Genomic DNA, 57,671 nt, shown 5'->3' on the forward strand with positions numbered 1-57,671 from the left:
AGTAGCTAGAAGGAAAGCAGCTAATTCTTTTACAAGAACTTGGAAACCTTCGTTTTTAGCTACGAAGTCAGTTTCAGCATTTACTTCAACTAGTACAGCTTCGTTTCCTTCTTCTAAGATGAAAGTTGTACCTTCAGCTGCAATACGATCTGCTTTTTTAGCTGCAGAAGAAAGACCTTTTTCGCGTAGGAAGTCGATTGCTGCGTCCATATCTCCGTCTACTTGTACTAATGCTTTTTTACAATCCATCATACCAGCACCAGTTTTTTCGCGTAATTCTTTTACCATTTGTGCAGTTACTGCCATTGTTAGTTCCTCCTTGTGTAATCATGTTATGAATTTTTTTATTTTCTCAAAAAAAGGCGATAAGAGGGTTTAGCCGCTTATCACCTGTTTCTTACTTGTGAATTACTCTGCTGCAGCTTCAGTAGCTGGAGCTTCTTCTTCACCTTGTTTAGACTCAATTAAAGCGTCTGCCATTTTTGCAGTTAATAATTTAACAGCGCGAATTGCATCGTCATTTGCAGGAATAACGTAGTCGATTTCATCTGGATCACAGTTAGTATCAACAATACCTACAAGAGGGATGTTTAGTTTGCGTGCTTCAGCAACAGCAATACGTTCTTTACGTGGATCTACAACGAACATAACATCAGGGATACCTTGCATGTCGCGGATACCGCCTAAGAATTTAACTAAACGTTCGTGTTGTTTTTTAAGTTGAACAACTTCTTTTTTAGGAAGAACTTCGAAAGTACCGTCTTCTTCCATTTTTTCGATTTGTTTCATACGAGCAACACGTTTTTGGATAGTACCGAAGTTAGTTAAAGTACCACCTAACCAACGTTGGTTAATATAGTAGTTACCAGAACGCTCTGCTTCTTCTTTGATAGCTTCTTGTGCTTGTTTTTTCGTACCTACGAAAAGCACTTTACCGCCATCAGCACCAACTTGGCGCATGAAGTCATAAGCTTCCTCTAATTTTTTAACAGTTTTTTGTAAATCGATAATGTAGATACCGTTACGTTCAACAAAAATGTATTTCTTCATTTTTGGGTTCCAACGGCGAGTTTGGTGACCGAAATGTACACCAGCCTCAAGTAATTGTTTCATAGAAATTACTGACATGTGTGTTTCCTCCTGAAAATGGTTTTTTTGTCCTCCGTATTCGTCATTTGTAAGAGTAACTCTATTAAAAGAGCACCTGCTCCATACATCAGAATACGTGTGTATTGTAACACCACTTGCTACTATATCACACAATATTTACAACTGCAACAAATTTAGTGCTTAAACTTTAGTATAAGTTCAATTTCAGTTTTACCTTTTTGTAAAGATTTTGCAATTCCTTCGACTGATCGACCTTGAGAATATAGTTCTCGAACTTGATCTTCTAGGGAAAGTTCTATAACTGCTGCAGTCTCTTCAACCGCTTGAGGAACTGTTTCAAAAGCTTGTTGTTTTTTTTGTGGTTGAGATTGGTTTTGTTTATAAGCCTTTGCTGCAACATTTTTTGATGTACTAAATGTTGGTAGCAAAAAGTCTTCTTCGCTTTTTGGCTTTTGTTCGCTTTCAGGTACAACTGGAACTTCTTTTTCTTTCATCAATTGTGCCACCGGCTCATTATTGGTTGTTTTCTTAGTTTTATTAATGTTTGAAAGTTCTTCGATTAATCGATTGTTTTCATCACGCATTTCAGCCAAATAGGCACCAACAGCGTTATCCATGTCATCTTTTAAGCGTTCTTGTTTTACTTCAATATCTTTAAAACGTGAAAGCTTAGAATATAGCATGATAATTAAAAAGAAGCTGATGATTTGCGCGATAAATAAAAAGACAAGTATTGCAACTACCATTGTTGCTCCTAACCGCTAAAATCCACGAATTGTCCTTTATATGGATGTTTAGCTTTTTCGTTCACTTCTTCTGACTCATGCTTTTTCTTACTATTCTTGCCACTACCTGATTGATTATTCGCAGCTGGATCTTCATCTTTAATCTCATCGGTACTTTCCGATTCCAATACAGACGTTCGATTGCGCTCAATTTGGCGTTGCAAAGCTGCATTAGCCAAATCTTGGTTCGTGTTTACTTGTTGTTGTGCTTGGTCAGCCATTTTACCAGCTTCAAATGATTTTGGAATAGCTATTTGAAGCTCAACACCCTTTAAGCTCATACAACATGCCTCCATTTATGCATTTTGCATTTCAGATGATAATAGATTCCGCAATTTAAATAATGCTTTTGAATGGATTTGTGAAATACGCGAAGTTGAAAGTTCAAGCATTTCTCCAATTTCAGTGAGTGTCATTTCTTCTGTATAAAACAGACTTAATACAAGTTGCTCTTTCTCATTTAACTTTAATATATTGTCCGCAAGATCCCCTAGCAATTCCATTTTCACAACTTCTTGTTCAGGTGTCTTCACAGAATCATCACGAATAACAAACGATTTACCTTCATGATCATCCTGATCTTGAGACTGCTCGTCCATTGACAATACATTTGAAATAAAGTGTTCTTGCATTGTTTGATAAACATCATCAACAGACACATCTAAAGTTACAGCAATTTCCTCTGGTGTTACATGCCGCATTAAACGTTGCTCTAACGACTCAATTTGTGCATCTAATTTTTTTGCTTTTTCACGAGCAGAACGTGGAAGCCAATCTTCTTTTCTAAGACCATCAATAATGGCACCACGAACGCGGAATGATGCATATGTATCAAATTTTAAATCACGAGTTGGATCAAATTTATTTAATGCATCGAAGAGTCCCATCATTCCAAGGCTTGTTAATTCATCCCTTGATACATTTTTAGGTAAGCCAGTACTAATACGCTGTACGTGATAAGATACTAATGGGATATACTTTTTTATTAGCAAGTCTCCTGCACGAGGATCTCGTTCAGCAGTCCAGCTACTCCAAAGCTTCTGCTCTTCATTTACAGTTGGTTGCATTGCCGAATCCTCCCATTTAGTAAAGTACGATTTGTAAATCTATTATATCAATCTATTACTGTATAAAATCCGCTAATTCCAAGTAATTCATGTTCATTTGATGTCTTCTAACATCATGGATTGAACTACTTTTGCTACTTCTTCAGCATTTTCTTCAATAGTATTACTCATTTTACCTGTCTGCTGCTCTTTTACTTGTCCATCGTTCACTGCAAGTCCATCCTCTGCAAGAGTCAAATCTTCTGATTGTGGTGAAAAAAAGACAAATGCAATGACAAATCGCACTAAAAACGCGATTAAAAAAACGACTAAAGCAATTATAAATGAGTTAAATAATATCGTCGTTGGCGTCTTAAATGATTGGAATGTCATGAAAAAATAAATTGAAAATCCAATCAGAGAAGCCCAACAATTCCATAAAATTGAGCCAACCATCATATATCTTTCACTCCTTGATTTACTGTTCGAATATTTAATTTGGTCGTTTGTAAATCAAACTCTATCGTTCGACCACTACTACCACCAGTATCTTCCGCAATAAGAGGTATGGACAGTTTTTTTAGTTGCAACTTCACAGCCTCTACATTGCGCGGTCCAATTCTCATAGAATCTCTACTCGATGTAAATTGGAACATCTGAGCCCCTCCAGCTATTTTTGCTTTCAACTTAAAAGGTTGGATTCCCTCTTGTTTCAGTTGATTTACCATAGCAGGAATACCTGTATCGGCAAATTTCGCCACATTTATCGAGTCTGTTCTGCCAAGTTGTGAATCTGGAAGCATCACGTGAATTAACCCTGCTACCCCTTTTGATTCATCATATAACACAACCCCTACACATGAACCTAATCCTGATGTTCGGATTGTATTAGGTGCTTTTGCTACGTCCATTTGAGCTATTCCTACTTTGACTACACTAGGGCTATCTATCATATTAAGAAACTCCTAATGCTCTAAAAATTGATTCAAAGGAGTCATGGTCAGGTAACAAGAAGAAATGTCCTCTAACCGTCTCTGTATCTCCCATATTTTCTTCATAAATCGTAGTATCAATGACGATAACATGATCGCTCACTTGCGATATTTCGATCAAACCAAAACTGATAATAGCACCAAACATATCAATACTTAAAGCAGGTGGGGTTGGATAAATTTTTAAACTAGTGAAATCCGAGAGCGCCGATAAATATGAGCCCGATAAAATATTTCCGAGCTCTTGCATTGCAGAAAAACCTAATTCAGAAACAGGTGTTTGACGGAAATCAAAGCCTTCATCTCGTATTAATTTTTGTATGAAATGATTAGCTTGTTCAATCGGTAGAATAAAGAACATTCCACCTTTAGCATCTCCTTCAATTCTCAAATAGATGCCAGCGACGGCTTGTTCCGCACCGCCACCTCTTTCCATCATTTCATTAAATGACACCATTTCAACTTTCGGTACACGCATATCTATTTTTGTATTTAATAAAGATGAAAGAGCAGTAGCAGCATGCGCTGCTCCAATATTACCTATCTCTTTCAAAACATCTAAATGTAATGACGTGATTTTATCGTGAAATGTCATAGGTTCATACCTTTCTTTACTTTAACGTATTTAGCACTTTATCTAAATGAAGCAAAATAAGAAGGCGCTTACCGATTTTCACAACACCTGAAATGAATTCTTCTTCTAATGAACCAACCACTTCAGGTTGCGGTTCAATTGATTCCTTTGGTATATCCATTACATCATTAGCTGCATCAACGATAAATCCAACTTCCATTTCATCCAATGAAATAATGATGATTCTAGTACTTTCATTATCCGAAGAAGTATCCAAGTCAAAGCGTTCGCGTAAATCAATGATTGGCGTTACTACACCTCGTAAGTTGATAACACCTTTCACGTATCTCGGTGTTTTTGGAACACGTGTAATATGCATTGTTTTTTCAATTCCTTGTACTTGACTAACAGGAATTGCGTACTCTTTATCTGCCAATTGAAAAACAATTACTTTCAAACTTTCTACATCGAGCGTATTTACCATCATTTACACCTCTTTCGAGAATTTCATTATTTAATAAGCGCGTTACAGTCTACGATTAATGCAACTTTCCCGTTCCCAAGAATTGTTGCACCAGAAATAGCAAAGACATTTGTTAAATAATTACCTAAAGCTTTAAGTACAATTTCTTGTTGCCCGATAAATGAATCAACAACTAGTCCAGCCATTTTCTCACCTTTACGGACGATGACCACTGAATGGAACTCTTCATCTATCGCTTCATTACGTGGTACTTCAAAGATTTCTTCTAAAAATACAAGAGGCACAACTTTGCCGCGGAAATCAATTACTTTTTGATTATGCGCATTCATAATATCCGAAGAGCGAATAATTGATGTTTCGATAATTGAAGATAAAGGAATTGCATAAATCTCTTTATCAATTTCCACAAGCATTACAGAAATAATAGACAATGTTAATGGTAGTTGAATTGAGAATAATGAACCTTTACCCTCAGTCGATTCGATTGTAATATTCCCACCTAAAGATTCTATTGTGGATTTAACTACATCTAGTCCTACACCACGACCTGATACGTCTGAAATAACGTCTGCTGTTGAGAACCCAGAAGATAAAATTAATTCATTAACTTGATTGTCTGTCATTGAAGCTGCAACTTCTGGCGTTACAACACCTTTAGAGATTGCTTTAGACAATACTTTTTCACGGTTAATACCTGCACCGTCATCCTCTAATTCGATGAAGACATGATTACCGCTATGATAAGCACGCAGAATGATTGTACCTTCTTCTGGTTTACCTTTTGCACGTCGTACTTCAGGGCTTTCAACACCATGATCTAAGCCATTGCGAATTAAGTGAACAAGTGGATCACCGATTTCATCAATAACTGTACGATCTAATTCTGTTTCAGCTCCGATAATTTCTAGATTTACTTTTTTGTTTAATTCACGCGTTAACTGGCGCACCATTTTAGGGAAACGATTAAATACTGTTTCAACTGGCACCATACGCATAGTTAAAATAATATTTTGTAAGTCCCCAGAAATTCGGGACATTCTTTCAACTGTTTCATTAAGTTCGCTATGATTTAACTCTGACGCGATTGACTGTAAACGCCCACGATCAATTACTAACTCCTCAAACAGATTCATTAAAATATCAAGTCGTTCAATATTTACACGAATGGTTTTACTAGTAGCGTGACCACCACCATTTTTTGCAGGTGTCTTTTTAGCAGCAGGTGCATCAACAGATTCTTTTTTCACTACCTGTTGCTGTAGTTGTTCTACAACGGCTTGTACAACTTGTGGTGTTTCTACCGTTCCAAGCATTGCTTGATTTAAGACTTGGAAATCGACTGGCTGTACAACGACACGATCTACTTCAGATACTTTTAACAATTTTTTCTCTATATCTTCAGCTGGCTCTTTTGTTATAAAGGCAATATAGAAATCATTATCAAATTGCTCTTCTTCAAGCTTTTCAACAGAAGGAGATGACTTGATAACATCACCCAATTTTTCAAGTAATTCAAACACCATATATACGCGTGCTGCTTTTAATAAACAATCTTCACGTAGATGAACTGAAATTTCATATGTGTTAAAGCCTTGTTCTTGTGATTGTTGAATTACCGTTAATTCAAAGTCATCGTATTCAAGTAACACTGCGGATTCAACAATTGTAGTTGCTGCCACTTCATTATTTGAAATAGTATTAGTAATTACTTCACCTAATTCTATTTTCTTTAGGGATTCAACAGTTGCACTTACATCCTTTTTCCCATCTCCACCGCTTGCAATATCGTTAACCATTTCTTCAAGATGGTCTACTGATTCAAAGACAACATCCAAAATCTCTGGTGTAACCTTAATCTTTTCGTTACGAATCGCATCTAAAACATTTTCCATTTTATGAGTTAAATCAGCTAAATCTTCGAAGCCCATTGTCGCTGACATACCTTTTAATGTATGAGCATTACGGAAAATATCATTCACAATTGCTAAATCATTTGGGTTTTTCTCTAATTCTAGTAGGCTTTCACTACAAGACTGAAGATGCTCTTTACTTTCGTCAATAAACACTTCTAAATATTGATTCGTATCCATAGAATGGCCCCCTTTAAGGCAAATATTTCATTATTGTTTCTGCAATATCATCTACATTCGCTACTTCATCAACTAAGCCCGTTTCAAAAGCTGCCTTAGGCATGCCATACACAATACATGTATTAGCAGATTCTGTAATAGCAATTACTTTCCCAGTATTTTTCAACTGAATTAAACCCTTCGTTCCATCGGCGCCCATTCCCGTCATAATAACGGCTACTTTGTCAATTTCATTGAATTGACAATTATCTTCAAAAAGTACGTCGACAGATGGTCTATGTCCCCCTCGAGGTGGCTCTTGATCATCTAGTACGATGCCATAAGACATACCTATTTTACGAAGTTTCATATGATAACCACCGGGAGCAATGTAAGCAACTCCATTTTGCAAAATGTCACCATTTTCAGCTTCTCTCACAGTAATATCAGACAGTTGATCTAATCGATTGGATAGTGACTTTGTAAAACCAGCAGGCATATGTTGCACAATTAGGATTGGCGCTTTGATGGTTGCCGGTATTTTAGTAATGACTTCTTGTAAAGCTCTTGGACCTCCAGTCGAAGTACCAATAAGTATTATTTTCTTAGAATGAGCTGACCATTCCTTTTTGACTTGCGTTGCAACTGTTTCAGCCATTCTTTCCTGTTGCTGAACTTTCGGTCCCTTTCGTGATAAAAGAACAGAATCACTCAGTTCTCCAGCAAATTTAGTTGTATTTGATTTGACAATTGTTTGCTGAAGTTTTGAAACTTGTACATTAGCAGCATGCTCAACTTTATATACAAGATCATTTTTGATTTTATGTAAATCAAGCGAAATTGTACCACTTGGTTTAGCAATAAAATCAACAGCACCATTCGCCATTGCTTCTAGAGTCGAATCAGCACCCCGTTCTGTTGTACTTGAAAGCATAACAACAGGAACCGGTGATTCTGCCATGATTTTTTTAAGAGCTTCTAAACCATTCATTTCTGGCATTTCAACATCCATAGTCACAACATCAGGCTTAAGACTTTTAATCTTGCGTAGTGCGTCATTACCATTACGAGCCGTGCCTATAACTTGTATTTTAGTATTATCCGTAAAAAAATCTGAAATGAGCTTCCTCATAAAAGCAGAGTCATCAACGATGAGTAGCTTTTTTGGTTGAGAAATGTTCAACTAATCACGACCTTTCGAGAAAATACTTTTCAATTTAGACAAAAACTTATTCGTCTGGGCAGGTGCATCTACTTCTTCAATGCATTCTTCCATATAACGATAAGTAATATCTCGTAACGTTTTCGTAATTGGCGCATTTGGAAATAAAATTGAAAAGGGAACTTGTTTGCGAACAGCTTGTCTTACAAGTGGATCTTCAGGTAAAGACCCTAACACAGTGACTTCTTTTGACAAAAATCGTGACATAGCATGGCTTAAACGTCTAAGGGCATCAGGACCTTCTTCTTGATCCATAGTACGATTACAAAGAAGATAAAACTTTTTCTCCGGATCTTTATAGTGAATATATTTCATCATAGAATAAGCATCTGTAATTGATGTTGGTTCAGTAGTAGAAATGACAATAATATCTTCAACTGCGACTAACAAATCTAAAGACCAATTAGTTGCTCCCGCTCCCATATCAAACACTATGTAATCAAATGACTTTTGCAACATTTCGAATGCTTCAATCAAACGATTAAACATTTTATCAGACCATTCTATTAGCCCAATCATACCCGTACCGCCTGAAATATATTGCAAACCATTAGGCCCCTCAAAAATAACCTCTTGTAATGAACAATCCCCCTGTAAATAGTCCTTTAAACTTTTCCTAGCGCTTTCACCTAAAAGAATATGAATATTACCCATTCCAATATCCATATCAACAATGACAACTTTTTTACCATGGGAGGCTAAAGTATTAGAAAAATTCGTTGTGAAATTGCTTTTTCCAACGCCACCTTTACCACTTACAACTGCAATAGATTTCCCTATTAATCCCTGGCTTCGCAACATATACATTCTTAAAGATTCTGCTTGATCTCTCATTTCCTATCTCCTTGAAAGAACAATTCAACTACATTTTCAAAAGAGGCCTCCTCAATATCCTCTGGTACTTCTTGACCAGTTGTATAGTAAGCAAGTCCTTTATTATATTTAACCATTAAATTAATCATTGAGCCAATAGAATTTGTTTCATCAAGCTTAGTGAATATTAGTTTAGTAATAGGAAATTCCAAAAATTGTTGAATAATCGTTTCCATATCTCGCTCTTTTGATGTCATTGAAAGGACTAAAAAGCTTTCCATATTCTGTTCAAAATTCATTAATTCTTGTAAATCTTCTACGTACTTCACTTCTTTGTAGTTTCGCCCAGCTGTATCTATAAAGATTAAATCGAGATGATCAAATTTTTCTAACGCATGTTCATAGTCTTGTTTGTTGTAAACAATCTCTACAGGTGCTTGCAATAAGTTCGCATACGTTTTCAACTGTTCAATCGCAGCAATTCTATACGTATCGGTCGTAATGAAACCTATTTTTTGTTTCTTCTCGAGTACTGCTCTAGCAGCCATTTTAGCAATTGTCGTTGTTTTACCAACTCCAGTTGGCCCTAAAACGTTTATATATTTTTTTTCATAAGAAATACCACCGAAAGGAAGCTGCTCAATATTAGCTACTAGAGATTCTTTTGCGAGTTTGAAAAGCTCCTCTTGCGATAAATCTCCTTTACTATTTTTTATAATTGCAAAAAGCTCATCACCAATACATGTGACAAGCTCTTGATTTAGCTCCTGTTTCTCTAGTTGTTCAATAAGAGGTAAGAGTTCATCTGGATACTGGGCCCCTACAGAGTGTCGTTGCATTGATTGCATAAGTAATTTCAAATCAGCTATTTCTTTTTTGATTTCTTCAGAATTTTGATCTGAATGAATACTTTTTTCAATCAAAGGCTGAACTGGAGCTAGAAGAGGCGCAGATTCTCTTACATCTGCGCGATCTAGCCCTGCTACCACTTCAATACTTTTCTTTTTAAATAATCCTAAAAAACCTTTTGAATACACTACTTTTGAATTGACAATGACTGCATCATCACCAAAATCAGCACGAACTTTTTTCATTGCGGCTGGCATTGACGGTGCTACATATTTTTTCATTTTCATTCAACATTCACCACCCCAACACTTTGGATCTCAATTGATGCTTCCAGTTCATTATACGAAAGAATTGGAATTTGAGGGAAATATCTCTCTGTCAATTGTCGTAGGTACATTCGAACAGCTGGTGAACATAAAATCACCGGAGATTGTTCAAAGAATGCAATACGCTCTATTTCTCTTGCAATAGATTCTAGTATCGCTTGAGAATCTTGTGGATCCATCGCTAAATAATTTCCGTGATCCGTTTGTTGAATACTATCTGCAATCATTTTTTCCACTTTAGCAGCCACAGTTAATACTTTTAGCTCCGGCTGACTGCCTGCATGCTGAGTAGTAATTTGACGAGCAAGTGCTTGGCGGACATACTCAGTAAGAACATCCACATCTGATGTTAACTTTGAATAATCTGCTAATGTCTCAAAAATGATTGGTAAATTGCGAACTGAAACATTTTCTTCCAACAATTTCGCCAATACTTTTTGAATCTCACCAATTGATAATGGCGTTGGTGTTAACTCTTCTACTAAAATTGGTGCTGATTCTCTTAAATGATCGATTAATTGTTTTGTTTCTTGGCGACCAAGTAAGTCTGAAGCGTTAGCACGAATAATTTCAGTTAAATGAGTAGAAACAACACTAGGCGGATCCACTACTGTATAACCAAGCATTTCAGCCTCCTCTTTTACTTGATCAGTAATCCATTTTGCAGGTAGACCAAATGAGGGTTCTACTGTATCTATCCCTTCAATTGAGTCATCATCTCCAGGACTCATTGCTAAGTAGTGATCTAATAATAGTTCACCCTGCGCAAGTTCGTTCCCTTTTATTTTGATGCGATATTCATTCGGTTGTAATTGAATATTGTCGCGAATACGAACAACAGGTATGACAATCCCTAACTCAAGCGCAAGTTGTCGTCGAATCATTACAACACGATCTAATAAATCTCCACCTTGTGCTGCATCTACTAATGGGATTAATCCATAACCAAATTCAAATTCAATCGGATCAACATTCAATAAATTAATGACATTTTCCGGACTTTTCAGATTATCAGTAGCCACTTCTTCTTCAATTTCTTGTAATTCTTCAATTTCTTCTTGTTTTTGATGACTTATACGGTATGCTACGAATGCAAGTAGCCCAGCTAATGGAACTGTATAAATTAATTCAATTGGCGTTACAATACCTAACAGAAAGATTGTAGCTGCTGCAATATACAACAACTTTGGATTAGAAAGCAATTGCCCTGTAATATCTGTACTTAAATTACCATCAGAAGCTGCTCGCGTAACTACAATACCTGTTGCTGTAGAAATTAATAGCGCTGGAATTTGCGATACTAAACCGTCACCTACTGTTAAAGTAGAGAACAAATGCACTGCTTCAGAGAACTCTAAATCCATTTGCACAACGCCGATAATCATTCCTACAAGTAGGTTAATGATGACAATAATAATACCTGCAATGGCGTCCCCTTTAACAAATTTTGTGGCACCGTCCATAGCTCCGTAGAAATCTGCCTCATTACTTACTTTTTCACGTCTTTGACGAGCATCTGTTTCAGAAATTAAACCTGCATTTAAATCGGCATCAATCGCCATTTGCTTACCTGGCATCGCATCCAATGTAAAACGAGCTGCAACTTCAGAAACACGCTCAGACCCTTTCGTAATAACGATAAATTGAATGATAATCAAAATTACGAACACGACTAAACCGACAAGAATATTACCGCCTACAACAAAGGTACCAAATGTTTCAACTACATTCCCAGCTTCACCACCACTTAAAATTGCTCGGGTTGTCGAAACGTTTAATCCTAAGCGAAACAATGTAAGTAATAAAAGTAATGATGGGAATATTGAAAATTGAAGTGCCTCTTGCATGTTCATAGCTGTTAATAAAACTAATAACGCTAGCGATATATTAATAATAATGAGAAAGCTTAACATCCACGGAGGTAGAGGGATAATGAGCATCGCTACAATTAAAATAACTGCCGATAATACCCCTATGTCGCGAATTTTCATACTTGTCCCTCCTGCTTAAAACTTTAAATTTTGCGTTTAATACGGTATACATAAGCTAAAACTTCCGCAACCGCTTTGAAAAACTCGTCTGGGATGCGGCCCCCAACTTCCACTTGATCGTACATTGCTCTAGCCAGTGGTCTATTTTCCACCATCACAACATCATTTTCTTTGGCAATCAATTTAATCTTTTGTGCGATAAAATCGGTCCCTTTAGCAACAACTTTTGGCGCATCCATGTTTTCATCATCATACTGCAGTGCGATTGCATAATGGGTTGGATTGGTAATAACCACGTCCGCTTTAGGTACTTCCGACATCATACGACGCATAGCCATTTCACGTTGACGTTGTTTTATTTTTGATTTTATGAGGGGGTCACCCTCAGTATTTTTATATTCATCTTTAATATCCTGCTTGGACATTTTTAAGTTTTTTTCATAATCAAACTTCTGATAGAAATAATCCAAGATTGCCACACAAAACAATGTAAGTGAAGCTGCAATCCCCATTATTACAGTTAATTTTCCAACAGTTATTAAAGTGACCCACGGAGATTTAAAAGACAAACTTAGTACATCATCTATATTCATAAGAAGAATAACTGTTGTAACCGATCCGATAAAGGTTATTTTTAAAACTGATTTTAGTAACTCAATAATAGCTCTCATTGAGAACATTCGTTTTAATCCTTTAATTGGATCAATCTTCTTTAAATCAAATTTTAATGACTCTGTTGTAAAAAGTAATCCAAATTGAAAGAAGTTTCCCGCGAGACTAGCAATTACCGCAATCACCATGATTGGTAATAAGACAAATGCCATCTCAATCATAACCTCTTTATAGACTTCCATAACTGAGCTAATCGAAATAGATTCAACTAACAAGTATCGACTAAATGTTTGTTTAAAAAACGCCATGAAACTATCTCGCATAAATGCGGCGCCAAATAATAAAAATAAAAAAACAGATAGGAGGACAATTGCACTTGTGACATCCTGACTTTTTAATACTTGACCTTTTTTCCGGGCATCTAGTCTTTTCTTTGGCGTTGCTTTTTCAGTTTTTTCTCCCGCAAAAAATTGTAAGTCAAGACGAATATATTGCATCTTATCCACCACCTATTAGAACCATAAAATCACGCATACTAACAATCATAATATTAAATAACTTTTGAATAACAGCTACCATTACACCCATCATTGTTACAAGAACAAGAAAACTCACACCAATTTTGATTGGAAAGCCAACCACAAAAATATTCAACTGAGGAACTGTTCTAGCTGTTATCCCTAAAGCAATATCAACTAAGAATAAAGTAGCAACAATTGGGACAGCCATTTGAAAAGCAATACCAAACACTGTAGCAAACATTTTAATAATAAATTCAGTGGAGTTTTCTGATCCAAAGGAAGGCCACATTTCACCAATTGGCAAGTATTCATAACTATAATAAATACCATCCAATAGTAAATGATGCCCATTGATACCTAGCAACACTAGCAATGCCAGTGTATTAAAGAATTGCCCTAAGAGAGGACTTTGTGCTCCTGTCTGTGGATCTATAATATTCGCAATAGCAAAACCCATTTGGAAGTCTATAAAACTTCCTGCTATTTGGATAGCTGACATAATCATATAGGCAATTAAGCCGATAATTAAACCAACCATGGCTTCTTTCATTACTAATAATATGTATTCCCCGTTTACTTCCATAGGAGTAACGTCAATTGTGTAGTACATCATCCATGCAATTACTGCCGCTAATGTAAGTCGCATTTTGGACGGGATTGTTTTATAAGAAAACAAGGGGACCGTTATAAAAAATGCCGAAATTCGCACTAGAATGAGCAGGAACACCGTTACTTTTGGTACTAGTTCTTCCATTCGCTCACCCTACATATCGCAGTAAATTTTCAAAAATATCTGTTGCATACGAAGTCACTTGCGTAAGCATCCAAGGTCCAAAAAACACAATACCGACTAAAACAGCTATAATTTTCGGCACAAATGCAAGCGTTTGCTCTTGAATTTGTGTCGTTGCTTGGAAAATACTGACTGCCAAACCGGTAATTAAAGCGATTAATAATAAAGGCCCTGAAGTAAGTAGGACAACCATGATCGCACGTTCTGCAACTGAAATGACCATTTCACCTGTCATATTGATTCATCCCCTAAAAGCTTTGCAGCAATGATTTCATTACAAGATACCAGCCATCTACAAGTACAAATAATAGGATTTTAAATGGCAGTGAAATCATAACTGGCGGTAACATCATCATACCCATAGACATTAATACACTTGCGACAATCATATCGATTACAAGGAATGGTATGAATATCATGAAACCAATTTGAAAAGCAGTTTTAATCTCACTTAACGCAAAAGCAGGTACTAATGTAGTTAATGAAATATCCTGAATTGTTTCAGGACGTTCTGCACCAGAATATTTTATAAACAAATCTAAATCCTTCTGTCTTGTATGCTGACTCATAAAGTCTTTAAATGGCCCACTCGCTTTGTCGTAAGCTTCATCCAATGTGATTTTCTCATCAAAAAGAGGCTGTAATGCTTCTTTATTCACTTCTTGGAATGTTGGTGCCATGATAAAGAATGTTAAAAAAAGTGCCAATCCAACGATTACTTGGTTTGGAGGCATTTGTTGCGTAGCTAAAGCTGTACGTACGAACGATAGGACTATAACAATCCTCGTAAAAGATGTCATTAGTATTAATATACTTGGTGCTAATGATAAGACTGTTAGCATTAACATCAGTTTTACAGAAGTAGAAACATTGGTTGGATCGCTGTCTGAGAAATAATTAACTAAATCACTCATTCTTTATCGCTCTCCTTTTGCTTCCACTCATTCAAATCTTGACTACGTTCAGATTTTATTTTCGAGATTTTTTGTTGAAAAAGATCTTTGAATTCTTCGTTTGGCTTTTCATCTACTTTAGATGAAGGTCGCACTTTTTCTTTGAAACTAGTAAAAAGGTCTGCAATATACGGAACTTGATTTGCAAATTCTTGTTTATCGTTATATAAGGTCATTAGACGCTCTTTTTCGACCTCATTTGAGATTTCCTTAAGAATATGTACATCCTCACCTACGCCAACCAAATAGAGCGAATCTCCTACTTTTAAGAGCTGCACAGATTTCTGTTGACCTAAAGATAGTCCACCCAAATTTTGCATCAATTGATTATGTTGATATTTTTGGTTGCGACTATTCACAAACTTTAACATTCCGTACAATAGTGCTACTACAAAAACAAGAGCTAGGACCATTTTAATATAATCCCATGGAGACAAGCCGACAGCTGTCGATTGTGTGTTTTTATCGACAGCTGTAGTTGAATCCTCTTCACATTCATCTGGGTCTTTTAAGCATTTATCAACCATTTCACCCGATTCAGCAAAAGCTGGTGTCGGATGTAACATAGGATTTATAAATGCAATTGTTATTAATGATGCACACAACATCAGTTTCAATAAGGCTTTATAAAACATTCTGATCAACCTAACGCTTTTTGGATCGCTTCGATAACACGGTCAGCTTGGAAAGGTTTTACGATAAAGTCTTTTGCACCCGCTTGGATTGCATCGATTACCATTGCTTGTTGTCCCATTGCTGAGCACATAATAACAATTGCACTTGGATCTTTTTCTTTAATAGATTTTAATGCGGCAATTCCATCCATCTCAGGCATAGTAATATCCATTGTTACTAAATCTGGTTTTAATTCGTTGTACTTCTCAATAGCTTGAGCGCCATCTCCAGCTTCCCCTACAACTTCAAAACCATTTTTTGTTAAAATATCCTTGATCATCATGCGCATGAAAGCTGCGTCATCCACAATTAAAATCCTTTTAGACATGTCTAACTCCTCCAATTACTATCTATCTTAGATTGTTTAAGCGCTCCGCTTTACTCAAAATATCTGTAATACGAACACCGAAGTTTTCGTCTATTACAACTACTTCTCCTTTAGCAATTAGACGGCTATTTACTAGAATATCAACCGGTTCACCTGCAAGTTTATCAAGTTCAATAATAGATCCACTTGCTAGTTCTAATATCTCTTTTACGGAACGCTTCGTACGTCCTAATTCAACAGTAACTTGCAGTGGTATGTCAAGTAGCATATTTAAATTTCTAGCTTCTGCTTGCTTCAATGATGCATTTTCAAAGCTTGCAAATTGCGCTTGTTGTACATTTGCTGGCTGTTGTGCATACATTGGTCTTTCAGGCATTGCATATGATTGTTGATATTGTTGTTCTTGCATTGGAGCATGTTGTGCTACTGGCGCCTGTTGTACAGGTTGTGCTTGAACTGGTGCTTCCTGTGGTGTTGGTGCAGAAGCTACCATAGTTGAAGCAATTTCTTCAGTATCTTGATTCATTAATTGATTAACCAACTTCTGACTAAATCCTAGAGGTAGTAGTTGCATAATATCTGAATCTATTAAAGTACCAATTTTTAAGCGGAAAGAAACTTTAACAAGTAAATCTTCTTCAGGAATATTATCTCTACCTTCATTTTTAGAAATATTCATCAAATCGATTGATGGCGGTGAGATGTCCACTTTTTTATTAAAGATCGTCGACATAGATGTTGCAGCAGAACCCATCATTTGGTTCATTGCTTCCTGTACAGCACTTAAATGAATTTCACCAAGCTCATCTGCTGGGCTAACACCATCTCCACCTAACATTAAATCAGCAATAATTGCTGCATCAGATTGTTTGATGACCAATAAGTTCATACCCACAAGGCCCATCGTATATTCTACTTGAACCGCTACATATGGATGAGGAAACTCTTCCTCCAAATTATCACGATTAATCATACTGATTGTCGGTGTTGTTATATCAACCTTTTGTCCTAGTAACGATGATAACGCCGTTGCAGAACTACCAAAGGAAATATTACCGATTTCACCTAGTGCATCTTGAGATAATGCATCTAAATATTCCTCTACTTTGTATTCAATTTGAGAAGACTTCTTATTTTCTAGTTCGGGAGATTCGCCTCTTAATAGGGCTTCAATTTCTTCTTGAGATAACATTTCATCACTCATCAACTTCGTCTCCTCCTTTCAAAGACTCTATAACTTGAACAGCCATTCGTTTTTTCAGTTTCCCTGGTTGAACAGTAAATTTAGGTATATCGCCAACCTTTAATGTAAGTGGTTGGCTAATTTTCTGATCCAGTTGAATAACATCACCTTGTAACAATAGAAGGAAGTCTTCAATTGAGATTTCAGCATTACCAAGCTCCGCTATTACTGGTAGATTAGATTGTTTCACACTATTTTCAAGAATCGCAGTTTGTTCTGGCGAAACTTCTTTTTTATTAGATTGCATCCAATAGCGAACCGATAGATTCGGTACAATTGGTTCTAATACGACATGAGGGATACAAATATTGATCATGCCACTTGTTTCTCCAATAATTGAGTTGAATGAAATAACAACAACCGTTTCATTTGGAGAAATCATTTGTAAGAACTGTGGATTCACTTCAAGCTCAGATAAAGCTGGATCAATATCAGCTATGTTTGCCCATGCTTCACGCAAGTTATCGAACGAGCGTTCAAATAAATTCGTCATAATTTTCGTTTCAATTTCAGTTAAGTTATCGACGTTACTATGACTTGCTCCTGTTCCTCCCATTAAACGATCTAGCATTGAATACGCAATATTAGGATTAATCTCCATTAGGATATTGCCATCTAAAGGTGGTACTTCGAATACATTTATAAGTGTCATATTCGGAATTGAACGAATGAACTCTTCAAATGGAATCTGATCCACAGATGCTACAGTTATTTGCACATACGTCCTAAGTTGAGCTGAGAAAAAAGTCGTTAAAAGACGTGCAAAATTTTCATGTATTCGGGTCAAACTTCGGATTTGATCTTTTGAAAAACGAAGAGCTCGTTTAAAGTCATAAACTTTAACTTTTCTAGCCTCTTCATCTTTCATAATATCATCAGCCGTCATTTCACCCGTTGATAACGCTGATAAAAGCGCATCAATTTCGGACTGGGATAACACATCTCCTGCCATTTTCCCACCTCCATTTCAAAATAATTTACCTTACTGAATGATGTAGGAAGTAATGTAAACTTCTTGTACCTTACCGTCTTGCATCAGTTCATTAAATCTTGTTTTTAAAGTTGTTTCAAGCATTTTCTTTCCTTTTTTTCCTTCTAAATCGCCTTTTGTCATCTCTGACATTTCTTCGATTACAATACTCTTCACTTGGAAATCACGTTTACCGATTTCTTCAGCAGCTTTTTTGCTATCAGTTTGAATTTTAAGCGAAATTTTAACAAAATTTGTTCCGGCTAGATTTGTTGTCAATTCAGGAACATCTACGGAAGCTTCGATGATATCGTCAATAGTTGGCTCTTTGGCACTTCCTTTGTTCAACTGATTGACAGTTACCAATGCAATCACACCAATCAGTGTAATCGAAACTAAAATAATTAACATAATGGTTAAAAGTTTGTTATTCTTCATTTTCTTCACCTCTTAAGTGCGGGTTTGATAGGAGCTGTACACTGTGATAGAAAGCTATCATACGTTTACTCACTTCTTCCTCAGTTTCTAATACAACATATTTTCGTCCGGTCGTTAACGTAATCGTCGTATCAGGAAACTCCTCGACCGATTCTATGTATAAAGCATTTAATGAGAATGGTTTACCATTTAATTTAGTTACTGTAATCATAGGAATTAAGGGCCGAGTCTTGAGAGCCGACCCAGCCCCCTCCTTTTAATGAAAGTTATTTCAGCTAAAACTTATCGTTTTAAGTTAACAAGCTCTTGTAAAATTTCATCAGATGTTGTGATAATACGTGTATTCGCCTGGAAACCACGTTGCGCTACGATCATGTCAGTGAATTCTTCTGATAGATCGACGTTAGACATTTCGAGAACGCCGGAAGCTACTTCTCCGATACCACCTTGTGTACCAATATTATAATTGGCAACACCAGAGTTAGAAGTCTCTTTATAATAATTGGAACCTTGTTTTTCTAACCCACCTGTATTTGGAAACTTAGCTAAAATTAATTGTCCCGCAACTTGCAATTCGCCTTTTGCATCAACATAGTTCACTATTCCATCTTTTCCTATAGACATACTTTGTGCATCAGTAGGTATATTTATTACGCCATTCGCCGTCGCACCTGCACCAGGAGGAGTCCACGCATCAGGAGGAGTTTTAGTTGGATTATTTACACCATATAGATATTTACCGTCTGCATTAACTAAATCACCATTTTTATCCATATAAAAGTTCCCAGCACGTGTATACTGTAGATTTTCAAATCCTGCTCCAGCTTTTTTATCAGCAACAACAAAGAATCCATCTCCTGAAACCGCTAAGTCTAATACTCGGTTAGTAGTTTGCAGTGAACCACCTTCATGCATCGTATCAATTGCAGCGATTTGAGCACCTAAACCGATTTGTTTCGGGTTTGTACCACCTGTCGTAGTTGTTGGTGCAGAAGCACCTGCGCTTGTTTGTGAAAATACATCTTTGAAAACAACGCGACCTTTTTTGAAACCATACGTATTAACGTTGGCGATATTATTACCTATAACATCTAATTTTGTTTGGAAATTTTTAAGACCACTGATGCCTGAATACATTGAACGTAGCATAACTTAATTTTCTCCCTTCGATTTTAGAGTGTACTGCTTCTGTCATTTGGCAGTACTAAGGCACCCATAAGAGGTCCTGCCTTATGTCAGCACAATTGTGCCGTCGATATTGGTGAATAATTGATCTTTTGCTTCATTACGATCCATTGCTGTTATTACTGTGGCGTTTTTCGCACTAACTATAAGCGCTGCCTGATCAGTTAAAACAAGCGAATCATTCACACCTTTTGAGCGTGCTTCGAATACTTTTTCAGTAATTCTTTGCCATTGTTTATCATCAATATGAATATTTCGTTCGTTAAGTCGAACTGAAGCGTGTTTACTTATCTTTAACTGTTGGCTACTAGTTGCCTTTTCTAACTCTTGACTAAAGGATTGTTTACTTGTAGGAACACTCGGTCTTGCAATTGACTGTTGCCGTAAAGTTGGTTGAAGTTGTTGTATATGTTGCTGAAATCTTATTTTATCCACCATATATCTTATTTCCCTTGAGCAATGGACACGATTTGATCAGCTGTTACTTCATCACCGTTACTAAGTATATATTTGATTTGTCCATCTTTTTTGGAAACAGATTGGACGGTCGCTTCTTTTGGCGGTTCTTCAGATTCTTCATTATCGTCTTTATCCTCAGTCACTTTGTATGTAATATTTTTTCCGATTAACATACTCGCTTCTACTAGGGATCCCCCGTTACCACTCGTACTTCCATTAATCACTTCTGAAATATTTGATGGTGTTAATTCTTTACCGTCTGCTAAAACAAAAATTACGCCATCTCCGCTGTATTTAACTCGGACTACAGTTCCTGTACCTTCATTAACAATCGGTTTTCCATCTTCGCCTAATTTATCTGTTAATTCATGCCATTTCACATCTTTGCCGATAAATGAATTGAATTCAATTAACTGTGATTGTTGTTGTAATTGAGTTAGGTTTTCTACCGCTGTTGTCATATTCGTCATTTGTTCAAGAGATGAGAATTGAGCCATTTGTGCGATAAATTCTTTATCATCCATTGGGTTTGTTGGATCTTGGTTTTGTAATTGTGTAATTAGCAATTGCAAGAATGCATCTTTACCTAAAGAAGAGTTACCTGTTTGTTTTTTGTTAGATGGTTTTTTGGCAATGTTGTAATCATCTAATATACTCTTTGTATCTGGAATTTTCGTTGTATCTGCCATAAACCTACACCTCCATTTCCATTAAATAATCGCTAAATGTTAGTTCTTCATCTGGCTCGCCATTGTTTTTATCGTCTTGGTCATGTGCTTGTTGCTTAAACGATTGGTTGAATTGATGTTGTCCTTTTTCTTGGCGATTTGCATCACTTAAGGCTTGTGTAACATCAATACGGTCAAGTTGTATATTTTGGTTGACTAAACCTTGTTTTAATGAATTCAACTGACTGTCTAGCATTTCTTTACCAAGTGCTGTAGAGGCTAGCAATCTAGCTGTCATAACCCCATCTTTTTGTACTAGTTCTACGCGAATCGTCCCTAAATTTTCAGGGTACAGTTTGATTAAAAGCTTCGTCATTCCTTGTGCATTTGATGTTTGACTACGATTCATAATTGCTTGGAACTCTTTGACAAACGTTTCAGCCTGGGAAGCCTTGTTTGTTGGTAATGTTAATGTCACAGTTGTGTTAGCTGTACCTTTTGTTTCTGTAAGAGTTGATGTAACACTTTCATTGGCACTGGCATCAGTTAAATTAATCATTAATGGTTGTACATCTTTAGATTTTACTTGACTGCTTGATGCTTGATTTAAGAGCTGTTCTACTCTTGTTGATAAAGTAGACATCCATTCTTTCACTTGAAATACTTGTAATTCTTGATTTAAGACTAAATCTGTTTTAGGTGCTGCAAGCTCAACTAATTTTAAAAATTCCAGAACATCTGAAGCCTGAGTTTGAGAAACTGTTGCACCCTTTTCACCACTTATAGAAGACATCAAATTCTGCATAAATGCAAAAGCATTTTGATCAATACCAGCAAGTAACTCCCAAACATCTTTTGCCTGTGTATCATCACCTGTTAACTTTTGAATCGCAGCTTGTAAATCTTCAACGTTTACCCCTAATAACTCACCTAATTTATCTAGTGAAATACTTTCATTACTTAGAGTAGCTTCATCAATTGAACTGTTCAGCAATTTACTTAAATCTGTTAGAGAAGTTACACCAAGTATGTTTGACATATCTTCCATAGTGATTGACTGTTCATGATCTCCACTAGCACTGCTATTTAGCACTTGTCCAAGTAAACCTTCTAGACCTCTTGATAGATCTATAGATAATCTATTCGACTGATTATTCACCTTATCTATGTTACTTTGCTTACTATTTGTTGTAGCTGAAGTTTGCGGTTTATTCTTATTAGAGGATGACAAGTATTCCGAAAATCCATTGTTAGACGAGCTGGTTGATTTTTTTGATTGACTTCTCGCTTTGGTTGCATCTATTTTTATTGAATCTATATTCATGATTTCACCTCCTTCCGACTAATGGAATTTTTATTTTGCTAACAATGCCGTATATCGGGCAGCATCTTTTGCTGGCATCTTCTCTAATACTTTCGCCAACGTTTCAGGTTTTAAGCTAGCTAGTATTTTAACTGCTTCCGAATCACTCATATTTATGACGACAGGAGCTGCTGCTTTTGGTGTCATTTTTTCAAAGGTTGAAACTATACTACTAAATTCTTTTTGTGTTTCTACTTTGCCCTTTTCTAGCTTATCGATTTCAGCTATTAGTCGATCTTGTTCAATAACAAGTTTAGATTTTTCATTTTTCGAGTCTTCTATTTGACCTTGTAATTGCGCAATTTGGGCTTCTTTTTCTTGAATTTGTGCTTTTAGCTCTACCATTTGTTTGGCATTTTCTTTTGCATCTTTTTCATTTAACACTTTTTCGTTAGTGCTTTGGGCTGTACCACTTGTCCATTCTTTTGCTTTTTCAAAAACATTTACGTTTAATAAATGTGCAACTATCAGGAGAACAGCAGTTGTAAATAGTAATGGTATAATCACCCAATAAAAAAGCCTTTGAAGCGTACTAGGTGCTTTTATTTCCGAAGCTTTTGAATGCTCCAAATTTTTTTTCGCCATGCCATCACCTGATTTCTTTGTTGTAATATGCGACTGATGATAGTTCATCTAGTCGAATTGCTTCAAGTCTTTCTTGTTCTTCTTTAAAAGTTTCAAGATCTTTTTCTTTCATCTTTTCATACTTCCGAAATTCCAACGACTTTTCTAGCAGTTTCTGTTCATGCCACTCCATTTTAGAGCGAGCTTGAATAACCTTTTGTTGCACATCTACTATTGTCTTTTCAAGACTATCAATAAATCTTGAATAATGATGAATTTCATCGATACTAGAACCAGTAGACATTCGTTGTTGTTGAAAACCGATTAGGTCTTCTTTTTTCTTTAGCAGATTATAAAGTTTGGTAGCTACTTCTTCAAAAACTCTGACTGATTCTTTGAAAGCAATTTCTGTTTCATTTTTTTCTTGCTCTCTCACTGTCATTACTTTTTCAAAGCGATATGTATATGCGCTCATTTACAGCCCACCACCATTCGATAAACTGATCAATTCATTCACACTCTGCTGCATACTAACATTATCTAAATAACCTTGTTTCAAAAACGCTGTAATTAGAGGCTCATAATGAATGGCTTGATCAATTTCCTTGGAAGTTCCTCGCTTATAGGCACCTATATTTATCAAGTCTTCTGATTTGTTATACGTATAATAAAGTTCTCGCAACCATTCTGCAGCTTGTACATGTTCTTTAGAAACGATATGATTCATCAAACGGCTGACACTTTTTAAAACGTTAATAGCTGGGTATTGTCCTTTATTCGCCAGTGTTCGATCTAGTACGATGTGTCCATCTAAAATACCTCGAACAGTATCTGCGATTGGTTCATTCATGTCATCCCCGTCTACTAAAACCGTATAGAAAGCTGTTATAGATCCATGTTCATTTGTACCTGTTCGTTCTAATAACTTTGGCAAAATAGAGAATACAGAAGGTGTATAACCTCTCGTAGCTGGTGGTTCACCAACCGCCAAACCAATTTCTCGTTGAGCCATAGCAACACGAGTGACAGAATCCATCATGAGCATGACATTTAGTCCTCTATTTCTGAAGTATTCTGCAATCGCTGTAGCTGTAAACGCCCCTTTAATACGCATCAGAGCAGGTTGATCAGATGTAGCAGCGACAACTATTGAGCGCTTCAAGCCTTCAGGGCCCAGATCGCGTTCGATGAATTCACGAACCTCACGACCACGTTCTCCAATAAGTGCGATAACATTTAAATCTGCTTCTGTATTTCTCGCTATCATTCCTAGAAGGGTACTTTTACCAACACCTGAACCGGCGAATATACCAACACGTTGACCATTACCGACCGTTAACATGCCATCAATTGCTTTTACACCCACTTCAAGGGTTTCATTTATAGGTGGTCTAGTTAAAGGATTCGGTGGGTCCTCATCTGTCTGCACAGTAGCAAGGCCCTTTGGTAAGTTGTGTCCATCAATAGGCAATCCCATTGAGTCCAATACTTTACCAATAAGTTCAGGCCCAACTTTTACTTCTAAAGGTGACCCTGTTCCCTCAACTAAACAGCCTATCGAAATCTCTCTAATTGATGTAAACGGCATGAGTACAACGATTTCATCTTTAAAACCGACAACTTCAGCTAAAATCTCTGTATGTCCATTTTTTGAAGATTGCACATGAATTTTACAAACATCACCAACAGAGCTTTCAGGACCTTGAGACTCAATCATTAGACCAACTACACGAGTTATACGACCATACTTTTTAAATGTTTGTACCGACGGAATATGCACAATCAACTGCGACGCTTTCATCATTTCTGATCCACGCTTTCTAATATTTCTATTAGTTTTAATCGTAATTCATTAAGCTGTTCATCGATACTCACGACTATTCTTCCGTGATTTGTTTCGATATAGCCATCCGTATCATTTAATTCTTCATTTACGAATATCATGAATGGTACATCCACTGGGAAAATGGCAGCTAATTCGTCTCGATGACTTGAAACGAGCTTATGATAAGAAAGTGACACATACAGTTTAATTTCTTTCATCTCTCTTGCCTCTTTTAAACCTCGACGGACCACATTTAAAAACAGCTCTTCATTTTCTTCTAGGGCTGTACCTAAAATGCGAGTTGCTGCATTCATGGCCAGTTCTAAAATGACTCTTTCTTGACTTTCTAGATATTGTTGAGCATTTTCTTGTGAACTGATAGTAGTTTCATTAGCTATATGAACTGCTTCTGACATATTGTCTTCAGCTTTTAAACGTCCTTCTTCTAAGCCTTGCTGAAAAGCTTCATCGTAAGCTTTTTGTTGAAGAATTAGCTTATCTTGTTCCCATTGCTCTTTAGCAAAATCAAGTACCTGCTGTTGTTCTTCGCATTGAGCTAAGAATTGTTGTTGTTGAATAGTAATCTCAGATTGTGCTTCAGCAATAATACGCTCTCTTTCGGCTAAAGCTTCTTCTAAGGAATAATCCTCAACGACTTCTTGCTGATCCTCAGGCAATCTAAACTCGCGTATTTCAATCGTTCTAATTTTCTCTTTGGATGATAGAGTATCATCGAATCGAATGATTCTAGACAATGACGTCATCTCCTCCACCACGAGCGATAATGATTTCACCTGCGTCCTCTAGGCGTCGTGTTACTGCAACGATTCTCATTTGTGCATCTTCAACATCTCTCAGGCGAACAGGTCCCATTACTTCCATCTCTTCTCTAAATGTCTCAGCCATACGTTGGGACATATTTTTGAAAATGATTTCTTTTACTTCTTCGCTCGAAATCTTCATTGAAAGGAGTAAATCTTCATTTTCACAATCACGTATAACACGTTGAATTGAGCGGTTATCCAGTGTAACGATATCTTCGAAAACAAACATACGTTTCTTGATTTCTTCTGCAAGTTCTGGATCTTGAATTTCAAGTGCATCCAAAATAGTTTTTTCTGTTTGTCTATCAACACCATTAAGGACTTCCACAACTGCGTCAACGCCACCAGTTTCGGTGTAATCTTGCGTCACTGTTGATGATAATTTGCGTTCTAATACTGATTCAATTTCACTAATAACTTCTGGCGATGTTGAATCCATCATTGCGATACGTTTCGCTATATCAGCTTGTACCTCTTGAGGTAAAGATGAAAGTATAATACCCGCTTGCTGTGGCTCTAAATATGAAAGTATTAGCGCAATTGTTTGCGGATGTTCATTTTGTATAAAGTTGAAAATTTGAGCAGGATCTGTGCGTCTCGCAAAATCAAAAGGTCTTACTTGTAGAGAAGATGTTAATCGATTGATAATTGTTTGCGCCTGATCCGATCCAAGAGCTTTCTCTAATACAGTTTTCGCATAACCAATTCCACCTTGAGAAATATAGTCTTGTGCGAGTGCAATATTATGGAACTCTTCGATAATTTCTTCTTTTATCTCTGGTTCAACTTTTTTAACTCCTGAAATTTCTAACGTTAAACGTTCTATTTCCTCTTCACTTAAGTGTTTATATACCGCAGCGGACACTTCTGGTCCTAGTGATATTAACAGGAGTGCTGCCTTTTGTTTACCAGATAAACCTTTTTCTTTCCTTGACACAGCTTTTCCCCCCATTAATCTTCAGTTATCCATGTACGTAATAATTTCGCGAAATCATCTGGCTTGTCTTTTGCCATCTTCTCAAGCTGTTTACGTCGTACGGTTGATTCTGTTTCTTTTTCTGTAGAAATATCTTCTACTTCAACTATTTCTTTTTGATCTTCTAGAATCATATTTTCTTCTGTCGCATTTTGTTTTCTAGAACGTAAGATAAAGAATGCTAGTAAAATAATAGCAACTACTAAAATACCGCCAATTACATATACCCACCATGGAATTTTACTTGTCTCTGTTGAAGCTAATTGAGTTTTACCATTCAATTGTTGAACAGTAACATTTATTTTTTCATTGATTTGAGCATTTGTTAATTGTCCAGCTTCGTTTTTATCAATTGAAGTGCGGACGATCGAAGCAAGCATATTTTGAATATCCTGTTGTACATTCGTTGGTAATGTAGTTGCGTCGTCAGCAGTTGGTGGTTCTACCATTACTTGAATACCTAAGTCACGAATTCGATAAGGACTTTCTACGATCTGACGTTTAATACGATTCACTTCATTGTTAATCGTCTCTTCAGTTTTCTCGTAATCTCCATCTCCTGTTGACCCTGATTGATAGTTTGTAAAATTATCAGTAGCATTTTCAGCTTCAGGTTTACCTGAAGCCGGAGCTCCAGTACCAGTAAATGTTTCACTAATACGCTGGGCACTGATTTGGATACCAGTCATATTCTCTTTATCTACTGGTTCAACTAAATTTTCTTCACGTTGTTCCTGGGTAAAATCAATATCAGTAGTCACTACAACAGCTACTTTATCTGCTCCCATTAAAGTACCTAGCATTGTTTGCACTTGGCGTTGCAAATCACGTTCAATTTGCTTTTTAAGTGTCAATTGTTGATTGACATCCGCTCCGCTAGCTCCCGCTATTGCGGTATTATTGGACTGTAAATCGTAATATTCAAAGTATTGATTAGTAATTACGATATTTTCGGGTGTTAGGTTCGGAACACTTTTAGATGCCAGATTATAAAGTGTTTGAATTTGCGTTTCAGTAAATTGATAACCTGGTTCCGTATTCAAAACTATCGATGCACTAGCTGGTTGCTTTGTATCACTAACAAATACACCCTCTTCAGGTAAAGTAATCATTACCTTCGCGTCTTTTACACCTTTAATCCCTTTAATTAAATTAGCTAATTCTGTTTGTATTGAAGCTAATTTCAGAACGCTAAATTCATTATCAGTCATACCAAATCCTGCGTTTTGAGAGAAAAATGAGTAATCTATTTTACCAGATTGCGGAAAACCTTCTGATGCTAATTGTACTAATAGTGGATCGACCTGATTTTCTGGGACTAAAATAGATGTTCCACCTGGTGCAATCTTATATTTTGCCCCTTGAGCATCAAGGGTTTCTTTTATTTTCCCTACTTCAGCAGTCGATAAATCTGAATAAAGTGGCGCATACGTAACTCGAGTTGCAAAGTATGTAATAACCGCTGCGAAAATAATAATTCCAAGAAGGGAACCTATTAACGTACCTTTTTGTGCTTTCGTACGACTTCCCCAAAACCTCGTGGAGTCGGTTTTGATTTTTGTCAGTCTTTCATTCATTTTAAGCCTCCGGTTTTAGTGAATGTTCTAATACGTGGTTAAATCCGCACTAACCGTTCGAATTAAACTGTCATTCGCATAATTTCTTGATACGCCTCTACTACTTTGTTACGTACTTGTAATGCTGTATTCAATGTTACACTCGCTTTTTGAGCAGTAATCATAACGTCATGAAGTTCAACATTATCTCCGTTTATCAACTTTGTTGTCATTTTATCAGAAGCAACTTGACTATCGTTTACAGATTGGATAGCATCTTTAAACATCGCCCCAAAATTTTCCTTTGATTCTGTATGTATCGTTTCAGCAACTCTTTGTGTCATATTTGGTTGAACTGGCTGCGTTACAGATATTTGTGATACTGGCAATTACTCCATCCTCCTTTGTAGAAATTATTTCCCTATTTCTAGAGCTTTTGTTAGCATCGATTTATTTGCATTAAATACCGTTACGTTCGCTTCGTATGATCGTGTAGCCGATATTAGGTTTACCATTTCTTTCAAAGGATCAACATTTGAAGTTTGCACATAACCTTCATCATTAGCATCTGGATGTGTTGGATCATAAATAAGCTTGAATGGTGTTTCAGTATCATTATTAATCCCTGTTACTTTGACACCATTGCCAACTCCTTGTTTACTTGTTGAACCCATTGCCGTATTTAAATAATTTGAAAATTGTCCTTCTTTCGAAGTTAATGTTACTGTTTTACGACGATACGGAACCCACTCGCCATTTTCCATTGTCGCTCGTGTAGTATCGACATTTGCCATATTAGACGAAATGACGTCCATTCTTAAACGCTGAGCAGTAAGAGCCGATCCAGTCGTATTCATACTATGGAAGATAGACAAAATTAGTTACCCCCTTTAATAACAGTTTGTAATGTATTTAATTTACCGTTAATACGGTCAATCAAGGCATTGTAGAAAATTGTGTTTTCAGCCAAACTCGCCTGTTCTTTATCCATATCTACACCATTACCATTTTCTCGGTAGCGTAGATTAGAATAACTATAAACACCTGGTGTCGATTTCTTACTAGTAAAATCAAAATGTTTTTGATCTGTTCTGTTCGCTTGAATATATGTATTTTGTGCCTCAGTTAACATCTTTTTAAAACTTACGTCTTTCGCCTTATAGTTTGGTGTGTCATTATTCGCTATATTTTGAGCGATTGTTTTATTCTTCACCGTAGCATAAGTGAGGCCACTTTCCAAATTACTTATCGTTCCACTAAATAAATCCAAATATTTCACCCCAATTCGATATAAACTACCAAATTTCTTTTTTATTTTCACTATCTAATTGTATTAAAGATGCATCCTAGTGTCTATCCGTATTAGGTTCTTTTTGATGGGTACAAAAACCCATTTTTATCACAATACTCCCCTTTTCTTTCAAAACTTCTAAACCCCTTATCCTATAAGAGGTTAAGGTAATATTCACTATAACAATAGTGTTAATAAAGTTAATACTTCGCGTTATCCACTACTTGTGCCGTTATGAGTTTATAGGTATTTCTTATCTGATCAATATTATTAGAAAGTTAATTTATCCTAATAACAGCAAATAGATTCGTATTCACTTGATATATTTTGTACAATATTCAAATAATTCAACATGATATTACTATAACAGACTTCATATATAATCATAGTTCTTTACTAATTAAATCTAAAAATAACTACCTTTTCATTACTTTCCATCCTTTTTTAACAGTAAAATAGTAACCATATTATATATATTCCTCCCTTACTAAAGAATTATGTTTTTTTATAATATTCAGCTTATTTTGTGAATTAGCTATTTTATTCGGCAATATTTCTGATTTTTCGTTGTCTTTTAAAGATTCCTCAAGTATATATCCATAATTTACTAGGTACAATTATGGATATATATGTATAAAAAAACTATCCCAAAGTCTTCTAAAGACTTTGGGATAGTTAGGTCGAAATTATTAGCGCATTTTGATTTCAGCTAATGCATTTAGGAATTTATTGTTTAATACTTTAATATACGTACCTTTCATACCTAGAGAGCGTGATTCAATTACACCAGCTGATTCTAGTTTACGTAAAGCGTTAACGATTACTGAACGTGTAATACCTACTCGGTCAGCAATTTTAGAAGCGACTAGTAATCCTTCGCTACCATCTAGTTCTTCGAAGATATGCTCAATAGCTTCTAATTCACTGTATGATAATGAGTTGATTGCCATTTGTACTACTGCTTTGCTACGAGCTTCCTCTTCGATTTCTTCAGCTTTTTCACGAAGAATCTCCATACCTACTACAGTTGCACCGTATTCAGCAAGGATTAATTCGTCATCTTCAAAAGTACCAGCTAGACGAGCTAAAATCAAAGTTCCTAGACGTTCGCCACCACCAATAATCGGCACAATTGTAGTTAGACCCGATTTGAAAAGCTCTTTGTTTTCAACAGGGAATGCACTATGTTCATCATGTACATCAAGGTTTGCAACAGTTTCAGAGAAGTCATATAAATTTTGAGTATATTCTTCAGGGAAACGGCGCTCTTCAAACATTTTGTTAAGGCGTTCGTTTTCAATTTGTTGAGTAATTGAAATACCTAGTAATTTACCTTTACGGCTTACGATATATACGTTACTTTCGATGACTGTTCCTAATGTGTCAGCCATTTCTTTAAAGTTAACTGGTTTCCCAGCAGATGCTTGAAGCATTGAGTTAATTTTTCGTGTTTTAGCTAATAAATTCATTTTTATATAGCCTCCTGTAATATTTTCTGCGTAGTTTATTTAATTTTCACAAATTTTTAAATTTTCATACAATAGCTATGATTATAAACTATAAAATAAATTGAGACAAATCTTTGTTCTTCGCAATTTCTCCAAGTTTTTGATCTACGTATGACGGTGTAATATCGATGTGAGCTGGTGCGATATCTGCAGCTTCAAATGACAACTCTTCTAAAAGACGTTCCAAAATTGTATGCAGGCGGCGTGCTCCGATATTATCTGTATCTTGGTTTACAAATGTAGCAATTTCAGCAATACGATCAATCGCTTCTTCTGTAAACTCAATTTCAACACCTTCAGTATTTAGTAATGCCTTATACTGAAGAATTAATGAATGGTCTGGCTCTTTTAAAATACGAACAAAGTCTTCCTTTGTAAGCTTTTCTAATTCAACTCGAATTGGGAAGCGCCCTTGTAGCTCCGGGATTAAATCTGATGGCTTAGACATATGGAATGCACCCGCAGCAATGAATAGCATATAATCTGTTTTGACAGGACCATACTTCGTATTAACAGTAGAACCTTCAACAATTGGTAAAATATCACGTTGAACGCCTTCTCTTGATACATTAGCAGAACCAGAATTACCATTCTTGTTGGCAATTTTGTCAATTTCATCGATAAAGATGATGCCCGTTTGCTCAGCACGCGTAATTGCTTCTTGAGAAACTTCATCAGAATCAATTAAATTATTAGCTTCTTCTATTATAAGTATACGTCTAGCATCTTTTACTTGTAGACGGCGTTTTTTCTTTTGCTTTGGCATTAAGCTTGATAACATATCCCCCATGTTACTACCACCCATATCCATGCCCGCTCCAGGAAACCCACCAAACATAGATGGTGCTTGCTCCGTCACTTCTACAGATATCCATTCATCTTCAAGCTTACCTGCTTTTAAATCTTCTGCAATTTGTGAACGTTTTAAACGTACTTCTGTATCATCTGTAGTTGTTTCTTCTTCTTTCTCGGAATTTTGTCCGAAAAACATTTCGAAAGGATTTGAAGTTGATTGCTTTTTACGCATACTTGGTACAAGTAATTTCACAATTTGTTCATTAGCTAATCTCTCAGCTTGGTCCTTTACTTCTTCTTGTTTTTCTTCTTTCACGAGTCGGTTAGCTACTTCTACTAAGTCACGTACCATCGATTCCACATCACGACCTACATAACCCACTTCAGTAAATTTTGTCGCTTCTATTTTTATGAAAGGCGCTTTTGCTAAACGTGCAATACGTCTGGCAATCTCCGTTTTACCAACTCCAGTTGGTCCAATCATTAAGATGTTTTTTGGGATGACTTCATTTTTCATCTCTTCATCTAAAAGTTGACGACGATGACGATTACGAAGCGCAACAGCTACCGCGCGCTTAGCATCACGTTGTCCAACGATATAACGATCTAAATACTCGGTCATTTGTCTAGGCGTTTGTTGTTGTGTCATAGTTACAGTGCCTCCACGATAATATTATGGTTCGTAAATACACAAATATCTGCCGCAATTTCAAGCGATGCTTTTGCAATTTCCTCTGCAGATAATGTTTCACCAGAGTATTGCTTCAACGCTCGACCAGCTGATAACGCATAGTTACCTCCCGAGCCAATTGCTAAGATGCCGTCATCAGGTTCAATGACTTCACCAGAACCAGAAACAAGTAGTAGTGTTTCACTATTCATTACAAGTAACATTGCTTCTAATTTTTGCAACATTTTATCTCCGCGCCACTGCTTAGCTACTTCGACTGAAGCACGTTGAAGGTTGCCATCAAACTCCATAAGTTTCCCTTCAAACATTTCAAACAATGTAAACGCGTCGGCAACAGATCCGGCAAACCCCGCTAATACTTTACCGTTATAGAGACGACGCACTTTCTTAGCTGTGTGTTTCATTACGACTGCATTACCAAGTGTCACCTGTCCGTCACCTGCCATCGCGCTCTGCCCTTTATGTTGTACTGCAAAAATTGTGGTTGCATGCATTTCAACCATAATAACCCTCCTCCCAATTGTTACGCTCTTGGATGAGCATTCATATATGTGTTTCTTAGATGTTCTTTTGTCACATGCGTATAAACTTGCGTAGAAGATAAATTTGCGTGTCCGAGCAACTCTTGCACGGTACGTAAATCTGCTCCGTTGTTTAATAAATGCGTGGCAAAGGTGTGTCTTAACATATGAGGATAAATATTAGAATGTAATTCTGCATTTTTCATCATATCATTTAATATATAACGAATACCTCTTGCGGTAAGGGCTCCACCTCGCATATTGACAAATAGTTGAGGGTTTTGAAGGCCTTTCATAAGTTTAGGACGTGAATTTGCTAGGTATTGTTGCAATGCCTCAGAAGCAAAATGTCCAAATGGTACATAACGTTCTTTTCTCCCTTTTCCCATCACACGTAAAATGCATATTGAAAAATCAACATCTTTCATTTCAATAGATGTCAATTCACTAACCCGAATACCTGTGGCATACAACAATTCAAGAATGGCTGTATCTCGTAATGACTTCGGATCTTCCCCTTCGTTTGCTTGAAACAATCTGGCAAGCTCTTCTTCATAAAAAAAGCGCGGTAATCTATCTTCTTTTTTCGGATGATAAAGGGCTTGAAAGCCTGCATCATCCAATCCGTATTCTTTATTCAAAAAACGAAAAAAAGAACGGATTGAGGAAATCTTCCTTGAGATAGTTGTTCTTGCTTTTTTTTCTTCGTACAATTTTGTTACGTAAAGTCTGGCGTGTATATATTCAACATCAGCTAAATCTACTACACCTTCTACTTTTAAGAAAGATAAAAATTCATGTAAATCAGATTGATATTCTCGCACTGTTAATGGTGAAAAATTTTTTTCTAATTGAATATAAATAACAAATTGCTCAAGTGCTTGTTCAGATCGTATGTTCATTTGAACACCTCGTCAATAAAAGTTCCAAATTTAACCATCTAACTCTAAGCATTTTTATAAATCAAAAACGATTACTAATCTAGAGCTAATGTTAATCCTAGTTGTTTAAGGCACATATGAGTATAACACACTCATGTGAATTGTTCGACACTTCAGTTCATAAGTCAAAATAAAGTTTTTCTAGAAAAGTTTATTCACGTCTTTTGGATAACTTTGTTACACTTAAATGTATTATTCTTACTGTCAAATTACCACTATTTGTCTCTTCTTTTCAATTATGCGAAATTATCTTCATTTATAAACAAAAAAGCCTTTAAAATTGTAACAATTTTAAAGGCTTAAAACAATTAGATATTTGTAGTATTTTTAAAATTTTGAATAGCAGCCAATGCACGCTCTGCGTGTTTTTCACCGCGTTCTTGCTTCGATTTAATTTTTTCGCCTAGTTTAGGGAATAAACCAAAGTTCACATTCATGGGTTGGAAGTGTTTTGAATCGGCTTCTGTTATATAACGCGCCATACTTCCTAATGCCGTTTCTGCTGGGAAGATTAATAAATCTTTCTCCATTGCAAGATGTGCAGCGTTAATACCTGCTATTAGACCACTACCTGCTGATTCAACATAGCCCTCTACACCTGTCATTTGACCAGCAAAGAAAATGTTTGGACGACTTTTCAGTTGATAAGTTGGTGCTAATGCTTTAGGTGAGTTGATAAATGTATTTCGATGCATAACACCATAACGAACGATTTCCACATTTTCCAAACCAGGGATCATACTAAATACTTCTTTTTGTGCTCCCCATTTTAAATGTGTTTGGAAACCTACTAAGTTATAAAGCGTTCCTGCAGCGTCATCTTGGCGAAGTTGTACAACTGCATGTGGACGTTTACCTGTTCTAGGATCTTCTAAGCCTACTGGTTTCATAGGACCAAATAGCATAGTTTTCGGACCACGAGCAGCCATTACTTCGATTGGCATACAGCCTTCAAAGTACTTTTCTTTTTCAAACTCTTTTAATGGTGCAACTTCAGCGTTAATTAAAGCTTCTTGGAAACGGTTAAATTCCTCTTCAGTCATTGGACAATTTAAATATGCCGCTTCACCTTTATCATAACGAGATTTTAAATATACTTTATCCATATCAATGCTGTCTTTTTCGATAATTGGTGCAGCTGCATCATAGAAATAAAGATATTCTTCACCTGTTAAACCTTGAATTTGTTCTGCTAATGCTTTTGAAGTTAATGGACCTGTAGCAATAACTGTTATACCTTCTTCAGGAATTTCAGTTACTTCCTCATTAATTACTTCAATAAGCGGATGGTTTTTCACTTTTTCAGTTACATAGCCAGCGAATTCGTGGCGATCCACTGCTAGCGCTCCACCTGCAGGAACTGAACTGCGATCTGCTGCTTCTATAATAACCGAATCTAACATACGCATTTCTTCTTTAATAACGCCAACAGCATTTGTTAAGTTATTGGCACGTAGTGAGTTACTACATACTAATTCTGCAAATTTATCTGTGTGGTGAGCAGGCGTTTGTTTAACTGGACGCATCTCATATAAGCGAACTTGAATGCCTCTTTTCGCGATCTGCCAAGCTGCTTCACTACCTGCTAAACCTGCACCGATTACATTTACGATTGTTGTCATACTAATATTACCTCTTTCTTATACTCATCATTGTGATGCTGTTTCTTTGTAGTCACATTTCGTACATTGAATTTGTACGCCTTTTTTCAATTTCTTCTCAACTAATAATTCACTACATTTTGGACAAGGTCTATTAATCGGTTTATCCCATGATACGAAATCACAGTCAGGATAACGATTACAACCATAGAAAATGCGTTTTGTTTTACTCTTACGTTCTACTATTTCGCCTTCTTTACATGTTGGGCATGTTACGCCAATTGCTTTGACAATAGCTTTAGTATTACGGCAATCAGGGAAATTGCTACATGCCATGAATTTACCATAGCGACCTAGTTTGAAAACCATTGGTGAACCACAGTGTTCACAATCTTCACCGGCAGGTTCATCTTTAATTTCAACTTTTTCCATAGCCACTTCTGCGTGTTGTACATGTTTTTCAAAATCTTGGTAGAACTCATCGATGATACTCACCCATTTTGTATTACCTTCTTCAATACTATCTAAATCGTGTTCCATTTTGGCAGTGAACTCGATATTAATAATATCAGGGAAAAATTCTAAAACTAATGAGTGAACAATTTCACCTAATTCTGTAGGTACAAAGCGTTTATTGTCTAATGTGACATAACCACGCTTTTGAATTGTATCCAATGTTGGAGCGTAAGTTGACGGTCGACCTATTCCTATTTCTTCCATCGTTTTAACGAGTCGTGCCTCTGAGAAGCGAGGTGGCGGCTGTGTGAAATGTTGTTTTGGTTCAATATTCAAGGATTTTACAATATCGCCTTTTTCCATTGGTGGTAATAGCTTATCCTTTTCTTCCTTTTGGTCATCTGAACCTTCAATATAAAGCTTCATGAAACCAGGGAATTTCACTTGAGAACCTGTAGCTCTAAAGAATACATCACCATTTTGTAAGTCTGCTGTTACTGTATCTAATACAGCTGATGCCATTTGGCTCGCTATAAAGCGTTCCCAGATTAGACGATAAAGACGGAGTTGATCTCTAGATAAAACAGCTTTTAACTGATCAGGCGTACGCAATGTGCTTGTTGGGCGAATTGCTTCATGTGCGTCTTGCGCTTTTTCAGATTTTTTTGCTTGTTGATCAAGAGGCGTTGTATATTCGTTACCGTATGTTGATTGTACATATTCATATGCTTCTTTTTTCGCCGTTTCAGATATCCGTGTTGAATCGGTACGCATATACGTAATTAAACCAACCGTACCTTCTTTACCAACATCTATACCTTCGTATAATTGCTGAGCAAGCATCATTGTCTTTTTCGCGCGGAAGTTTAATTTACGAGCGGCTTCTTGTTGTAGGGATGATGTTGTAAAAGAGGGAGCTGCATTACGCTTACGCTCACGTTTCACTACTTTTGCAACTTCAAAGTCTTCCCCCTTCATTAGCTTCAAGACATCTTTTACTTGTGCTTCATTGGATAATTTGATCTTCTCTTTACTATTTCCATAATAAATAGCATCAAATTGCTTATTACCTTTTTCAAAGTTAGCTTCGATTGTCCAATATTCTTCAGGCTGGAAGTTTTTAATTTCGTTTTCACGGTCGATAATCATACGTAATGCAACTGATTGCACTCGACCAGCAGATAAACCTTTTTTGACTTTCTTCCATAGAAGTGGACTAATGTTATACCCTACAAGACGGTCTAGAATACGACGTGCTTGTTGAGCATCAACTAAATCCATATCAATAGGACGTGGATGCTTGAATGACTCTTTAATAGCATCCTTCGTGATTTCGTTAAATAATACACGACAGTCCGATTTTATATCAATGTTAAGAGCAGTTGCTAAATGCCAAGCAATAGCTTCTCCTTCGCGATCTGGATCGGCCGCAAGATAGATTTTCTTGGCTTTTTTAGCTGCGGATTTTAAATCTTGTAAAACAGGACCTTTACCACGAATGGTAATGTATCTTGGTTCAAAATTATTTTCCGTATCAATCCCCATTGTACTTCTAGGTAAATCACGTACGTGACCTATTGATGCTTTTACTTTATATTTTTTCCCTAAATATCGCTCGATTGTTTTTGCTTTTGCGGGCGATTCTACTATTACTAAATAATCCGACATGTGAGTTCCCCCTTATAGAGGTGATGTTTCATTTTCTTTAGTTTCACTTGTTAAAATTGAATAAGCATGAAAATATTGTTAAAAACCTTACCATTCAACTATAACTTTTTTTCTCAGCGTTTACAAAAGAATACCTGTTGCAAAATGTATAACAGAAAAGAAACTTTTGCAAGTTATATTTCAACATCAAATAAAATATCTTTCTAATTCTGCTATTATTTGATAACCATTCCAGACTGGTGTAGCACCTTCTGCGAGCAATTTATGAGGTCCTAATGACAGTTTTGATGTGATATCTCCAGGTACAACGAAAATTTCTTTCCCGTGCTCTAAGGCGTGTTCCATTGTACTGGATGTACCACTTTTTTCAGCCGCTTCAGTTACTAGTATAGCCTTTGACATACCGCTAATAATACGATTCCGCATTGGAAAATACCATCGTTTAGGCTCGATATATGGCGGATATTCTGTCATTAATAAATGATCTTTGCTAATTATTTCGGCTAATTTTGTATTTTCTTTCGGATATAGATGAAATAATCCATGTCCAAGAATTGCGATTGTTTTACCTCCGTTTGCAATTGCACTTTCATGCGCCATTCGATCAGCTCCCTTCGCTAGGCCGCTGATGATGATATAATCGTGTTCAACCAATGCCGGTATAATATACTGTAATGCATTTTCTGTATAGGTTGTCGCCTTTCTAGAACCAACTATAGCAATCTTACGTTTATTTACTAGTAAATCTACTTTTCCTTTTACATAAAGACATACAGGAGGATCATATAATTCGAATAACTCTTTAGGGAATAAGGGATGAAAGAACGGGATTGGGGTAATCAATTTTTGCTCATAAGCTAGGAGTAAGGGAGTTTCCATTGCTTCTATATAAGCAGCTTTTAATCTAGTAGCTTTTTCATAGGAGAGATTTAATAATTGTGCAATTTTTTGTGAGGATATTTGTTCAAATCCTGCAAGTTCTATATCCTCTTTAAACAAAGGTGCTAACCTATTTAGTGGTACAGGAAATACATAATGCAATGCTAAGAGTCTCTGCGTCAATTGTGCTTCATTCATCATTGCCCTCCATTCATATAACTACTTAAAAGGTGTAGCATTGTCTATTAAGACTTTGCTACACCTTCTATATTAATGGGTTTTACATTTTTCGTATAAACCATGTTCTTTAATAACTTTAATAAATGTTTCACCGATAACAGATGGTGTTTCTGCTACTTGGATACCAGCGGCATTCATTGCTTTAATTTTGTCAGCAGCTGTGCCTTTACCACCTGAAATAATGGCACCAGCATGGCCCATACGTTTCCCTGGAGGTGCAGTTTGTCCACCAATGAAGCCTACAACTGGTTTTGTCATATTCGCTTTGACCCACTCAGCTGCTTCTTCTTCTGCAGTACCGCCAATCTCACCAATCATAACGACACCATAAGTTTCAGGATCTTCGTTGAATTCTTTTAAAACATCAATGAAGTTAGTACCGTTAACTGGGTCGCCACCAATCCCAACAGCAGTTGTTTGACCAATACCTTCTTGAGAAAGTTGGTGAACTGCTTCATAAGTTAATGTACCAGAGCGAGATACAACTCCTACATGGCCTTTTTTATGGATATAACCTGGCATAATACCGATTTTACATTCATCTGCAGTAATAACACCTGGACAGTTCGGGCCAATTAGACGCGTTTTCTTACCTTCCATATAACGTTTCACTTTAACCATATCTAATACCGGGATATGCTCAGTAATACAAATAACTAAATCTAAATCAGCATCTACAGCTTCTAATATCGCGTCTGCTGCAAATGGTGCTGGTACGTAAATGACAGAAACATTACAGCCTGTTGCTTTAACAGCGTCAACCACCGTGTTAAAAACAGGTACGCCTTCTACAGTTGTACCACCTTTACCCGGCGTAACTCCTGCTACAATTTTTGTACCATATTCTAGCATTTGCTTTGTATGGAATAGAGCCGTTGACCCTGTAATCCCTTGTACAAGTACTTTAGTTTCTTTATTAATATAAACGCTCATTTCAAGTCCCCGCCCTTCTTAGCCTACAAGTTCTACAATTTTTCTTGCACCATCAGCCATTGAATCCGCTGTAACGATATTAATACCTGATTCATTTAACAACGCTTTACCAAGTTCAACATTCGTACCTTCTAAGCGAACAACTAATGGTACATTTAAGCCAACCTCTTTAGCCGCTGCAATAACACCTTCTGCGATAATATCACATTTCATGATACCTCCGAAAATGTTAACGAATATACCTTTTACATTTGCATCAGAAAGGATAATTTTGAAGGCTTCAGTTACTTTTTCAGCAGTTGCACCGCCCCCAACGTCCAGGAAGTTTGCGGGTGATCCGCCATAATAACTAATTGTGTCCATTGTAGCCATAGCAAGTCCAGCACCATTGACCATACAACCAATGCTACCGTCTAATGAAATATAGCTTAAATCATATTTTGAAGCTTCAATTTCCTTTGGATCTTCTTCTTCGAAATCTCGTAATTCAACAACATCTTTATGACGATATAAAGCGTTTCCATCAAAGTTGAATTTTGCATCTAACGCCACTACGTTACCATCCCCTGTCACAACAAGCGGGTTGATTTCTAAAATAGAAGCATCTTTTTCAGTAAATGCTTTATAAATCCCAAGCATAAGTGTTGCAGCTTTATTTATTAATTTGTCTGGAATATTCATATTAAACGCAAGACGACGCGCTTGGAAACCTGTTAGTCCGATAGCTGGATCAACTATTTCCTTGAAAATTTTCTCAGGAGTTGCTTCAGCAACCTCTTCAATGTCCATCCCGCCTTCTTCAGACCCCATCAAAGTAATTCTAGAAGTTGCACGATCTACTACAAAACCCAGATAGTACTCTTTTTTAATATCAGAGCCTTCTTCTATGTAGAGGCGTTTGACTTCTTTACCTTCTGGACCAGTTTGGTGAGTGACCAGGATTTTCCCTAATAATTCTTTCGAATACGAACGTACCTCGTCCAAATTTTTGGCAATTTTAACGCCACCTGCTTTACCACGTCCACCTGCATGGATTTGAGCCTTAACAACGACTACACTTGTACTTAATTCTTTTGCTACTTTTACAGCTTCCTCTGGTGAAAACGCTACTCGGCCATTTGGAACTGATACCCCGTACTGTCTTAGAATTTCCTTTCCTTGGTACTCATGGATATTCATCTAACTTCCTCCCATCAAAATCCCATAGAGTTTTACTATTACATAACCATTGTATATAATCTGATTCACTATGTCTACATTCTTGTTATTTCGACTTTCACCTTTAGTTATCCGCAAATTCGCTCGAAATATACATATATCAATGTTTTGACCGTGACTAATCTCGACTTTTTTTACCTATTATTTTGAATTTTCATAACCTTTATCTAAACGGTAAATAAATGCAAATACTTCAGCAACAGCTTGGTAAAGCTCTTCAGGAATCGACTCATTTAAGTCAAGCTGGCCTAATAATTGGACAAGAGTTGGGTCTTCTTGAATAGGAATATCGTTATCTCTTGCTTGTTCTAAAATATTTCCCGCTATTTTCCCTTTTCCTTTGGCTACCACTTTCGGAGCTTCAAATCCACCCGGATTAAAGGAAAGGGCAACAGCTTCTTTCCGTTCATGTTGTTTTGCTACTGTCATATTCGGATATCAACTCCCCCGTTATCATCCTTGGAAGTTTTTGCTGTTAGCGTTGTTTTCACTGGTTGATTTTCTACGAATTTTTTCATAAAGACACCTGATAATTGATAATCATGGGACGATAATCCTTTTTTTAATGCTGTTTTAAGTGGCTCTGCTAACTCTTTTAACTGATGATTCTCATTGTAAACAGTTACTGTGACGACGCGATTCTGAACCTGCATATCAACTACCGTTTCTTGGAGTGAATTCAATTGCAAATAAAATAATATCCTCGCATAATCCGCATCAATTTTACCATTGTCCTTCATACGACCATTCCACTGCAAAGTAGCATCTGTTTTCCTCCCAAAAAACTCCAATGGCATTTGCATGATCAGTTGATGTTGAGGCCCATTTTCTCCTGATAAGTATTGCATGCCATTCATACGAGCAACGATTTGCTCAGCCACTGCTTTTGTAGCATTTGAGGCAGTTGGATCTTGTAACAATGACAATAACTGTGGTTTCAATTGCCCAGCAAGTTGCTGCATATCTGCTGTTTTATCTAGTAATTTTGCTTCATAGCTTAATCCTAGGTGTTGCAAAGTTTGTTTCATGGCAGATTCTAAAGCTTTGCTATCAATTGCATTATGCACATTCTGCTCAGCTTGCGATACTAGTTGCTGAATGAAAGGTTCCGCAGACTTACTAGTGATTTGTGTCAATCCTCTAAGTGTCATGTCATCAGTCGTTGTATTTGCCACATTCATTAAAGTCATTAGATGTTGTTTAGCTGTTATATTTTGTTCATCGACTTTGAAAGGCTGTTGTTCTGCTATTTGGCTAAATGCTTGCATTAACTGACCTTGTAACTCCTTGATCAAAACTTGTATAGATTGAGGTGTATTGTTTGAAAGTGAAAATTTCCCAAGGGTATTAATAAGGATTTCTTTCTGTGATGCTGATAATAAACTTTGAGATTCAATAGATACCTTTAGCTGGGTGATAAAGTCTGGCATATCTTTTTGATTAACAGACTGAATACTTTGCAGTAATTGCGACGTAGAAGGTGCTGAAATGCTCATTTGACTCATTCTCCCTAACTGACCCTGCAGATCCCTCACAAACGTTGACAACGCCTGCTGTGACGATTGAGCAGCATTGAATTTCATCAAATTCTGCTGTAGCTCTGCTCTTTGAGAATCTGTCAAATTGGCGTTACTCGTAATAGCCGTTTGTAATTGAGAGAGAAGTTGTGTAGCTTCCTTTGGTGTTGCCGTTTGAATTTGTTGTAATAAATGTCCAATTGAGTTGGAATACGGTACAGATGGCCCTCGCAAAGCAGTTGCCGACCAATTAAAAATATTCGCGTTTTTCGGTAAGATACCTACCTCTTTTAGCATTTGTATTAGGATATTTTTATCAGCAGATGATATATTTGCATCTGTTAGAGATTGAATAATTTTCGCTAAAATCGCACCACCTGTTTCCGTTTCAAACGGTTTAGCTAGCAATTGCAATTGTTGTAATAATTGGTCGCGAATAGCTGGTGATAAGGTAGTATCCTGTTGTAATAGTTGTCGTAAAGCATCAATTGTTTGTGTAAAACCTTGTTTCATCCCACCTTGAATAAGTGCTTGGAACGTGTCTTGTTTCATTGGCATTTTCAAGTCAATTATTTTTTGCAAAGCATGTAAGGCATCCTTCATCGTAACACCAGCAGGTAATTGTTTTACCAACTGTTCTGCTTGCGTTAACTGTTCTTTGGACATCGGTACGTTTTCCTTTAAGAAATAGGCTGCAATTTGTTGCATTTCGGATGTCTTCGGAAGTTGCATAGAATCTAATAATTGATTAATTTGTTGTGTCAATGTTCCTGTTTGATTGATCGGACCTGATACGACTTTAAGTTGTAAGTCTGGCTCTATTCCTGTTACTTGAAAATAGTGTGCATTACCAGCTTGCATTGGCATTTCTAACTTTGCCATAAAACGATGGCCACCTAGCTGCACCTCTGCTTGGTTGTCAGGGAACAGCTGTTTAATCGTACCGTGAAATACTTGACCTTGTTTTAAAGACACTGGCTGTTGTGTGTTTATACTTTGATTTTGTTGCATTTGTATGGACGAAAACGAAGTATAAGCCAATACTCTTCACCCTTTCTTATGAATCATTGATTTGATTGGTTCAAACGTTGTTCTATGAATGTCTGTAGGGCCAAATTTACGTAAAGCCTCTAAATGTTGTTTTGTACCGTAACCTGCATGTTGCGCAAAACCATATTGGGGATATTTTACATCCATTTCTTCCATATAGTTATCACGTGCTGTTTTCGCCAATATAGAAGCCGCTGCTATAGCTAAGCTTTTGGCATCGCCTTTTATAATAGAATCTTGTGGAATATCGATCGGTAAAGTCATTGCATCCGCTAAAACAAAATCTGGTTTTACTTGTAGCGTCTCTATAGAAGCTTTCATGGACTGTTTTGTCGCTTCGTAAATATTGAGGTCGTCAATTACTTCTGCAGGTTGAAAATGTATAGAGGTTGCGATAGCACATTCCATAATTTTCGCCATAAATGATTCTCTAGTTTCTTTTGATAACTGTTTGGAATCATTTAACCCAACAAGCTCCGGACAATCCTTAGGTAAAATAACAGCTGCTGTAACAACAGGACCCGCTAACGGGCCTCTACCTGCTTCATCCGTACCTGCAATATTTGCAGTAGGGTGTGTGCGGTAAGAATTATCGAATTCCAGTTTCTCCTCATGCTCTGCTATTATTTTGTCTAATTTCGCTTTTTTTCGAAGCCATTGTTGCCATACTTTTTGTACGCCTAAGCGTTCATCCGATTCTATTTCTGCCATCCAAGATTGGTATTGCTGCTCATTATTTAATGCTTCTTTAATGTCTTTTATCGTTTTCAAAACTCAAACTCCCTTTTGTATCTATTTATACTATCGGCACTATTTCTAAAAAATCTAGAAAAAAACCTTTTTCACCATGAGGTAAAAAAGGTTAGTTTTTATTCTTCGATTATGTCTTCTACAAAGTCAAATGTTAGCTTACCTAATTGCTGGTTACGAATATCTCGTACAATTAGTTCTGCAACTTGATCGTAGTCAATTTCACCACCAGTAGCGAAAACTCGACGTAATTGACCAATATGATTATATGTCTCTTCAAGGTTTTCACTGACTTCTGTTAATTTATAACGTTCTTCCATACGGCCTTTATAATGCTTACTCAAAAAGTTTAATCCGTATACTGCCAAATCATCCATGTTTGTAATGGTATCCTTAATAGCCCCTGTTAAAGCAAGTTTATAACCTACCTCTTGATCTTCAAATTTCGGCCACAAAATTCCGGGTGTATCTAACAGTTCAAGCTCTTTACCAAATTTGATCCACTGTTGTGATTTCGTTACCCCAGGTGTATTTCCTGTTTTAGCAATATTCTTTTTAGCAAGTCGATTAATTAATGTCGACTTGCCAACGTTTGGTATACCTACAATCATCGCACGAATTGCACGAGGTTTCATACCTTTTGAGCGCATACGATCCCATTTCTCTTTTAATAACTCTTGTGCGGCCTTTGTTACTTTGTTAAGGCCTTTTCCATCTAATGAATTAATAGCTACAGCTCGGTGCCCTTTTGATTCAAAATAATCTATCCATTTACGCGTTTGAATTTCATCAGCCATATCTGCTTTGTTCAAAATAAGTAAACGCGTTTTTTGATGTATTACTTCATCTAGCATTGGATTTCTTGAAGATAATGGCAAGCGCGCATCAATCAATTCAAAAATAATATCAACCAATTTCAGTTTTTCAGTTACTTCACGACGAGCCTTCGCCATATGTCCCGGAAACCATTGAATGGTCATGTGTTTCACTCCTGTTCGTTATTTCACGGTACCAATTTGATCAAAAGGCCAAAAAACAATATTTGTTTTACCGATAATATCATCTATTTTTACAATCCCTATATGTCGACTATCTTTACTATATCGACGATTATCTCCCATTACAAAAACATAACCATCTGGAATTTTATCCAGCTGTTCGATATCCGCAAGTGTAAAGTCTTCAGTTAATGTACCTTCATCTGTAATTTCATCTTTATATTGTTGTAAGTAAGGCTCATCAATTGCCTTGCCATTGATATAAAGTTGATCATTTTTATATTCTAGCTGATCTCCTGGTAAACCAATAATACGTTTAATATAATCTTTCTTTTCCGGTGCGTGGAATACAACTATATCAAACCGGTGCAAGTCACCAATTTTATAGCCAATTTTATTTACAATCATGCGGTCGCCATTTTCAAGGGTTGGCATCATAGACTCGCCATCTACTACAATCGGCGTGAATAAAAAATAACGAATAATTGCAGCTAATGCAAAAGCAATTACTAATGCCTTTGTCCATTCCCATAACTCATTTTTCTCTTTTTTTGTTTTTTCCATTTCGATGTCCCCCTTGACTATTCTGTTCTTATTGTACAAGGATTTATCATTTCAAGCAAAAAGAAAGAGAGCTTGTAATACAAGCTCTCTCTTCGGCAAAAAAATGTATTATCGAATTTCTTTAATACGAGCCGCTTTACCGCGTAAGTTACGTAGGTAGTATAGTTTAGCGCGACGTACTTTACCGCGACGTACTACTTGTAAGTTAGCGATTTTTGGAGTGTTAACTGGGAACGTACGCTCAACACCTACGCCGTAAGAAATTTTACGAACTGTAAAAGTTTCGCTAATACCGCCACCACGACGTTTAATAACTACACCTTCGTATACTTGGATACGTTCGCGAGTTCCTTCGACTACTTTAACGTCGATTTTTACAGTATCTCCAGCGCGGAACGCAGGAATGTCTGTGCGAAGTTGTTCTTTAGTGATTTCTGTAATGATGTTTGACATTATATTCTCTCCTTAGACAGATGTTCTTGTAACTCCTCTTGATGATACAGCGGAACACCGTAATTCGGCATTTCTCATAGAAATGCATTTTTAATATTATCATATTGTGTGATACTATGCAATAATTATTTACCCAATTTTAATAAATTCAAGTATTTTTGTTGCTTTGGATTTAACTCCATTTTATCAAGCAGATCCGGGCGTCTCTCAAACGTTCTTTTTATTGATTGTTGCTCACGCCATTCGTCAATTTTCGCATGATTCCCAGAAAGTAAAACATCTGGCACTTTCATACCACGGAATTCAGCAGGGCGAGTGTAATGTGGGTGCTCTAGTAAACCAGTTGAAAAAGAATCTAATACAGGGGAATCATTATTGCCTAAAACCCCAGGTAACAGGCGAACGACACTATCAATCACTGTCATTGCCCCCAGCTCACCACCTGTTAAGACATAATCCCCAATAGAAATTTCATCCGTTACAAGATGCTGACGAATTCGCTCATCATAGCCTTCATAATGGCCACAAAGGAAGATTAAGTCTTCTTCTTGCGCTAATTCCTCTGCTTTAGCTTGTGTATAGCGTTCTCCTTGTGGACACATCAAAATGATACGCGGCTTTTTACCTTCGCTTACAAGCGCTTCTACGGCGTTAAAAAGGGGTTCTGGCTTTAATACCATACCAGCCCCACCACCGTACGGATAATCATCTACTTGGTTGTGTTTGTTAATCGAAAATTCACGGAAATCTGTTACACCTAAAGTAACAGCTCCTTTTTCTTGAGCTTTTTTTAAAATAGAAGAACCAAATACGCCTTCAAACATATTCGGGAATAGCGATAATACGTGGATATTCATCATGATAACAAACCATCCATCACATGAATAATGATTTTCTTCTCGTCAACATCGATTTCTTTAATGACATCGTCTATTACCGGAATATATTGATCCTTACCATTAACACCTTTTAGAGTCCAGACATCATTAGCACCGGTTTCGAAAATCTCTTTTACTTGTCCAATTTCTGTACCCTCTTCATCAAAAACAGTACAGCCAATGATTTCATGGTAATAGTATTCATCATCTGCTAATTCACTTAGTTGCTTTTCTGATACTTTTAAAATACCGTCACGGAAGTCTTCTACATCATTAATATTTGGATAGCCTTCAAACGATAGTAGAATGAAGTTTTTGTGAGCACGGGCTGATGCGATTGTTAGTCGTAATGGTTTTTTAGAATCTTTTTTAAACAGTGCAATTTGTTCTCCTACTACATAGCGTTCTTCAGGGAAGTCCGTTTGTGAGATGACACGCACCTCACCTCTTATTCCATGTGTATTAACGATTTTACCTACGTTATACCATTCCATCTAAATCACCTCTTAATAAATATGTGAACATCCTCAATACATTATTAGAGGATTAATTTAATTTTAATCGTAACAAAAAAGGAAGGAACTAAAGCTCCCTCCTTTTTGACTAATCTAGAATATCGACATATGTCTTCTTCTTATGATGACTGCCCGCTGCTGAATAAACAATTGTACGCATCGCTTTTGCAACACGGCCCTGTTTACCAATTACTTTTCCCATATCACTAGGGTGAACAGAAAGTTTATATACAATTCGATTCGGACTCTCCTCGGTTGTAATACGAACTTCTTCTGGATAATCGACTAAAGGTTTAACGATTGTTTCAATCAGCTGCTTCATGCTGTCACCTCCGATTATTTACTGATTTTTGAGTTATGGAATTTTTCCATAATGCCTTGTGATGAGAACAAGTTGCGTACTGTATCAGATGGTTTTGCACCATTTGCTAACCATGCTAATGCTTTTTCTTCATCAATCTTAACTTCTTCTGGAGTAGTTAAAGGATTGAATGTACCAATTGTTTCAATTGAGCGGCCGTCGCGTGGTGCGCGAGCGTCTGCTACTACAATACGATAGAAAGGAGCCTTTTTTGCCCCGATACGTTTTAAGCGAATTTTTACTGCCATTTTTAATTGCACCTCCGAATAGTTTCACACAAGATAGTATAATAGCAAGCTTTGGATTGTTTGTAAAGTGTTTTTTCTTAACACACTAATTTTTAGTTTAAAAAATTATTTAAACAGTGAATCCAAACCAGGAAGTTTCATTTTTTTCTTCCCTTTTTGCGTCATACCCGTCATTTGTTTCATCATTTTCTTCATATCTTCAAATTGTTTTAAAAGTCGGTTTATTTCTTGAACAGAGCAACCTGAACCTTTTGCAATTCGTTTTTTACGACTTGAGTTGATGATCTCAGGATTCGTTTTTTCAGCTGGCGTCATCGAGAGAATAATGGCCTCAATATGACCAATTTGTTTATCATCGATTTTCGCATTTTCTAAGCCTTTAATTTTATTGGCACCTGGAAGCATTTTTAGAATTTCATCCAAAGGTCCCATTTTTTTCACTTGGCTCATTTGATCTAAAAAATCATCGAAAGTAAAGCTCTGTGTTCTGAACTTTTCTTCCATTTCTCTTGCTTTTTCTTCGTCAACGTTCGCTTGCGCTTTCTCGATTAAGGACATCATGTCGCCCATACCAAGAATACGTGAAGCCATACGCTCTGGATGGAATGGCTCTAAAGCATCCATTTTCTCACCCATACCAACGAATTTAATTGGTTTTTCTGTAACAGAGCGGATTGATAAAGCCGCACCACCACGTGTATCCCCATCTAATTTCGTTAGAACTACACCCGTAATACCTACTGCTTCATTGAAGCTATTAGCTACATTAACCGCATCTTGACCTGTCATAGAATCGACAACTAAGAAGACTTCATCTGGTTCTCTTAATGCACGAATGTCTTTCAATTCTTGCATTAAGTTTTCATCAATATGAAGACGACCTGCTGTATCGATTAATACAACATCATGATGCTCTTCCTTTGCATGTTCCAGCGCTTGGCGGACAATATCCACTGGAGATATTTCTGTACCAAGAGCAAATACCGGCAAAGATAGCTGATCACCTAATGTTTGCAATTGCTTAATCGCTGCTGGACGGTAGACATCCGCTGCTACAAGCAATGGTTTACGATTGTACTTTTTGCGTAAAACATTAGCAAGTTTACCAGTAGTTGTTGTTTTACCGGCACCTTGTAAACCTACCATTAAAATAACAGTTGGTGGTTTTTGAGAGAACTTAATAGGACTTTGTTCGCCACCCATTAATTCTGTCAGTTCGTCTTTTACGATTTTAATAACTTGTTGACCGGGTGTTAGACTTTTCATGACGTCTTGACCGATTGCTCGTTCACTAACGCGCTTAATAAAAGATTTTACAACTTTTAAGTTAACGTCCGCTTCTATCAAGGCAAAACGGACTTCACGCATCATTTCTTTAACGTCTTGTTCCGTCACTTTTCCTTTGCCTTTAATCTTCGAAATCGTACCTTGGAGTCGCTCCGCTAATCCTTCAAATGCCATGCATGCCGCCTCCTAATCCCATTGCTTTAACTGTTCAATAAGTTCTAGCCACACAGTTTGCGAGGCACTATTGTCAGTAGTTTTTTTTGATAGCTCTGCAATTATTTGTTGTCTGTTTTGAAATTTCTCGAATAATCGAAGTTTGTCTTCATATTCTTCAAGCATCGCTTCTGTTCTACGAATATTATCGTAAACTGCTTGACGCGATACTTCATAAGCTTCAGCAATTTCACCAAGAGAATGGTCATCTAAATAATAAAGTTGCATATAGCTACGTTGTTTATCAGTCAACAATGCTTGATAAAAGTCGAAGAGAAAGTTCATGCGTGTCGTTTTTTCAAGTAGCATAAGAAATCTCTCCCCTGTTTTACACATTCTTTTAGTATCATAAGGAATAATCGGAATTCTGTCAAGTAAATATACTTGTCTAATTACATTTTAGTCCTCATATAAACCTAAGTTTAAATAGACGAAAAATGCATAGCCAAAAAGCTATGCATCGTTCATCTATTTATTTATTGCTCGTTTAATTCCTCTTCTTTTGCTAGCTGTTGATCAAGTGCGTCAGCAAATAAGCCATATACATAACGTTCTGTATCAAACGGTTGTAAATCGTCCATTTTCTCACCCAAACCAACAAACTTTACTGGAATATGCAATTTGTTACGAATAGCAAGTACAATACCACCTTTTGCAGTACCATCTAGTTTCGTTAATACAATACCTGTCACGTTTGTTGCTTCTTTAAATGTCTGCGCCTGTACTAGTGCATTTTGACCAGTAGTTGCATCTAAAGCTAATAAAACTTCATGCGGAGCATTCGGAATTTCCCGGGAAATTACACGATGTACCTTTTCTAATTCATTCATTAGATTAACTTTATTTTGCAGACGTCCAGCTGTATCACAAATAAGCACATCCGCTCCACGGTTTTTGGCTGCACGAATGGCATCATACATTACTGCAGCAGGATCAGACCCTTCTGCTTGCTTAATAACTTCCACATCAACACGGTCTCCCCAAACTTGAAGTTGATCAATCGCACCTGCACGGAACGTATCACCTGCTGCAAGTATTACTGATTTTCCTTCTTGTTTTAGGCGATGCGCCAATTTTCCAATTGTTGTTGTTTTACCAACACCGTTAACACCAACAAAAAGAATAACTGTTAATTCACCATCTTGTATATTTAACTCGATTGACTCTTCATCACTAGATTCGTAAATTTCAACAAGCTTTTCTGAAATAAGTGATTGAATACCGCTCGTATCTTTAATGTTTTGACGTTGAACTTCAAAGCGTAATTTATCCATTAGCTCCATTACAGTTTCAAAACCAACGTCCGCTTGTAGTAATAAGTCTTCCAGTTCTTCAAAGAAATCTTCATCTACTGTACGGTAACGAGCTACTAAATCGTTCACTTTTGATGTAAATGAATCACGTGTTTTCTCTAAACCCGCTTTGAATTTTTCTGTAATAGAAAATGCTGAGAAGCCCCATTTTGATTTTTTCTCTTCTTGAGGTTCTTCCACTTTTACAACTTCAGTAGTTGATTCTTCAACAACAATTTCTTCTTTAGGTTGTGATTTTCCCTCTTGATGAGCTTGTTCAGATGCTATAGGTTCTTCTACAACTTCTGGAGTAATTACAGTTTGATCAGCTACTACTTGCTCTGTAGGTTCTTCTACATCGTCAACCTGTTGTTCAACGATCGTCTCTACCGTTTGTACTTCAAGCTCTTCAGGCTTCGCGCCCATTAGTTTTTCTTTCATACGCTTTAAAAAGCTCATTGTTATTCGCTCCTTTGTCCTACTAGAACAGGTTCTTCTTGTTCTAATTTCACTGATACTAGTTTCGATACACCTGATTCTTGCATCGTAATACCGTACAATACATCCGCGCCTTCCATCGTACCTTTACGATGCGTGATAACGATGAATTGGGTTTCTTGACTAAATTTTTTCAAATACTGACTATAGCGAGTAACATTCGATTCATCAAGAGCAGCTTCAACTTCATCTAGTATACAGAATGGTACAGGTCGCGTTTTTAGAATAGAAAACAGTAGCGCAATTGCCGTTAAAGCACGTTCTCCACCTGATAGTAAGCTTAAACTTTGTAATTTCTTACCCGGTGGTTGAGCGACAATTTCAATCCCTGTTTCAAGTATATCGTCAGGCTCAACTAGTTGTAAATCAGCATGCCCACCACCAAATAATTCTCGGAAAACAACTTGGAAGTGTTCACGGATTTTCAAGAATGTTTCGTTAAAGCGTGTTGACATTTCTTCATCCATTTCACGAATTGCTTCATGCAATGTTTCTTTCGCTTCCATGAGATCTGATCTTTGTTCCGTTAAAAAAGTATGTCGTTCTGAAACTGTTTCGAATTCTTCAATTGCATTTAAGTTAACGGGACCTAATTCTATAATAGATTGTTTTAATAATTTTACTTTTCTTCTTGATATCTCAACATCTATATCTTCATTTAATTCTCGGATGGCTTCGTCTAAAGAGAGCTCATAGTCTTCAGCTAGTTGGTCTAGTAAAGCTTGCTTAGAAAACTCCAGTTGAGACAGTTTTACATCATAATTGCGCAAGCCATCTAATAAACCTTTATGCACTCGTTGTAATTCCTTCAGTTCGACTTCACAGCTATCCAAAGTAACTTGTAGCTGCGTTCTTTCTTCCTTGCTTGTTGCAATGGTCGAAATTAGGTCCGTCTTTTTCAACTGCCAAGTAGTAATGTTTGCAGTTATTTCTTCATCAGACGGTCCATTTTGACTTTCATCATTCGTTAGCCATTTGATTTCTTGACTAATGTTATTGACTTCCAACTTCGCCTTGTCATATTGCACGGTTACTTCTTCAGAAGCTTGTTTTAGTTGCGTTACTTGTTCTTGAATTACAGCAAGCTCTGAACGCTTCTCTGCATATTGTTCTTTCAATGCATCTTGAGCTGTTTCACTCTGTACTTTAAGTACGTTTAATTGTTCTATTGTCGCATTAATCTCAGCAAGTTCTTCCGTTAACTCTTGCAAACGTTTTTTAGCAGAAATCTGATTTTCTTGTAAGTTTGAAGAGCGATCGGTAGCATCTTCTTTTTCAGTAGCTACTAAAGTAACACGTAAAGCAAGTCGTTTTGTCGTTGCTTCTAATTCACGGAAATGCCCACTAAGTTCAAATTCTTCATCACGTAACACTTCACCTTGCTTACGTAAGTCCTCTAGTAGAAGCGTTTTAGCAGAAACAAAGTTTTTCTGCTCTGCAACAACTTTTTCAGCTTGTTCAATTGTTTTTTGCATTTGAACAAGCTGACCAGTTAAGTCTTCAAGTTCAGCTTTACGAGTAAATAACGATGTTTGTTGTTTAGTAGAACCACCCGTTAGTGAACCACCGGCATTTACTATGTCCCCATCTAACGTTACTACGCGATAACGATAATTGCATGATTTGGCGATTTGTGTTGCACTCTGTAAATCTTTTGCGACTAATACATTACCTAATAAATTTTCTGCAATCGTTTTGAAGGTTGGATCAAATGTCGCTAACTCATCTGCTGTATTAATAAATGACGGATGAGTTGCAGCCGCTCCAAGTGCATCACGTGATATTTTTCGTGATTTCATTACATTCTTCGGTAAAAATGTTGCGCGACCTGCTCTTTTTTCTTTTAGCCATGCAATTGCTTTTTGAGCATCCTGCTGTGTTTCAGTCACAATATGTTGAGAAGCTGCACCTAATGCTGTTTCAAGCGCTTTTGTATATTCTCCACTTACTTGAATTATCTCTGCAACAGCACCGTGAATTCCAGAGAGTTTTTTATTTTCTCTAGCAACTAAAATCTCTTTTACACCATGGAAAAAGCCTGAGAAGTCTGCCTCAAGTTCCGCTAAAGTTTCTTTTCGAGACTTTAATTGTTGTAAATGCTGATAGCCTTTAAAAAGCATATCTTGTTTACTTTCAAATTGTTTCGTTGCACTCGCTAGCTCCGATTGACAAGCTGAATAAGCAGCCAGTTTTTCTTCTAGCTGTTGCTTTACATCGTTTAATTTGCTTTCAACAACCTGTTGTTCCTTCGTTAACTGAGCTAATTCTTCTGCCATTTCTGACGATTGGTTTGTGATTTTGAACGAAGCTTGTTCTTGTTGTTCTAACTGTTGTGTAATATTTTTGTATTCATTTTTAACCGTTGCTTCCTCATTGAGGCGATCAATATAGGTGTTTTTCCAGTTTTCGATATCTTTTTCGATGTCCGTAGATGAACGATTTAAGTTATCTTCTAGCTGTTTCACACTTTTTTTCAATAATTGAAACGTTTTTTGTCTTATTGTTAATTGTTCTTGTTTATCTACTTGTTGTACGTGCCACTCTCGCTCCGCGATTTGGGCTTTTTCAAGTGATTGCTGTAATTTCTCTAGTTGCGCACTGGCATTATGGCGTTTTTCAGCCATTAATACTTTACGACCTTCCCATCGCTCTACTTCTGAACTTGCTTCGACAAGTTGATGTTGCGATTGGTCTAGTAAATTATCTAGCTTAGTAATTTGTTTTCGAATAGAAGCCACTTGTGACTCTTTATTTTCCATATTGTGTATATGTTCTTGCTCAGTCACCGTAAATTGCTTTTTATCCTGCATAATTGTTTCAAGTGTTTGTTGCAAAACACGTAAATCATGGACGATAACTGCTATATCAATGTCCTTTAATTCTTTTGACATCTTTAAATAATCCGCAGCAGCAGACGCTTGTATTTTCAAAGGCTCGATACGATTGTCTAATTCGTGCAATATATCAAGCACTCGATGTAAGTTATCCTCTGTTTCAAATAATTTATGCTCGGCTTTTTTCTTACGTTGCTTATATTTCAATACACCTGCAGCTTCTTCGAAAATAGAGCGTCTATCATCCGGACGACTGTTTAATATTTCATCTACTCGACCTTGTGAAATAATCGAGAAAGCTTCTTTTCCTAGACCAGAGTCTAAGAACAAATCCGTTATATCTTTTAATCTACATTGTTGTTTGTTTAATAGATATTCGCTATCGCCCGAGCGGTATACTCGACGAGTGACACTTACTTCGTTATACGGGATTGGTAATCGTTCATCCTCGTTGTCTAATATCAATGATACTTCTGCAAAGTTAAGCGGTTTGCGCGAGTCACTTCCAGCAAAAATGACATCTTCCATTTTTGCACCACGAAGAGATTTTGCGGATTGTTCTCCGAGTACCCATCGAATTGCATCCGTTACGTTACTTTTTCCACTGCCATTTGGACCAACGACAGCAGTAACTCCCGGCACAAAGTCAATACCAATACGATCGGCGAAAGATTTAAAACCAATCACTTCAAGCCGTTTAAGAAACAAAATTATACCTCCTGATTGTCAGCTGACTGTTTTTGCAATTCAATCATTGCACTTTGAGCAGCTCTTTGTTCAGCTTCTTTCTTCGATTTTCCGTGACCAACGCCTAATTCGAGTTCATTCAATAATACATGTGACACGAATGTACGATTATGTGCTGGTCCGTTTTCATTAATAATCTCATATTGAAGCACACCCGAATTGGCTTGTTGCACCATTTCTTGTAGCTGACTTTTAAAATCCATCACATGCGAAAAAGCACCGATTTCTACTTTTGGATAAACGACGCGTTCTAAAAATCCAACGACTGTTTCTAATCCTTGGTCTAAATATAGTGCACCAACAAATGCTTCAAAACAGTCTGCAAGAAGAGCTGGACGTTCTCGACCACCTGTTAATTCTTCACCTTTTCCTAGTAAAACGTATTTCCCAAAGTTTAGTTCATTTGCAAAAATAACTAATGATGGTTCGCAAACGATTGCTGCACGCAATTTTGTAAGCTCACCTTCGCTCATTTTCGGGAATTTAAGGAAAAGAAATTTAGAGACAGATAGTTCTAACACTGCATCTCCTAAAAACTCTAGTCGTTCGTTATCTTCAAATAGTTTACGACGATGCTCATTCACATATGATGAATGCGTAAATGCATTGTAAAGTAAACTTGCATTATCAAAATGCAATCCTAAATTATTTAATAATTCCTCAAATTGGAGGCGTGCTTTCTCTGAAATTGCACCATTTTTTTGTGAGAGTCCCTTTTTTTTCATCATCGTCATCAACCTTCTTATCTTCCTTTTGATACTCCTGTTTAGTTTACCTTTTTCTCCTACAATGTGCAAAAGCAAAAAGAGACACTTCCTTCAAAATTATGAAAGAAGTGCCCCTAGCAATGTATAATTAGCCAATTTTGCTTTCGATGAATGATACCGCGTTTCCAACAGTTGCAATTTTCTCTGCATCCTCGTCGTCAATTTGCATATCGAATTCTTCTTCAAGTTCCATTACTAGTTCTACTACATCTAGTGAATCCGCACCTAAATCATCACGGAAAGAAGCTTCTAATTTCACTTCGCTCTCGTCGACACCTAAACGGTCAACAACAACTTTAGTTACACGTTCTATAACAGTTGCCAAATCTGTCACCTCCCCTCAATGATTATACATAAAAAGCCCGTTTGTTCATAGGCATAAATTACATGACCATTCCACCATCTACATGGATTGTTTGTCCTGTAATATAACTTGCATCATCCGACGCTAAAAAGAGTACAACTTTTGCAACGTCTTTTGGATCCCCTAGCTTCGCTAATGGAATTTGTCCAAGCATTTGATCTTTTACTTCAGTAGGCAGTTCATCCGTCATTTCTGTTGCAATAAAACCAGGCGCTACAGCGTTAACATAAATATTACGTGTTGCTAATTCTTTTGCAGTTGTTTTTGTTAAACCAATAACACCTGCTTTTGCCGCAACATAGTTAGCTTGACCTGCATTACCAGAAACACCAACAATCGATGCAACATTAATAATACGACCCGCACGTTGTTTCATCATTTGGCGTGAGACAGCCTTCGTACATAGGAATACACCTTTTAGGTTAGTATTCATTACGTCATCCCAGTCCTGTTCTTTCATACGCATTAATAGATTATCACGGGTTATCCCAGCATTATTTACTAAAATATCAAGACTACCAAAAGTATCTGTTGCAGCTTTCATTAAAGCTGTTACTTCGTCAGCATCAGCTACATTGGCTTGGACTGCAATTGCTTCGCCACCATTTTCAGTAATTTCTGCTACGACTTCTTCAGCTTTAGATTGGCTACCGCTATAATTGACAACAACGCGTGCACCTTGTTCTGCCAATGTTAATGCTATGGCACGTCCGATTCCTCTTGAAGCACCTGTTACAACAGCTGTTTTACCCTCTAGCTTCTTCATGAGACCACTCCTTCGACGCTTCTATAACTTGTTCAAACGTTGCTTCATCATATACACAATACGTTTTCACTTGACGATCTACTTTTTTTACAAGTCCGCTTAATACTTTTCCAGGACCACATTCGATAAATACGTCCACACCTAGGTCAATCATTCTTCGAACAGAATCTTCCCACAATACAGGTGAGTACAATTGTTCGACTAATAGTTGCTGGATTTCAGTTTGTTCAGTTACAGGTTTAGCCGTAACATTTGAGATAACTGGAATTTTAGCATCTTGCATTGCTTTTTGCTGTAAATTCTCCTGCAACTTGCTAGCAGCTGGACGCATTAATTCAGAATGGAATGGCCCGCTCACTACTAAAGGAAGTGCACGCTTTGCTCCTGCTTCCTTCGCCTTAACACTCGCCTTATCTACTCCAGCCTTTGTACCAGAAATTACAATTTGACCTGGGCAATTTAAGTTAGCAAGCTGCACAACTTCTCCTGATGCTGTAACTTCATCCGTCACAACTTTCAACGCATCGCGGTCCAAGCCTAAAATAGCGGCCATAGCTCCTTCACCTGCTGGTACTGCTTCGTTCATAAACATCCCTCGACTATGTACGGCTTG

Annotated in this window: 64 protein-coding genes (2 of these 64 cut by a window edge); all 64 read right to left on the reverse strand. The window is 36.9% G+C overall.

Annotated elements, in window-relative coordinates; genetic code table 11:
* A protein-coding gene (gene tsf / locus AC3IS5_RS15635; protein WP_489425233.1) for a translation elongation factor Ts crosses the window boundary here: on the reverse strand, positions 1–306 show its 5' end (the start). Its footprint begins 579 nt before the window's first position; the window shows 306 of its 885 coding nt (coding positions 1–306); the start codon lies at positions 304–306; its stop codon lies off the left edge, out of view.
* Positions 307–408: 102 nt separating this feature from the next.
* Positions 409–1,128 (reverse strand): 30S ribosomal protein S2, encoded by a 720-nt coding sequence (gene rpsB, locus AC3IS5_RS15640; protein WP_038184184.1) that lies wholly within the window; start codon positions 1,126–1,128, stop codon positions 409–411.
* 155 nt (positions 1,129–1,283) lie between these two features.
* Entirely contained in the window at positions 1,284–1,856 is a 573-nt protein-coding gene (locus AC3IS5_RS15645) for a hypothetical protein (RefSeq protein ID WP_489425234.1), read from the reverse strand.
* Positions 1,857–1,864: 8 nt separating this feature from the next.
* Positions 1,865–2,176, reverse strand: coding sequence for an RNA polymerase subunit sigma (locus AC3IS5_RS15650; protein ID WP_489425235.1), 312 nt, complete (start codon positions 2,174–2,176; stop codon positions 1,865–1,867).
* Positions 2,177–2,191: 15 nt separating this feature from the next.
* A complete protein-coding gene (locus AC3IS5_RS15655) occupies positions 2,192–2,962 on the reverse strand; it encodes a FliA/WhiG family RNA polymerase sigma factor (RefSeq protein ID WP_489425236.1) in 771 nt (256 codons plus the stop codon).
* A 93-nt stretch (positions 2,963–3,055) separates the two neighbouring features.
* Positions 3,056–3,400, reverse strand: coding sequence for a hypothetical protein (locus AC3IS5_RS15660; RefSeq protein ID WP_489425237.1), 345 nt, complete (start codon positions 3,398–3,400; stop codon positions 3,056–3,058).
* Positions 3,397–3,894, reverse strand: coding sequence for a chemotaxis protein CheD (locus tag AC3IS5_RS15665; RefSeq protein WP_489425238.1), 498 nt, complete (start codon positions 3,892–3,894; stop codon positions 3,397–3,399). The genes AC3IS5_RS15660 and AC3IS5_RS15665 overlap by 4 nt, the downstream gene beginning before the upstream one ends.
* A 1-nt stretch (position 3,895) precedes the next feature.
* Positions 3,896–4,528 (reverse strand): chemotaxis protein CheC, encoded by a 633-nt coding sequence (locus tag AC3IS5_RS15670; protein WP_489425239.1) that lies wholly within the window; start codon positions 4,526–4,528, stop codon positions 3,896–3,898.
* 16 nt (positions 4,529–4,544) lie between these two features.
* On the reverse strand, positions 4,545–4,991 hold the full coding sequence (locus tag AC3IS5_RS15675; protein ID WP_489427915.1) for a chemotaxis protein CheW: 447 nt from the start codon (positions 4,989–4,991) through the stop codon (positions 4,545–4,547).
* Between the two features lie 26 nt (positions 4,992–5,017).
* Complete coding sequence (locus AC3IS5_RS15680) at positions 5,018–7,081, reverse strand: chemotaxis protein CheW (RefSeq protein WP_489425240.1); 2,064 nt, start codon at positions 7,079–7,081, stop codon at positions 5,018–5,020.
* Between the two features lie 13 nt (positions 7,082–7,094).
* Complete coding sequence (locus AC3IS5_RS15685; protein ID WP_489427916.1) at positions 7,095–8,192, reverse strand: protein-glutamate methylesterase/protein-glutamine glutaminase; 1,098 nt, start codon at positions 8,190–8,192, stop codon at positions 7,095–7,097.
* A gap of 51 nt (positions 8,193–8,243) precedes the next feature.
* Entirely contained in the window at positions 8,244–9,116 is an 873-nt protein-coding gene (locus tag AC3IS5_RS15690) for a MinD/ParA family protein (RefSeq protein ID WP_489425241.1), read from the reverse strand.
* Positions 9,113–10,231: a flagellar biosynthesis GTPase FlhF gene (gene flhF / locus AC3IS5_RS15695; protein WP_489425242.1), complete on the reverse strand. Its 1,119-nt coding sequence runs from the start codon at positions 10,229–10,231 to the stop codon at positions 9,113–9,115. The genes AC3IS5_RS15690 and flhF overlap by 4 nt, the downstream gene beginning before the upstream one ends.
* Complete coding sequence (gene flhA, locus AC3IS5_RS15700) at positions 10,228–12,261, reverse strand: flagellar biosynthesis protein FlhA (RefSeq protein WP_489425243.1); 2,034 nt, start codon at positions 12,259–12,261, stop codon at positions 10,228–10,230. The genes flhF and flhA overlap by 4 nt, the downstream gene beginning before the upstream one ends.
* A gap of 23 nt (positions 12,262–12,284) precedes the next feature.
* Positions 12,285–13,370: a flagellar biosynthesis protein FlhB gene (flhB, locus tag AC3IS5_RS15705; RefSeq protein WP_489425244.1), complete on the reverse strand. Its 1,086-nt coding sequence runs from the start codon at positions 13,368–13,370 to the stop codon at positions 12,285–12,287.
* Between the two features lies 1 nt (position 13,371).
* Complete coding sequence (gene fliR, locus AC3IS5_RS15710; protein ID WP_489425245.1) at positions 13,372–14,148, reverse strand: flagellar biosynthetic protein FliR; 777 nt, start codon at positions 14,146–14,148, stop codon at positions 13,372–13,374.
* A 4-nt stretch (positions 14,149–14,152) separates the two neighbouring features.
* Positions 14,153–14,422 carry a flagellar biosynthesis protein FliQ gene (fliQ, locus tag AC3IS5_RS15715; RefSeq protein ID WP_038184135.1) on the reverse strand — a complete coding sequence of 90 codons (270 nt, stop codon included), beginning with the start codon at positions 14,420–14,422 and terminating at the stop codon, positions 14,153–14,155.
* A 13-nt stretch (positions 14,423–14,435) separates the two neighbouring features.
* Entirely contained in the window at positions 14,436–15,101 is a 666-nt protein-coding gene (gene fliP / locus AC3IS5_RS15720) for a flagellar type III secretion system pore protein FliP (protein ID WP_489425246.1), read from the reverse strand.
* Positions 15,098–15,775, reverse strand: coding sequence for a flagellar biosynthetic protein FliO (locus tag AC3IS5_RS15725; RefSeq protein WP_489425247.1), 678 nt, complete (start codon positions 15,773–15,775; stop codon positions 15,098–15,100). Before AC3IS5_RS15725 ends, fliP begins: the two co-directional genes overlap by 4 nt.
* Positions 15,776–15,780: 5 nt before the next feature.
* Positions 15,781–16,143 (reverse strand): response regulator, encoded by a 363-nt coding sequence (locus tag AC3IS5_RS15730; protein WP_489425248.1) that lies wholly within the window; start codon positions 16,141–16,143, stop codon positions 15,781–15,783.
* 22 nt (positions 16,144–16,165) lie between these two features.
* The gene (fliY, locus tag AC3IS5_RS15735) at positions 16,166–17,347 is read right to left on the reverse strand and encodes a flagellar motor switch phosphatase FliY (RefSeq protein ID WP_489425249.1); all 1,182 of its coding nucleotides are present in this window, start codon (positions 17,345–17,347) and stop codon (positions 16,166–16,168) included.
* On the reverse strand, positions 17,340–18,338 hold the full coding sequence (gene fliM, locus AC3IS5_RS15740; RefSeq protein ID WP_489425250.1) for a flagellar motor switch protein FliM: 999 nt from the start codon (positions 18,336–18,338) through the stop codon (positions 17,340–17,342). The genes fliY and fliM overlap by 8 nt, the downstream gene beginning before the upstream one ends.
* Before the next feature lie 30 nt (positions 18,339–18,368).
* Entirely contained in the window at positions 18,369–18,794 is a 426-nt protein-coding gene (gene fliL, locus AC3IS5_RS15745; RefSeq protein ID WP_489425251.1) for a flagellar basal body-associated protein FliL, read from the reverse strand.
* Entirely contained in the window at positions 18,784–19,005 is a 222-nt protein-coding gene (locus AC3IS5_RS15750) for a flagellar FlbD family protein (protein ID WP_489425252.1), read from the reverse strand. The genes fliL and AC3IS5_RS15750 overlap by 11 nt, the downstream gene beginning before the upstream one ends.
* A 71-nt stretch (positions 19,006–19,076) precedes the next feature.
* Complete coding sequence (flgG, locus tag AC3IS5_RS15755) at positions 19,077–19,943, reverse strand: flagellar basal body rod protein FlgG (protein ID WP_489425253.1); 867 nt, start codon at positions 19,941–19,943, stop codon at positions 19,077–19,079.
* Between the two features lie 81 nt (positions 19,944–20,024).
* Positions 20,025–20,414 (reverse strand): TIGR02530 family flagellar biosynthesis protein, encoded by a 390-nt coding sequence (locus AC3IS5_RS15760; RefSeq protein ID WP_489427917.1) that lies wholly within the window; start codon positions 20,412–20,414, stop codon positions 20,025–20,027.
* 8 nt (positions 20,415–20,422) lie between these two features.
* Positions 20,423–21,127 carry a flagellar hook assembly protein FlgD gene (gene flgD / locus AC3IS5_RS15765; RefSeq protein WP_489425254.1) on the reverse strand — a complete coding sequence of 235 codons (705 nt, stop codon included), beginning with the start codon at positions 21,125–21,127 and terminating at the stop codon, positions 20,423–20,425.
* 4 nt (positions 21,128–21,131) lie between these two features.
* Entirely contained in the window at positions 21,132–22,430 is a 1,299-nt protein-coding gene (locus AC3IS5_RS15770; protein WP_489425255.1) for a flagellar hook-length control protein FliK, read from the reverse strand.
* Between the two features lie 30 nt (positions 22,431–22,460).
* Positions 22,461–23,102, reverse strand: a complete 642-nt coding sequence (locus tag AC3IS5_RS15775; protein ID WP_489425256.1) for a MotE family protein — start codon at positions 23,100–23,102, stop codon at positions 22,461–22,463.
* Positions 23,059–23,508 (reverse strand): flagellar export protein FliJ, encoded by a 450-nt coding sequence (gene fliJ, locus AC3IS5_RS15780; protein WP_489425257.1) that lies wholly within the window; start codon positions 23,506–23,508, stop codon positions 23,059–23,061. The genes AC3IS5_RS15775 and fliJ overlap by 44 nt, the downstream gene beginning before the upstream one ends.
* On the reverse strand, positions 23,509–24,834 hold the full coding sequence (gene fliI / locus AC3IS5_RS15785; RefSeq protein ID WP_489427918.1) for a flagellar protein export ATPase FliI: 1,326 nt from the start codon (positions 24,832–24,834) through the stop codon (positions 23,509–23,511). It lies immediately after the preceding gene.
* Positions 24,834–25,622, reverse strand: coding sequence for a FliH/SctL family protein (locus AC3IS5_RS15790; protein ID WP_489425258.1), 789 nt, complete (start codon positions 25,620–25,622; stop codon positions 24,834–24,836). Before AC3IS5_RS15790 ends, fliI begins: the two co-directional genes overlap by 1 nt.
* Positions 25,606–26,619, reverse strand: coding sequence for a flagellar motor switch protein FliG (gene fliG, locus AC3IS5_RS15795; RefSeq protein WP_489425259.1), 1,014 nt, complete (start codon positions 26,617–26,619; stop codon positions 25,606–25,608). The genes AC3IS5_RS15790 and fliG overlap by 17 nt, the downstream gene beginning before the upstream one ends.
* A 14-nt stretch (positions 26,620–26,633) precedes the next feature.
* Positions 26,634–28,235 carry a flagellar basal-body MS-ring/collar protein FliF gene (fliF, locus tag AC3IS5_RS15800; protein WP_489425260.1) on the reverse strand — a complete coding sequence of 534 codons (1,602 nt, stop codon included), beginning with the start codon at positions 28,233–28,235 and terminating at the stop codon, positions 26,634–26,636.
* 62 nt (positions 28,236–28,297) lie between these two features.
* Positions 28,298–28,603, reverse strand: coding sequence for a flagellar hook-basal body complex protein FliE (fliE, locus tag AC3IS5_RS15805; RefSeq protein WP_489425261.1), 306 nt, complete (start codon positions 28,601–28,603; stop codon positions 28,298–28,300).
* A gap of 24 nt (positions 28,604–28,627) precedes the next feature.
* A complete protein-coding gene (flgC, locus tag AC3IS5_RS15810) occupies positions 28,628–29,089 on the reverse strand; it encodes a flagellar basal body rod protein FlgC (RefSeq protein WP_038184088.1) in 462 nt (153 codons plus the stop codon).
* 2 nt (positions 29,090–29,091) lie between these two features.
* Positions 29,092–29,484 (reverse strand): flagellar basal body rod protein FlgB, encoded by a 393-nt coding sequence (gene flgB, locus AC3IS5_RS15815; RefSeq protein WP_489425262.1) that lies wholly within the window; start codon positions 29,482–29,484, stop codon positions 29,092–29,094.
* A gap of 710 nt (positions 29,485–30,194) precedes the next feature.
* On the reverse strand, positions 30,195–30,974 hold the full coding sequence (gene codY / locus AC3IS5_RS15820; RefSeq protein WP_489425263.1) for a GTP-sensing pleiotropic transcriptional regulator CodY: 780 nt from the start codon (positions 30,972–30,974) through the stop codon (positions 30,195–30,197).
* An 88-nt stretch (positions 30,975–31,062) separates the two neighbouring features.
* Entirely contained in the window at positions 31,063–32,457 is a 1,395-nt protein-coding gene (gene hslU, locus AC3IS5_RS15825) for an ATP-dependent protease ATPase subunit HslU (protein WP_489425264.1), read from the reverse strand.
* Between the two features lie 2 nt (positions 32,458–32,459).
* Positions 32,460–33,002: an ATP-dependent protease subunit HslV gene (hslV, locus tag AC3IS5_RS15830; protein WP_038184066.1), complete on the reverse strand. Its 543-nt coding sequence runs from the start codon at positions 33,000–33,002 to the stop codon at positions 32,460–32,462.
* A 20-nt stretch (positions 33,003–33,022) separates the two neighbouring features.
* A complete protein-coding gene (gene xerC, locus AC3IS5_RS15835; RefSeq protein ID WP_038184063.1) occupies positions 33,023–33,922 on the reverse strand; it encodes a tyrosine recombinase XerC in 900 nt (299 codons plus the stop codon).
* 347 nt (positions 33,923–34,269) lie between these two features.
* A complete protein-coding gene (gene trmFO, locus AC3IS5_RS15840) occupies positions 34,270–35,583 on the reverse strand; it encodes an FADH(2)-oxidizing methylenetetrahydrofolate--tRNA-(uracil(54)-C(5))-methyltransferase TrmFO (RefSeq protein ID WP_489425265.1) in 1,314 nt (437 codons plus the stop codon).
* 27 nt (positions 35,584–35,610) lie between these two features.
* A complete protein-coding gene (gene topA / locus AC3IS5_RS15845; protein ID WP_489425266.1) occupies positions 35,611–37,686 on the reverse strand; it encodes a type I DNA topoisomerase in 2,076 nt (691 codons plus the stop codon).
* Positions 37,687–37,872: 186 nt separating this feature from the next.
* Positions 37,873–38,763 carry a DNA-processing protein DprA gene (gene dprA, locus AC3IS5_RS15850; protein WP_489425267.1) on the reverse strand — a complete coding sequence of 297 codons (891 nt, stop codon included), beginning with the start codon at positions 38,761–38,763 and terminating at the stop codon, positions 37,873–37,875.
* Positions 38,764–38,835: 72 nt separating this feature from the next.
* Positions 38,836–39,738 (reverse strand): succinate--CoA ligase subunit alpha, encoded by a 903-nt coding sequence (gene sucD / locus AC3IS5_RS15855; RefSeq protein WP_489425268.1) that lies wholly within the window; start codon positions 39,736–39,738, stop codon positions 38,836–38,838.
* Positions 39,739–39,756: 18 nt separating this feature from the next.
* Positions 39,757–40,917, reverse strand: a complete 1,161-nt coding sequence (gene sucC / locus AC3IS5_RS15860) for an ADP-forming succinate--CoA ligase subunit beta (RefSeq protein ID WP_489425269.1) — start codon at positions 40,915–40,917, stop codon at positions 39,757–39,759.
* 180 nt (positions 40,918–41,097) lie between these two features.
* A complete protein-coding gene (locus AC3IS5_RS15865) occupies positions 41,098–41,385 on the reverse strand; it encodes an EscU/YscU/HrcU family type III secretion system export apparatus switch protein (RefSeq protein ID WP_489425270.1) in 288 nt (95 codons plus the stop codon).
* Positions 41,382–43,514: a hypothetical protein gene (locus AC3IS5_RS15870; RefSeq protein ID WP_489425271.1), complete on the reverse strand. Its 2,133-nt coding sequence runs from the start codon at positions 43,512–43,514 to the stop codon at positions 41,382–41,384. Before AC3IS5_RS15870 ends, AC3IS5_RS15865 begins: the two co-directional genes overlap by 4 nt.
* Positions 43,515–43,520: 6 nt before the next feature.
* Positions 43,521–44,294, reverse strand: coding sequence for a ribonuclease HII (gene rnhB / locus AC3IS5_RS15875; protein ID WP_489425272.1), 774 nt, complete (start codon positions 44,292–44,294; stop codon positions 43,521–43,523).
* 98 nt (positions 44,295–44,392) lie between these two features.
* Complete coding sequence (gene ylqF / locus AC3IS5_RS15880; RefSeq protein WP_193738701.1) at positions 44,393–45,253, reverse strand: ribosome biogenesis GTPase YlqF; 861 nt, start codon at positions 45,251–45,253, stop codon at positions 44,393–44,395.
* A gap of 18 nt (positions 45,254–45,271) precedes the next feature.
* The gene (lepB, locus tag AC3IS5_RS15885; protein ID WP_489425273.1) at positions 45,272–45,835 is read right to left on the reverse strand and encodes a signal peptidase I; all 564 of its coding nucleotides are present in this window, start codon (positions 45,833–45,835) and stop codon (positions 45,272–45,274) included.
* 108 nt (positions 45,836–45,943) lie between these two features.
* Positions 45,944–46,288, reverse strand: a complete 345-nt coding sequence (rplS, locus tag AC3IS5_RS15890; protein ID WP_038184017.1) for a 50S ribosomal protein L19 — start codon at positions 46,286–46,288, stop codon at positions 45,944–45,946.
* A 125-nt stretch (positions 46,289–46,413) separates the two neighbouring features.
* The gene (trmD, locus tag AC3IS5_RS15895; protein ID WP_489427919.1) at positions 46,414–47,145 is read right to left on the reverse strand and encodes a tRNA (guanosine(37)-N1)-methyltransferase TrmD; all 732 of its coding nucleotides are present in this window, start codon (positions 47,143–47,145) and stop codon (positions 46,414–46,416) included.
* Entirely contained in the window at positions 47,145–47,660 is a 516-nt protein-coding gene (rimM, locus tag AC3IS5_RS15900) for a ribosome maturation factor RimM (protein ID WP_193738700.1), read from the reverse strand. Before rimM ends, trmD begins: the two co-directional genes overlap by 1 nt.
* A 109-nt stretch (positions 47,661–47,769) precedes the next feature.
* On the reverse strand, positions 47,770–48,003 hold the full coding sequence (locus AC3IS5_RS15905; protein ID WP_427732394.1) for a KH domain-containing protein: 234 nt from the start codon (positions 48,001–48,003) through the stop codon (positions 47,770–47,772).
* A 14-nt stretch (positions 48,004–48,017) separates the two neighbouring features.
* On the reverse strand, positions 48,018–48,290 hold the full coding sequence (rpsP, locus tag AC3IS5_RS15910) for a 30S ribosomal protein S16 (protein WP_038184010.1): 273 nt from the start codon (positions 48,288–48,290) through the stop codon (positions 48,018–48,020).
* A gap of 105 nt (positions 48,291–48,395) precedes the next feature.
* Positions 48,396–49,751 (reverse strand): signal recognition particle protein, encoded by a 1,356-nt coding sequence (ffh, locus tag AC3IS5_RS15915; protein WP_489425274.1) that lies wholly within the window; start codon positions 49,749–49,751, stop codon positions 48,396–48,398.
* Between the two features lie 12 nt (positions 49,752–49,763).
* Entirely contained in the window at positions 49,764–50,099 is a 336-nt protein-coding gene (locus AC3IS5_RS15920) for a putative DNA-binding protein (RefSeq protein ID WP_038184004.1), read from the reverse strand.
* A 167-nt stretch (positions 50,100–50,266) separates the two neighbouring features.
* Positions 50,267–51,541: a signal recognition particle-docking protein FtsY gene (gene ftsY, locus AC3IS5_RS15925; RefSeq protein WP_489425275.1), complete on the reverse strand. Its 1,275-nt coding sequence runs from the start codon at positions 51,539–51,541 to the stop codon at positions 50,267–50,269.
* Positions 51,542–51,543: 2 nt separating this feature from the next.
* Positions 51,544–55,122 carry a chromosome segregation protein SMC gene (smc, locus tag AC3IS5_RS15930; RefSeq protein WP_489425276.1) on the reverse strand — a complete coding sequence of 1,193 codons (3,579 nt, stop codon included), beginning with the start codon at positions 55,120–55,122 and terminating at the stop codon, positions 51,544–51,546.
* Between the two features lie 2 nt (positions 55,123–55,124).
* Positions 55,125–55,886 carry a ribonuclease III gene (gene rnc, locus AC3IS5_RS15935; protein WP_489427920.1) on the reverse strand — a complete coding sequence of 254 codons (762 nt, stop codon included), beginning with the start codon at positions 55,884–55,886 and terminating at the stop codon, positions 55,125–55,127.
* A 130-nt stretch (positions 55,887–56,016) separates the two neighbouring features.
* On the reverse strand, positions 56,017–56,253 hold the full coding sequence (locus tag AC3IS5_RS15940; protein ID WP_038183995.1) for an acyl carrier protein: 237 nt from the start codon (positions 56,251–56,253) through the stop codon (positions 56,017–56,019).
* A 58-nt stretch (positions 56,254–56,311) separates the two neighbouring features.
* Positions 56,312–57,058: a 3-oxoacyl-[acyl-carrier-protein] reductase gene (gene fabG / locus AC3IS5_RS15945; protein ID WP_489425277.1), complete on the reverse strand. Its 747-nt coding sequence runs from the start codon at positions 57,056–57,058 to the stop codon at positions 56,312–56,314.
* A protein-coding gene (fabD, locus tag AC3IS5_RS15950) for an ACP S-malonyltransferase (protein WP_489425278.1) crosses the window boundary here: on the reverse strand, positions 57,039–57,671 show its 3' portion. The gene runs 330 nt beyond the window's last position; the window shows 633 of its 963 coding nt (coding positions 331–963); the start codon falls outside the window, past its right edge; the stop codon is at positions 57,039–57,041. Before fabD ends, fabG begins: the two co-directional genes overlap by 20 nt.

It is taken from the genome of Viridibacillus sp. KH_047 (assembly GCF_057838945.1).

Bases quoted from the DNA above. Each gene is read 5' to 3' on its own strand.
- xerC (WP_038184063.1), bottom strand. From the start codon at position 33,922: ATGAACATACGATCTGAACAAGCACTTGAGCAATTTGTTATTTATATT.
- hslU (WP_489425264.1), bottom strand. From the start codon at position 32,457: ATGACACAACAACAAACGCCTAGACAAATGACCGAGTATTTAGATCGT.
- ftsY (WP_489425275.1), bottom strand. From the start codon at position 51,541: ATGAGCTTTTTAAAGCGTATGAAAGAAAAACTAATGGGCGCGAAGCCT.
- AC3IS5_RS15650 (WP_489425235.1), bottom strand. From the start codon at position 2,176: ATGAGCTTAAAGGGTGTTGAGCTTCAAATAGCTATTCCAAAATCATTT.
- trmD (WP_489427919.1), bottom strand. From the start codon at position 47,145: ATGAATATCCACGTATTATCGCTATTCCCGAATATGTTTGAAGGCGTA.
- fliR (WP_489425245.1), bottom strand. From the start codon at position 14,148: ATGGAAGAACTAGTACCAAAAGTAACGGTGTTCCTGCTCATTCTAGTG.
- fliY (WP_489425249.1), bottom strand. From the start codon at position 17,347: ATGAGTGATGAAATGTTATCTCAAGAAGAAATTGAAGCCCTATTAAGA.
- flhA (WP_489425243.1), bottom strand. From the start codon at position 12,261: ATGAAAATTCGCGACATAGGGGTATTATCGGCAGTTATTTTAATTGTA.
- rpsP (WP_038184010.1), bottom strand. From the start codon at position 48,290: ATGGCAGTAAAAATTCGCTTAAAACGTATCGGGGCAAAAAAGGCTCCT.
- AC3IS5_RS15865 (WP_489425270.1), bottom strand. From the start codon at position 41,385: ATGACAGTAGCAAAACAACATGAACGGAAAGAAGCTGTTGCCCTTTCC.
- ylqF (WP_193738701.1), bottom strand. From the start codon at position 45,253: ATGACCATTCAATGGTTTCCGGGACATATGGCGAAGGCTCGTCGTGAA.
- AC3IS5_RS15775 (WP_489425256.1), bottom strand. From the start codon at position 23,102: ATGAACTATCATCAGTCGCATATTACAACAAAGAAATCAGGTGATGGC.
- AC3IS5_RS15685 (WP_489427916.1), bottom strand. From the start codon at position 8,192: ATGAGGAAGCTCATTTCAGATTTTTTTACGGATAATACTAAAATACAA.
- fliI (WP_489427918.1), bottom strand. From the start codon at position 24,834: ATGAAAGCGTCGCAGTTGATTGTGCATATTCCGTCGGTACAAACATTT.
- hslV (WP_038184066.1), bottom strand. From the start codon at position 33,002: ATGGTTGAAATGCATGCAACCACAATTTTTGCAGTACAACATAAAGGG.
- AC3IS5_RS15655 (WP_489425236.1), bottom strand. From the start codon at position 2,962: ATGCAACCAACTGTAAATGAAGAGCAGAAGCTTTGGAGTAGCTGGACT.
- AC3IS5_RS15920 (WP_038184004.1), bottom strand. From the start codon at position 50,099: ATGCTACTTGAAAAAACGACACGCATGAACTTTCTCTTCGACTTTTAT.
- flhB (WP_489425244.1), bottom strand. From the start codon at position 13,370: ATGCAATATATTCGTCTTGACTTACAATTTTTTGCGGGAGAAAAAACT.
- dprA (WP_489425267.1), bottom strand. From the start codon at position 38,763: ATGAATGAAGCACAATTGACGCAGAGACTCTTAGCATTGCATTATGTA.
- topA (WP_489425266.1), bottom strand. From the start codon at position 37,686: ATGTCGGATTATTTAGTAATAGTAGAATCGCCCGCAAAAGCAAAAACA.
- AC3IS5_RS15675 (WP_489427915.1), bottom strand. From the start codon at position 4,991: ATGGTAAATACGCTCGATGTAGAAAGTTTGAAAGTAATTGTTTTTCAA.
- fliQ (WP_038184135.1), bottom strand. From the start codon at position 14,422: ATGACAGGTGAAATGGTCATTTCAGTTGCAGAACGTGCGATCATGGTT.
- sucD (WP_489425268.1), bottom strand. From the start codon at position 39,738: ATGAGCGTTTATATTAATAAAGAAACTAAAGTACTTGTACAAGGGATT.
- lepB (WP_489425273.1), bottom strand. From the start codon at position 45,835: ATGGAAAAAACAAAAAAAGAGAAAAATGAGTTATGGGAATGGACAAAG.
- fliF (WP_489425260.1), bottom strand. From the start codon at position 28,235: ATGAATGAAAGACTGACAAAAATCAAAACCGACTCCACGAGGTTTTGG.
- fliL (WP_489425251.1), bottom strand. From the start codon at position 18,794: ATGAAGAATAACAAACTTTTAACCATTATGTTAATTATTTTAGTTTCG.
- AC3IS5_RS15770 (WP_489425255.1), bottom strand. From the start codon at position 22,430: ATGAATATAGATTCAATAAAAATAGATGCAACCAAAGCGAGAAGTCAA.
- AC3IS5_RS15790 (WP_489425258.1), bottom strand. From the start codon at position 25,622: ATGACGTCATTGTCTAGAATCATTCGATTCGATGATACTCTATCATCC.
- fliP (WP_489425246.1), bottom strand. From the start codon at position 15,101: ATGAGTGATTTAGTTAATTATTTCTCAGACAGCGATCCAACCAATGTT.
- AC3IS5_RS15730 (WP_489425248.1), bottom strand. From the start codon at position 16,143: ATGTCTAAAAGGATTTTAATTGTGGATGACGCAGCTTTCATGCGCATG.
- rnc (WP_489427920.1), bottom strand. From the start codon at position 55,886: ATGAAAAAAAAGGGACTCTCACAAAAAAATGGTGCAATTTCAGAGAAA.
- AC3IS5_RS15905 (WP_427732394.1), bottom strand. From the start codon at position 48,003: ATGAAGCAGCTGATTGAAACAATCGTTAAACCTTTAGTCGATTATCCA.
- flhF (WP_489425242.1), bottom strand. From the start codon at position 10,231: ATGAAAATGAAAAAATATGTAGCACCGTCAATGCCAGCCGCAATGAAA.
- AC3IS5_RS15690 (WP_489425241.1), bottom strand. From the start codon at position 9,116: ATGAGAGATCAAGCAGAATCTTTAAGAATGTATATGTTGCGAAGCCAG.
- fliM (WP_489425250.1), bottom strand. From the start codon at position 18,338: ATGGCAGGAGATGTGTTATCCCAGTCCGAAATTGATGCGCTTTTATCA.
- codY (WP_489425263.1), bottom strand. From the start codon at position 30,974: ATGAATTTATTAGCTAAAACACGAAAAATTAACTCAATGCTTCAAGCA.
- trmFO (WP_489425265.1), bottom strand. From the start codon at position 35,583: ATGACAACAATCGTAAATGTAATCGGTGCAGGTTTAGCAGGTAGTGAA.
- AC3IS5_RS15750 (WP_489425252.1), bottom strand. From the start codon at position 19,005: ATGATTACAGTAACTAAATTAAATGGTAAACCATTCTCATTAAATGCT.
- AC3IS5_RS15660 (WP_489425237.1), bottom strand. From the start codon at position 3,400: ATGATGGTTGGCTCAATTTTATGGAATTGTTGGGCTTCTCTGATTGGA.
- AC3IS5_RS15670 (WP_489425239.1), bottom strand. From the start codon at position 4,528: ATGACATTTCACGATAAAATCACGTCATTACATTTAGATGTTTTGAAA.
- fabG (WP_489425277.1), bottom strand. From the start codon at position 57,058: ATGAAGAAGCTAGAGGGTAAAACAGCTGTTGTAACAGGTGCTTCAAGA.
- rimM (WP_193738700.1), bottom strand. From the start codon at position 47,660: ATGGAATGGTATAACGTAGGTAAAATCGTTAATACACATGGAATAAGA.
- flgG (WP_489425253.1), bottom strand. From the start codon at position 19,943: ATGCTACGTTCAATGTATTCAGGCATCAGTGGTCTTAAAAATTTCCAA.
- rplS (WP_038184017.1), bottom strand. From the start codon at position 46,288: ATGTCAAACATCATTACAGAAATCACTAAAGAACAACTTCGCACAGAC.
- flgD (WP_489425254.1), bottom strand. From the start codon at position 21,127: ATGGCAGATACAACGAAAATTCCAGATACAAAGAGTATATTAGATGAT.
- AC3IS5_RS15665 (WP_489425238.1), bottom strand. From the start codon at position 3,894: ATGATAGATAGCCCTAGTGTAGTCAAAGTAGGAATAGCTCAAATGGAC.
- AC3IS5_RS15680 (WP_489425240.1), bottom strand. From the start codon at position 7,081: ATGGATACGAATCAATATTTAGAAGTGTTTATTGACGAAAGTAAAGAG.
- fliJ (WP_489425257.1), bottom strand. From the start codon at position 23,508: ATGAGCGCATATACATATCGCTTTGAAAAAGTAATGACAGTGAGAGAG.
- AC3IS5_RS15725 (WP_489425247.1), bottom strand. From the start codon at position 15,775: ATGTTTTATAAAGCCTTATTGAAACTGATGTTGTGTGCATCATTAATA.
- AC3IS5_RS15645 (WP_489425234.1), bottom strand. From the start codon at position 1,856: ATGGTAGTTGCAATACTTGTCTTTTTATTTATCGCGCAAATCATCAGC.
- rpsB (WP_038184184.1), bottom strand. From the start codon at position 1,128: ATGTCAGTAATTTCTATGAAACAATTACTTGAGGCTGGTGTACATTTC.
- ffh (WP_489425274.1), bottom strand. From the start codon at position 49,751: ATGGCATTTGAAGGATTAGCGGAGCGACTCCAAGGTACGATTTCGAAG.
- sucC (WP_489425269.1), bottom strand. From the start codon at position 40,917: ATGAATATCCATGAGTACCAAGGAAAGGAAATTCTAAGACAGTACGGG.